This is a genomic window from Curtobacterium sp. MCPF17_011 (genome assembly GCF_003234145.1).
Classification (GTDB): domain Bacteria; phylum Actinomycetota; class Actinomycetes; order Actinomycetales; family Microbacteriaceae; genus Curtobacterium.
The window spans coordinates 1-57,384 of sequence record NZ_QKSK01000001.1; the positions used below are offsets into that span (position 1 = coordinate 1).

Below are 57,384 nucleotides of genomic sequence, written 5' to 3' on the forward strand. Positions count from 1 at the left end.
CGCTTCGCGTGCGGGGGCCCTTCCGCGCCCGCACCCGCGCACGCGGAAGGGCCCCCGCACGCGAAGCGTACGAGGGCCCTTGCCGAGCAGGTCCGGACTAGAAGTCCATGCCACCCGTGGGGTCGCCGGCCGGCATGGCCGGGGTCTTCTCCGGCTTGTCGGCGACGACGGCCTCGGTCGTGAGGAACAGACCGGCGATCGACGCAGCGTTCTGCAGCGCCGAACGCGTGACCTTGGCGGGGTCGATGATGCCCGTGGCGATCAGGTCGACGTACTCGCCGGTCGCGGCGTTGAGGCCCCAACCGGACTCGAGCTCGCGGACCTTGGCGGCCACGACACCCGGCTCGAGACCGGCGTTCAGCGCGATCTGCTTGAGCGGGGCGTCGATGGCGACGCGGACGATGTTCGCACCGGTCGCCTCGTCACCCTCGAGGGTGAGCGAGTCGAGCGCGACCTTGCCGGCCTGGATGAGGGCGACGCCACCACCGGCGACGATGCCCTCTTCGACGGCTGCCTTCGCGTTGCGAACGGCGTCCTCGATGCGGTGCTTGCGCTCCTTGAGCTCGACCTCGGTCGCGGCACCCGCCTTGATGACGGCGACGCCACCGGCGAGCTTCGCGAGGCGCTCCTGGAGCTTCTCGCGGTCGTAGTCGGAGTCGGTCGCCTCGATCTCGGAGCGGATCTGACGCACGCGGCCGGCGATCTGCTCGGCGTCGCCGGCACCCTCGACGATCGTGGTCTCGTCCTTGGTGATGACGACCTTGCGGGCACGACCGAGGAGGTCGAGCGTCGCGTTCTCGAGCTTGAGGCCGACCTCTTCCGAGATGACCTGGCCGCCGGTGAGGATCGCGATGTCCTGCAGCATGGCCTTGCGGCGGTCGCCGAAGCCCGGGGCCTTGACGGCGACGGACTTGAAGATGCCGCGGATCTTGTTCACGACGAGGGTCGCGAGGGCTTCGCCGTCGACGTCCTCGGCGATGATCAGGAGCTGCTTGCCCGCCTGGATCACCTTGTCGACGACCGGCAGGAGGTCCTTGATGTTCGAGATCTTCGAGTTGACGATCAGGATGTAAGCGTCCTCGAAGACGGCTTCCTGACGCTCGGGGTCCGTGACGAAGTACTGCGACAGGTAGCCCTTGTCGAAGCGCATGCCCTCGGTCAGCTCGAGCTCGGTGCCGAAGGTGTTCGACTCCTCGACGGTGACGACACCTTCCTTGCCGACCTTGTCGATGGCCTCGGCGATGAGCGCGCCGATGGTCGGGTCAGCGGCCGAGATCGACGCGGTGGCGGCGATCTGGTCCTTGGTCTCGATCTCCTTGGCGTCGGCGAGCAGCTGGGCCGAGACGGCCTCGACGGCCTTCTCGATGCCGCGCTTCAGGGAGATGGGGTCGGCACCGGCGGCCACGTTGCGGAGGCCTTCGCGGACGAGCGCCTGGGCGAGCACCGTTGCGGTGGTCGTACCGTCACCGGCGACGTCGTCGGTCTTCTTGGCGACCTCCTTGACGAGCTCCGCACCGATCTTCTCGTACGGGTCGTCGAGCTCGATCTCCTTGGCGATGGAGACACCGTCGTTCGTGATCGTGGGGGCGCCCCACTTCTTCTCGAGGACGACGTTGCGGCCGCGCGGGCCGAGCGTCACCTTCACGGCGTCGGCCAGCTGGTTGAGGCCGCGCTCGAGGCCGCGTCGGGCCTCTTCGTTGAAAGCAATGATCTTTGCCATGTGAGTTCTTCGTCCCTCCCGGACGTCGTCATCGGGGTCGTTCTGGCACTCAGTGTGACCGAGTGCCAAGCCCGATTCTGGCACTCGCCACCCGAGAGTGCAACACAGTCGGGAGGCTCGCCCCGCTTCCACAGGTCGGCCCACCCGACGCCCACCCGCGCGGCGACCGGGACGACGGCCGCCAGACGACGAACGCGCCGCCCCCGGAGGGACGACGCGTTCGTGAGCGGTTCTGCGACTCAGGCGGGACGGACCGACTCGGCCTGCGGGCCCTTCGACCCGGTCCCGACGTCGAACGTCACTGCCTGGCCCTCCTCGAGGACCTTGTAGCCGTTCATGTCGATGGCCGAGTAGTGCACGAACACGTCCTGGCCCCCTCCATCCACGGTGATGAAGCCGAAGCCCTTCTCGGCGTTGAACCACTTCACGGTTCCGTTGGCCATGTTCCTTGCTCCCTGCGGTACTGCTGGTGCGAACGACGCCACCATCGCAAATGGTGCCGTCGGGTCCGAGGCCGTGTCGCCTCTCCCGATCGCGCGACATCCCCTCTGAAGTGAGGACCTGTCGCGACCACGGGATGACCACTCGTGACTCTGACCGAGTGTCACGATTTCGGCAAGGGGTGTGACACGTATTTCACGGAGCGATCCACCATCCGCAACGTGCCGGAAACACAGAGCCCCGGAACAGCACGCTCAGCCGGTGTAGTCGGCTCCGAGGACGACCGACACGTCGGCGTTCGGGAAGGCCGCCGACTGCTGCACCGCGGAGGTCCCGAGCGACTGCGCGATGCCCTCCGCGAGCGCTGCCTGCGACTCCTGCTGGTAGTAGACGATGGTCTGCGTCGACCCCGTGGTGCCGGCGTCGCCCGTGGAGGTCACCTTCCACCCGGCACCGGTGAGCTTCGTGGAGGCGTTCGCGGCGAGGCCCGTGGTCGAGGTCCCGTTCAGCACCACGAGGGTCGTCGCGCCCTGGTCGGACGGGGACGCGGCGGCAGCCGGCGCGGAGGTGGACGCCTCGCCCGACGGCTCCGGACTGGCCGACGCACCGCCGGTCGGGGTCGAGGACGCCGACGACGACGGGGCCGACGTCGCTCCGCCACTGCCCTCGGTGAACTGGAAACTGCCGTTGGCGAGTGCGAGCACGAGCACACCGACGCCCACGAGGACACCTGTCGCGAGGGCCGCCCACGCGAACACGATCCATCCACCACCCCGACGGGCAGCACCGCGGTGCGCCCCGACCCGGGGGCCGTCGGTGACGTCGTCGAACCGGTCTCGCGGGAATCTCGTCATCGTTCCTCTTCACGTCCTTCGTGGTCGGCCGGGGGCGCGACGAAGCTGCGGGCAGCGCGGGCACTCGTCCGGGCCCGGCGGAGACGCTGCAGCCGGGTGACCAGCTGCGGGTCGTACGCCAGGGCAGCCGGAGAGTCGATCACCCGGTTCAACACCTGGTAGTACCGCGTCGGCGACATGTCGAACTCGACGCGGATCTCCGCTTCCTTCGTCCGGTCGTGCCGTGCCCGCTCGTGCTCGAACGCGAGCACGTGCTTGGCGAGCTCGGTGAGCTCGTCGGTGGGGAGGGCGGTCACTGTGGTTCCGATCGCGGACGGGTTGCAGGTCTCGCACATCGTAGGGGCGCTCGGCAGGTCGACCCTGGCACGGCGCTGGACTGTCGCGGAACCCGCTCAGCGGAGCGTGCGGCCGAACCACCGGACCCGGGTCCCGAAGGCGTCCGACACGGCGAGCGCCCGGCCGTCGAGGGACAGCGTCGCGAACGCGTCCGGGTCCGCGGGGTCCACGTCCTCCGGCAGCGTCGCGGCGACCCCGGCGAGGATGCCGGTCCGCTCCAGCGCCACCCACCGCACGTCGCGTTCACGGAGCCGGTCGACCAAGCGCTGCCGTCCGGCGCCGGGCACGTAGACGAGCGTCCCCGTCGTGAGGACGACCGGTTCGCAGTCGTCCGGCAGCGCATCGAGCGCCCGGTCCAGGTCCTCCGGCACCCTGCCACGGATCCGGACGGGAGGCTCGACCACCGTCGCCCGCAATGCCTCCGCCATCAGGGCGGTCCGGTCCGTCGCCTCGGGCGGGACGGCCTCGGCGAGTCGCTCGAGCGCTCCCGGTGCCGTCGGGTCGATCGGGTTCGGGTCGAGGGCGATGCGCGCACCGATCCGGATCGACGTCGCGGCGGGGTCCGGCGGCGTCCCGGTGACGTCCGCGACGAGGTGCACCGCCGGCCCGGGCACGGCGGTGTGCATCCGGACGAGCGGGTCGAGCGCCCCGGTACGGACGTCGCGCCCCATCACGAGGGGGCGCGACGTCCGTTCCGGGGCGCGTTGCCGGTGGTCGAGCGTCACCCGGTCCGGGATCGAGCAGAGCCCGGCGGCGGCTCCGACGTCGACCAGCCCGAGCGGCCGGTCGGACGCCGCGGCGAGCGCAGCGAGCACCGGGACGACGGGGGCGAGCCGACGCGGGTCGTTGGCCTGCACGGTGGCGGTGGTGAGGGCCGCGACCAGGGCGGGGCGGGCCTCCCGGCCGAGTGCGCGGAGCGAACCGGCGTCCATCGGGTCGGCGCCGAGCCGTCGTGCGACCGCGAAGAGCAGTTCCGGCTGACGCTGTGTCTCGGGGACCTCGTCCAGGAGCGCGACGAGGTCGTCGTCCAGGGAGTCGGCCCAGCCGGCGTAGGCGGGCGAGACGGACGCGATCCGGTCCGCGTAGGTGCGGTAGCGCTCGCGGGTGTCCATCAGGACGCCGGGCGGTACATGCCGACGTGGGTGATGCCGGCCTCGTCGTAGGGGACGCCGAAGCGGACGAAGCCGTGGCGTTCGTAGAGCGCGGCGACGTACTGCTGGGCGTGCAGCACGAACGCCTCGTGCCCGTGTTCGGCGAGCGCTGCGGCGACCAACCGGCCGGCGACGCCCTGGCCGCGGTGGTCCGGGTGGGTGGCGACCCGGCCGATCACCCGGGTCGGGGCATCGGTGCCGTCGGGGTGCGGCTCGTCCCCTGCCGGGCGGACCAGGCGGAGGTAGCCGGTGGCCGGCGCGTCCGGGGTGCCGGACCACCAGTGCTCGGTGTCGGGCTCGCGGTCGCGGCCGTCGAAGTCCTCGGCGGTGACCCGTTGTTCGAGGGCGAACACCCGGTTCCGCAGCCGCACGATGTCGTACAGTTCGTCGGTCGTCAGGTGTTCCCAGCGAGCGTGGTGGACGGAATGACCGGACATCCCCCGGAGTTTACTGATCTGACGCACGATGACCGGTGGACACGAGTCCCGGTCGGAACCAGGAGGTACGCACATGGCATACAACGTCGACAAGTCCGACGCCCAGTGGCGCGAGGAGCTCTCGCCGGACCAGTACGCCGTGCTCCGCCAGGCCGGGACGGAGCGCCCGTGGACGGGTGAGCTCCTCGACGAGGAGCGTGCCGGGGTCTACACGTGTGCGGCGTGTGGCGCGGAACTGTTCAAGAGCGGCACGAAGTTCGACTCCGGCTGCGGCTGGCCCTCGTTCTACGAGTCGGTCGACCCGGCAGCGGTGCAGCTCATCGAGGACAAGTCCCTCGGTATGGCGCGCACCGAGGTCCGCTGCGCGAACTGCGGCGGGCACCTCGGCCACGTGTTCCCGGACGGCTTCGGGACCCCTACGGGCGACCGCTACTGCATGAACTCGATCTCGCTCAACTTCTCGGCGGAGGAGTAGCGAACAGGCGACGGCGCCCGGGCTGCGGCTCGGGCGCCGTCGTCGTGTCCTGCCCGGTACGATGGGCGGGTCAGCCGGCATGGCGCAATTGGTAGCGCACCGTACTTGTAATACGGGGGTTGCGGGTTCAAGTCCCGCTGCCGGCCCTCAGGTCCACGCGCGCGGTCCCCGTCCGACGGTCACCGACGCTGCAGGTACCCGCACGTCAGCGTGACGGTCCACGGCGATCGGTCCGGCGACTGTCGGAGCAGTGCGGTCCCCCGTCCGTCGGCGCCGCGGCTCACACACGTGGCGCGCGCGGCGGGCACCTGCGACGTGATCGTCGGGCCGTCGGACCGGGTGGCGTGGCCGGTGTCGTGGACGTTGACCACGAGCGGGACCGCGACCGCCAGGGCGACCACGACGGCCGCGCCGCGACGGATCCATGCCCGGCGCTGGCCCCGATCCGGGACACGAGCACGGGCCGGGCACCACAGCGCGTCGGCGGTGACCACCAGTGCGAGCAGCAGGAACCCGGAGCTCACCGTCGCGTAGCGGATCGTGCCGAAGTGAGCGACGTGGTCCGCCACACCCTCGGTGAACGCGAACCCGCCGGCCGGGGTGACCAGGAGCGCGGCCGACCAGAGCGCCGCCGCCCCGAGGACCGTCGCGGGGACGAGCCACCGGTGCACCACACCACCGCAGACGATGCCCGCCACGGCCACCGCGACGCAGACGACGGTGAGCACGACGATCGGGGTCATCCCCGAGGCGCTGATCAGGCCGCCCACCGACCCGAGCCGGGTGGTCCACACCGTGGTCAGCGGGACGGTGACGAAGCCGACGACGACGTCCGCGAGCGTCACGGGCGTCGCCGACCCGTAGCTGATCGACGGGCGGGGGTACTGCACCGCCGTGACGACCTGCGCGGCGCCGGCCAGGAGGAACGCGGCGGCGACCGGCCACTTCTCGCGTCGGCGGATCCCGGCCAGGAGCAGCGGGGCGAAGAGCAGCGCCTGCGTCTCGCTGAGCACGACGACGGCGACCAGGACGGCGGTCGCGGCCGACGTCCACCAGGACCGCGGCACGACCAGGAGGACGACGGGGACCAGGAGCAGCAGGAACGAGTGCAGGTTGTTCATCGTCCCGAGCGCCTCACGTGGCGCGGTCGGGATCAGCGGGGGCACGGCCGCGAGCAGGAACGTTGCCACCGGGCTCCGCAGCATCGTGCGACCGTACAGGTACAGCAGCGCGCTCACGGCACCGACCACCGCACACGAGAGCAGCGTGACCGTCTGGGCGAGGTGCTCCGGGCGGGCGATCGTGCTGCTGACCGCGGCGACGAGGCGCGGGACGACCTGCAGGTAGCCGCCGAACGGCCGGAAGAGGGTGGCGCCGAACCCGTCGACCATGTCCGCGGAGACGAAGTCCCGGCCGTCCTCTGCCCACAGCGTCGCCCGTTGCACCGGGTCCAGGCGGAACCAGGCGGTGGCCGTCGCGAGCACCAGCACGACCAGTGCGACGACCGCGGCCCGGATCGGGCGGCCGGCTGGGGACGGGCTAGTGCTCGAGCCGAGCACAGGGCACCTCTGCCGTCCACAGGCGCGGACGCGGCGACGCTTCGATGCGCACCGTCCCGTCCGGGTCGGCTGAGCAGACGGCCGCGCCCTGTCGCTGCACCTGGGTGGACCAGACCGGTCCGTCAGCCCGTCGGGTCTCGGCGTGGACGTTGAGGACGCCCGCGGCGACGACGCTCGCGACGAGGACCCAGCCGAGCACCGGCAGCACCACACGGCCGCGGCCGATGCAGACGTCCGCGGCGACGACGACCGCGGCCAGCAGGAACATCGACGCCGCGGCGGCGTACCGGTAGGGGCCGAACCGCTGGAACGAGGCCTCGTTCCACTCCGCGAACATGCTCGGGACGGCGTTCACCCGCAGGGCAGCGACCCAGAGCACGGCGGGCGCGGCGCCGAGCGCGACGATCATCCACCGGCTCGCTCCTCCTCGTCGCACCAGTCCGAGGACGAGCACCGCCAGCACCACGACCGCCGGCACGACGACGACCCACCACCCGAGGTGCACGATCGTGACGCCGACCTCCCGCACGTCCCCGTTCCACGAGCCGGCGACGGGTTGCGCGAGGAATCCCGCGGCGATGTCGAGCGGGCTCGCGTCGCTCGGGGTCCGCGGACGCGGTGCCTGGAGGGTCGTGGCGGCCTGCGCGGCGAGCCCCAGGAACGCGGCGGCCAGGACCGGGACACCCCGGCGGCTCCGGAACCCGAACAGGAAGAGCGGCACGAAGAGGGCCGCCTGTATCTCGGTCAGGGTGATGGCGAGCGCGGCGACGGCCATGCTCGCGCTGCTCCACCAGGACCGCGGCCGGAACGCGAAGACCCAGGGCGCCAGGAAGAGCAGGTACCAGTGCAGGTTCGCGGTGTTGCCGGCGATCTCGACGACACCCATCGGCGCGATCGCGGGCACGACCGCCAGGAGCGCCCGGAGCGGTGCCGACCGGACGACGTCCCGCGCCAGGACGAACACGGTCACGCTGACGATGCCGATCACGCAGCAGGACAGGGCCGTGACGACCATCGCGTAGTCCTCGATCGGCCAGAGCGCGACGGCCGCGTCCACCACGATCCGCGGGACCAGGTGCAGGTAGCCGCTGTACGGGTGGAGCAGCGACGGCACGGCACCGAGCTCCAGCCGCTCGTTGAGGAAGACGCCGGAGTCCTCGGCCCAGGCGATCCCCCGGGTCGGCCAGCCGAGCCGGTGCCACATCCACAGGCTCGAGGCGACAGCGAGCACGGCTGCGACGACCCACGTCAGGATCGGGTGCGTCAGGGCGCGCCGACGACGGACGTCGACCGGGACGGGGGTCGTTTCGAGCACCACAGGACGCTAGCAGCCGCCCGGCCGCGAGGAGCGCCCGTGCATGAGCAGCACCCTGGCATGAGCAGAGCCCCGAGCGACCAGGTCGCTCGGGGCTCCGGCGCGGGTGGAACACGGATCAGGGGCGTTCCCGGCGCTCGGCGCGGTAACCAGCCGGCCGTGCGTCGATCCTGACATCCGCAGGACCACCGGGTCCACGCCGCCGGACGACATCAGCGGTTTCCCGCATCATCCGGCGGGCAGCACCGCGGATCCGCCCTGCCCGGGGCGCCTGTTCAGCGGCCGCCGCTGATCTTCCGCTCGCGCTGCGCGACGCCGGCCGTGCCGTACGGGTAGTCGTCCACCCGGGGTGCGCTGGCGTCGGTGAGGGCCCGGAGCTCGGCGTCCTCGAGCACCAGGGCCGCTGCACCGAGGTTGTCCTGCAGCTGCTCGACCGTCCGGGCACCGAGGATGACGCTGGTCACGGCCGGGCGGGCGAGCAGCCAGGCGAGGGACACCTGGGATCGCGAGGCACCGTGCGCCTCGGCGACGCCGGACACCACGTCGAGCACCTGCCAGGTGCGCTCGTCGGCGTTGCGGGCCTCCCACGCCTCCATGCCGCGCTTCGGGTCCTCCCCCAGACGCGTCGAGCCGGTCGGGGCCTCGTCACGCTGGTACTTGCCGGACAGCCAGCCACCGGCGAGCGGCGACCACGGCAGCAGGCCGATGCCGGCGTCGAGGCAGGCGGGCACGACCTCGTGCTCGATGTCGCGGACGAGCAGGTTGTACTGCGGCTGCAGGGTGACGGGGGGTGCCCAGCCGTGCGCCTTCGCCTCGTAGACGGCCTTCGTGACCTGGTAGCCGAGGTAGTTCGAGAACCCGTAGGACCCGATCTTGCCGGCCGAGACGGCGTCGTCGAGGAAGCGCAGGGTCTCCTCGATCGGGGTCAGGGCGTCCCACGCGTGCATCTGGTAGAGGTCGATGTGGTCGACGCCGAGCCGCTCCAACGAGGCGTCGAGCGCGACGCGCAGGTGTCGGCGCGACAGGCCGAGGTCGTTCGGACCGTCGCCCTGCGGGAAGCGGCCCTTGGTGGCGAGGACGACCTGCTGCGCCTCGGTGGGGTGTGCCTGGAGCCAGCGGCCGATGATGCGCTCGGACTCGTTGCCCGAGTACACGTCCGCGGTGTCGATGAAGGTGCCGCCGCCGGCCACGAAGGCGTCGATGATGGCGTGGGAGGTGGGTTCGTCGGCTTCGCTGCCGAACGTCATGGTGCCGAGGGTCAGCGATGACACCACTGTCCCGCTGTTGCCGAGGAGTCTGTGTTCCATGCGGCGGACGCTACGCCGCGCGGCCTCCGCAGCGGGAGGGCCCACGAGTACCCGTCAGCTGCCGCCGGACAGGCCGTCGCCCAGGAACGCGATCGCCGACGTCAGCGGCCGCCGGACAGGCCGTCCCCCAGGAACGCGATCGCCGCCTCCCGGAAGTGCCGCGACGTCGGGGCGTTGAAGTGGTTCCGCCCCGGGATCTCGAAGAAGGTCGCGTGCGGCGCCGTCTCGGCGAGCCGCTGCGCACTGTCCTTGATGCCGTCCGCGCTGCCCGCGGCGAGCAGCAGCGGCTGTGTCGGCGCGTTCTCGGGCGTCGGCTCGATGCTGTCCCGCATCCCCTCGACCATCGCGACGAGCGCGCGGAGGTCGTTGCCCTCGATGCCGGCCGCCATGGTCAGGTACCCGTCGGTGACGCGGTCCGCCACCGGTGTGCCGTCGGTGATGAACGCCCGGGCATGGTCGACGCGCACGCGCCGCATGGGGTCGGCGTCGGGGATCCCGCCGAGCACGGCGCGCGAGATCCGGTCGCTCATCCGTTCGGCGGTGTGCCAGCCGACGCGGGCGCCGAGCGAGTACCCGAGGAACGCGACGTCGTCGAGCAGGTACGTGTCGATGACGGCGGAGACGTCGTCGACCAGCAGGTCCATCGAGTAGCTGTGCGGCTCGTGTGGCTTCCCGCTGGCGCCGTGGCCGCGCTGGTCGAACGCGATCACCCGGCGTCCGGCGCGGACCAGGTCGCGGGTCCATCCGGAGGCGTGCCAGTTCAGCAGCGCTCCGGAGGCGAATCCGTGCACGGCGACGACCGCTGGCGCGTCCGGGTCACCGAAGTCGTAGGTGGCGAGCGGCAGGCCGTCCGGGGACATGACCACCCGGGGGCGGGGCGCTTCGGGGACGAGTGACATGGCCTGCCCAGGGTACCGGGGGCACAGTGGCTGGCATGGACGGCTACGGCGGCGATCAGATCCGTGCGGCGGAACGACCGCACCTGGAGGCGGGCGAGCCCCTCATGCAGCGGGCCGCGGACGGGTTGGCGACGATCGTCGGCGATCTGCTCGACGACCCGGCGGTGCGTCCGGGTGACGGTCCGGGGTCGGTGCTGGTCCTCGCCGGCAGCGGTGACAACGGCGGGGACGCCCTGTTCGCAGGTGCGCGCCTGGCGACGGCCGGGAGGCGCGTCACGGTCCTGCGCGTCGGCTCACGCGTCCACGAGGCGGGCCTGGCAGCGGCCCGCGAGGCCGGGGCGCACCTCCTGGAGGACCCGGTCGCGGACGGGGCGTCCGGTTCCGCAGCGGGTGCTGCGGACATCCTGCACGCGGCGATGACCCCGGTCGGTGAGCGGCTGGCGCAGATCGCCCGCGAGGCCGCGCTGGAGGCGGACCTGGTCCTCGACGGCGTCCTGGGCATCGGCGGCGGCGGACCCCTGCGGTCGCCGGCGCGTGAGGTCGTGGCGGGCCTCCGCGAGTTGGCGCGGGAACAGCGGGCGCCGTTCGTGGTGGCGGTGGACGTGCCGAGTGGGATCGACGTGGACACCGGCGGCATCGCGGACGACCACGTGCTGCACGCGGACGTCACCGTCACGTTCGGCGGGGTGAAGGCCGGGCTGCTCCGGGGCCCAGCGGCGACGCTCGCCGGACGGATCGAACTCGTCGATGTCGGGATCGGTGCGGACCTGGCGGCGGTGGAGCCGCTGATCCGCACCTGACCTGTCCCGCGTCAGACCGCGCCGGCGTCGACCCCGTGCTCGACGTCGCCACGGGCCTCCAGCCAGGTGTCGACGAAGTGCCGGTAGTTGGCTGCGATGAGCTGCTCGGCCGCCTCGGTGTCCAGGTGCTCGCGGACCACGTCCTCGAGCGGCTCCTCCCAGTTGCTCCGGCCGATCGCGAACCCGACGAAGCCGTCCACCGGTGCAGCGGTGCGCAACCACGCGTCGAGCTGCTCCTGCGGGGCGTCCCGGCCGAGGACGATGCACTGCACGCTGTCGCGGCCACCGCGGCGGGCGGTCGCGACGACGCGTTCGGCGTCCTCTCGACGGTCCAGGCCCTCGAGCTTCCAGACGTCCGCCTCGACCCCGTGGTCCTGCAGGAACTCGAGCACCTGGACGACGAGGTCCGGGCGGAGGTCACGGTCGTAGTCGTCGACCGATGCCGTCTGCTCGTCGGTGCCCGGCACGAGGAGCTCCACGAGGAACGGGCGACCGGCGTCGTGCAGGGTGGCCGCGACGTCGGCGAGCGCGCGCGCCTGCTGCTCACGGGAGTCGGCGTCGAACGCGGGGTTGTCCCGGACCAGCACCTTCACCCAGTCCGGGTCGAAGGCGTCGACGTGCGCGACCCAGTCGTCGCCGTACTCGAGTTCGAACCACTCGCGGCCGGATCGTTCGATCGGCATGGCGAGCTGCAGCCCGGCTTCCTTGACCAGTCGGGCGACGTCGGCGCCGTACAGCTCATCGACCAGCACGCCGGTGCGCTCCCGGGAGGCTCCTGCGGCGAGGGCGGTGAGGACCCCGCGGTAGACGAGCTGCTTGCCGGCGCGGACCCGTTCGGCCTCGGCCTCGTCCGCGGGCTCACCCGAGTCCTCGTCGTACGTGTGCTTCAGGAGCGAGGACCGCTGGTCCATCGCGAGGAGGAACAGGGGGTGGGTCTCGTCGAGGATCGGCATGTGCCCCGGTCTACTCCGTCGGCGCTCCCCCTCGGTTCGGGTCGGAGTGGTTCCGGGCGGCGTCGTGGTTCCGGGCGGCGTCGTATTTCCGGGCGGCGTCGGCCGATCGTCCGTACGTTCGGAGCATGACGTTCAACGACGACACCCGGCTGCAGGGCGGCAAGGTCAAGCGCCGCGGGCGCAACACGGCCATCGGCGGCGGCGCGGCCGGAGTCACCGCGATCGTGGTGTTCCTCATCGCGCAGTTCACCGGCGTCGACATCGGCGGGTTGGTCGGCGGCGGGAGCGGTCTCACCCCGATCCAACAGGGCGGCGTCGAGGCCACACCGATCACCGAGTGCCAGACCGGCCGCGACGCCAACGCCGACGTCGAGTGCCGGATGGAGGGCGCCGCCGAGTCGCTCGATGCCTACTGGAGCTCCGAGTCGCAACAGCTCGGGACGTCGTACTCGACACCCGACTTCTTCCTGTTCGACGGGTCGACCGACACCGGGTGCGGCACCGCGTCGGCGGCGACCGGGCCGTTCTACTGCCCGCCGGACCGGGCGATCTTCCTGGACACCGCGTTCTACGACGACCTGAAGTCGACCTACGGGTCCTCGGGCGGTCCGCTCGCACAGATGTACGTCGTCGCACACGAGTGGGGCCACCACGTGCAGCAGCTCCAGGGCACCTTCGCCGACACCGACCGGAGCGGCACCGGCGCCTCGTCCGGCAGCGTCCGAGTCGAGCTGCAGGCGGACTGCTACGCCGGGGCGTGGGTCGGGGACGCGGCGACCACGAAGGCGGCCGACGGTTCGACGTTCTTCGAGCCGGTGACCCGCGCCCAGATCGCCGACGCCCTGTCCGCCGCCAGCGCCGTGGGTGACGACAGCATCCAGGAGAAGGCGACCGGACAGGTCGACCCCGACTCGTTCACGCACGGGTCCAGCGCGCAGCGGCAGCGGTGGTTCGAGCGCGGCTACGAGCGCGGGGCGACGAGCTGCGACACCCTGAGCGTCGCCGGCTCGTCGCTCTAGGTCGGGCGGCCGGCCGGGCCGGTCAGTCCGAGGTGGCGGAGGCGGACGGGGTCTCCGACGACGAGCTGCTCGGCGTCGGGGTCGGGGTGGACTCGGTGCTGCCGGCGGCCCCGACCACGAACGTGCGGAACTCGTCGTTCGTCGACGCGGTCGTGTACTGGTACTGCTGACCGTTGACGAGCACCAGCGGGGTCCCCGGGAAGGTCGTCAGATCGGAGCCGGGGATGTCCCCACCGGTCACCGCGGTGGTGCGCTCGTCGACCCACTTGCCGTAGCGCTGGTCGTCGATGCAGGACTCGATCGTGGAGCCGTGCCGGACACCCGGGACGCTCGTGATCACCGAGGCGAGCTGCTCGTCCGTCAGGCCCGGCGTGCCCTCTTCCGGCTGCTTCGCGAACAGGGCCTTGTTCACGGCGAAGAACGAGTCAGGCGACTCCTGCGCCACGCAGGCCGCCGCGTTCGCCGCACGGAGCGAGTACTTCGTGCCCTGCGAACGGTTCGACAGGATCGCGACGGGGTGGATGTCGATCGTCGCGGCCCCCGAGTCGACCAGGCCCTCGATGTACTCGCTGTTCGTCGACTCGAACGCGCCGCAGATCGGGCAGAGGTAGTCGACGTACAGGGTGATCCGCACCGGGTCCGCCGAGGCGGTCTCCCCCGCGGACGGCCCGCTCGACGCGGCGCCCGGGTCGACGGCCTTCAGACCGGTGCTGATGGTGATGCCACCGTCGGCCATCGTGTCCGGGCCGGGGCCGGCGGGACGCGAGGAGTTCACGAGGACGAGCGTCACGATGGTGGCGGCGGCGACGAGCACCACGCCGAGTCCGATCTGCAGCCCCAGTCGGGCACCACGCTGGCGACGCTTCTGCTGGGCTCGGGTGCGCTGGGCTCGCTCGCGGGCAGCGGCACGACGAGCGTTCGGTTCGGCACGAGCGGCACCGGCGCGGTCCTCGCGAGGGCGGTCGTCGCGAGCACGCTCGTCGCGAGCACGGTCATCGCGAGCATCGTCGTCGCGAGCGCGGTCGTCACCTTCAGGGCGGTTGGTCATCGGGCGGCTGTCCTCCTGGTCGGTGTCCGCTCGGCCTCCCCCCGGTCGGCGGACGGACCCGCCGATTGTAGTGGCGGCCGATGGGAACCAGCCAACCAGCAGGGAATGCCCGGGGTACCGGCAGCTGCGCACTGGCGCCGGTCCGAGAACTCGTGTTGTATGAGCAGCGATGGTCGACGGCGACCATCCGCCGGCCCTCGCGGGTCGTCGCTTCACTACGGATCGTCCGGCACGTACCTGCCGGTGGAGAGGACCGAACGCTCATGGCGTCCGTCACCTATGACAAGGCAACCCGTCTGTACCCCGGAGGCAACCGCCCCGCGGTGGACTCCCTCGACCTGGACGTCGCCGACGGCGAGTTCCTCGTCCTCGTCGGCCCCTCGGGCTGTGGCAAGTCCACGTCCCTGCGCATGCTCGCCGGCCTCGAAGAGGTCAACTCCGGCGCCATCCGCATCGGCGACCGCGACGTCACCGACGTCCCGCCGAAGGACCGCGACATCGCGATGGTGTTCCAGAACTACGCGCTGTACCCGCACATGACCGTCGCCGAGAACATGGGCTTCGCGCTCAAGATCGCCGGCGTCGGCAAGGAAGAGCGCGCGACCCGCGTGCAGGAGGCAGCCAAGCTGCTGGACCTCGAGCAGTACCTCGGCCGCAAGCCGAAGGCGCTCTCCGGTGGTCAGCGTCAGCGCGTCGCGATGGGCCGCGCGATCGTCCGTCAGCCGCAGGTGTTCCTCATGGACGAGCCGCTGTCGAACCTCGACGCCAAGCTCCGCGTCCAGACCCGCACGCAGATCGCGTCGCTGCAGCGTCGCCTCGGCGTCACCACGGTCTACGTCACGCACGACCAGACCGAGGCGCTGACCATGGGTGACCGCATCGCGGTGCTCAAGGACGGCATCCTGCAGCAGGTCGGCACGCCGCGCGACCTCTACGAGAAGCCGAACAACGTGTTCGTCGCCGGCTTCATCGGCTCGCCGGCCATGAACCTGCTGCCGGCCTCCGTGGTCGAGGGCGGCATCACCTTCGGGTCGCTCAACCACCCGATCGACCGCGACACCCTCTCGAACGCCCGCTCGGGTTCGGTGACGGTGGGCGTCCGCCCCGAGGACATCATCGTGTCCCAGTCCGGTGAGGGCCTGCCCGTCACGGTCGACGTCGTCGAAGAGCTCGGCGCCGACGGCTACCTCTACGGCCACGCTGACGTGAACGGCACGCGCACCGACATCGTCACGCGCGTCGACGGTCGCAACCACCCCTCGATCGGTGACACGATCGTCGTGAGCCCGAAGCAGGGTCACGTGCACGTGTTCGACGCCGAGTCGGGCGAGCGCCTCGACGACAAGGCCGTCATCAGCGCCTGATCCGCACCACCGGGAGCCCGCCAGCCGCCGCACCAGGCGGGTGGCGGGCTCCCGCCGTTCCCCCTGTGGGACGGGAGGCGCGGTGCGGGCCCGCGCCGCGCCTCCCGTCCTGCAGACCCACCGCCGAGCACCTGAGGACCCGTCGTGCCCGACTCCATGACCATCACCGCCGCCACCGTCGACCCCGGCCTGCTCGACCTGCCGTGGGACCTGCCCCTCGAGGCCTGGCCGGACGAGACGATCGTCGCGCTGCCGAAGGGCATCTCGCGGCACCTGGTGCGGTTCGTGCACCTCAGCGGCTACGTCGTCGCGGTCAAGGAGACCAGCGCCGAACTCGCGCGCTCCGAGTACGACATGCTCCGCACCCTGCAGCGCATGGACGTCCCGTGCGTCGACCCGGTCGCGGTCATCACGAACCGCGTCGGCCGCGAGGGCGAGGAACTCCAGCCCGTCCTCGTCACCCGGCACCTGCGTTTCTCGCTCCCCTACCGCGCCCTGTACTCGCAGACGTTGCGGCCCGACACCGCCACGCGGCTCGTCGACGCGCTCGCGCTCCTGCTCGTCCGCCTGCACGTCATCGGCTTCTACTGGGGTGACGTCTCGCTGTCGAACACGCTGTTCCGGCGGGACGCCGGCTCGTTCGCGGCCTACCTGGTCGACGCCGAGACCGGCAAGCTCTACCCGGGCGGCCTGTCGAACGGGCAGCGTGAGAACGACCTCGAGGTCGCCCGCGTCAACATCGCCGGGGAGCTGCTGGACCTCGAGGCCGGCGGACGGCTCGACGAGAACGCCGATCCGGTCGACGTGTCGAACCGGATCGTGGCCCAGTACCGCACCCTCTGGACCGAGCTCACCGGCCCGGAGCAGTTCGACGCCGGCGAGCGCTGGCGGATCAACGACCGGGTCGAGCGCTTGAACGCGCTCGGCTTCGACATCGAGGAGTTGTCGATCCGCACGGCCGAGGCCGGCGCCCAGGTCCGCATCCAGCCGAAGGTCGTCGACGCCGGCCACCACCAGCGCCGACTGCTGCGCCTGACCGGGCTCGACGCCGAGGAGAACCAGGCCCGACGACTGCTCAACGACCTGGACGCCTACCGTGCCCGCAACGGCCGCGAGGAACTCGACGAGGAGATGGTCGCGCACGAGTGGGTCTCGCGCGTGTTCGAGCCCGTCGTCCGTGCGATCCCCCGGGACCTGCGTGGGCGACTCGAACCGGCCGAGGTGTTCCACGAGCTGCTCGAGCACCGGTGGTTCATGTCCCAGCAGGAGGAGCGTTCGGTCTCCCTGCCCGAGGCCACCACCGCGTACATCAACGACGTGCTGCGGCACCGCCGCGACGAGCGCACGCTCATCAACCCGCCGACGTCGTCGATCGCGCTGCCCCTGGACGACGACGAGGACGACGTCGACGACTGGCGCGCGTCGGTCTGACCCGCGGTCGCACGACGTGCCGCCGGTGCAGCGCCGAGGTCGCAGAACGTGCCGCCTGCCGACCGGAGAGACGACAGAACGTGCGACGTCGGCACGCGGCCGTCCCGGGCGAGCCCGAGGTCGCAAGACATGGCGAGCGCTCGCTGCCGAGGTCGCAGAACCTGCCGCCTCCCGACCCGCCGGGCGGCAGGACGTGCGACTTCGGCGACGGGTTCGCGGGCGACGGCGCCGGCAGACGGGCAGACGGACGGGAGGCACGGTGCCGGTCTCGTGGACCGGCACCGGGCTTCCCGGGTGTCGTCTGGTGCGCGCTACGCGGAGCGACGGCGCCGCGCGACCTCCCACAGGGTGACGCTCGCGGCGATGCCGGCGTTGAGCGACTCCGTCGCGCTGGAGATCGGGATCGACACGATCGCATCGCACGTCTCGGTGACCAGGCGGGACAGGCCCTTGCCCTCGGAACCGACGACGATGACGATCGGCCGGTCGGCGAGCTCGAGGGCGTCGAGCTCGACGTCGCCGTCCCCGTCGAGTCCGAGCACGAACAGGCCCATCGACTTCAGCGACTTGAGCGTCTGCGTCAGGTTCGGGGCCATCGCGACGGGTGTGCGTGCAGCGGCACCGGCGGAGGTCTTCCACGCCGACGCGGTCACACCGACCGAGCGACGCTGCGGCACGATGACACCGTGCCCGCCGAACGCCGCCGTGGAGCGGATGATCGCTCCGAGGTTGCGCGGGTCGGTGATGCCGTCGAGGGCCACGAGGAGCGGCACCTGGTCGCGGGAGAACGCCCGCTCGACCAGGTCCTCGGACACGGCGTACTCGTACGCCGGCACCTTGAGCGCGACGCCCTGGTGCACGCTGTCGTGCCCGGTGATGCGGTCGAGCTCCGGGCGCATGATCTCCATGATCGGCACACCGCGGTGGTTGGCGAGCGTCAGGATCTCCTTGACGCGGTCGTCGACCTCGATGCGGGCCGCGACGTAGAGCGTCGTCGAGGGCGTCTTCGTACGGAGCGCCTCGAGCACCGAGTTGCGTCCGGTCACGAGCTCGCTGTCGTCGGTCTTCCGCGCGGGCGGACGACCGCCGGTGCGGGTCTGCGGTGCCGAGGCACTGCTGCCGCCGCGACGCGTGCGGGCCGCTTCGAAGCGCTCCTTCGCGGCCTTGCGCTTGCCGGCCGGGTGGTAGGGGCGGTCCTCGGCCTTGGGGGTCGGCTTGCGACCCTCGAGCGCCTGGGCGCCCTGGCCGCCGGAGCCGACCTGCTTGTTGCCCTTGCGGCCGGCACGGACAGCGCCCGGACGACCCTTCTTGCTCCCCGAGACGTTCTTCATGCAGTTCTCCTGTTCGGCACTGCCGTGTTCAGGCGATGCTCCAGCGTGTTCCGGACGGTGTGTCCTCGATCGTGATGCCCGCGCCTGCGAGATCGTCCCGGACGCGGTCGGCCGTGGCGAAGTCCCGTGCGGCCCTGGCGTCGGCGCGCTCCTGTACGAGGCGTTCGACGAGGGCGGCGAGCGGTGCTGCGGAGGTGTCGTGCCCACCACCCGACCAGTGCGGTGCACGCGGGTCGATGCCGAGCACCTCGACCATCGCAGCCACCTGATGGTACGCGACCCCGAGCGCTTCCGCATCGTCGGCGTCGAGTGCGGCGTTGCCGGACCGGACGGTCTCGTGCAGCACTGCCAGCGCCTGGGGCACCGCGAGGTCGTCGTCCATGGCGTCGGCGAACCCCTGCGGAACGGCCGGAGCGTCGCTCAGCCTGACCCCTTCGAGGCGCGTGGCGGCCCGTGACAGGAAGCCGTCGATGCGGTCGAGTGCGGCTTCGGCCTCGGCCAGGGACCCGTCGTGGTGGTCGATCGTCGAGCGGTAGTGCGCGGCACCGAGGAAGTAGCGGACGACGACCGGACGTGCGGACTCGAGGAAGTCGGCGGCGAAGATCGAGTTGCCGAGCGACTTCGACATCTTCTGCCCCCCGACGGTCACGAGCCCGTTGTGCAACCAGTGCGACGCGAAGGCGTCCCCGGCAGCGGTCGACTGCGCCAGTTCGTTCTCGTGGTGCGGGAAGCGGAGGTCGAGGCCACCGCCGTGGATGTCGAACGCGGGCCCGAGGTAACGCCGGGACATCGCGGAGCACTCGATGTGCCACCCGGGACGACCCGCACCCCACGGGGAGTCCCAGCTCGCGGTCGAGGGCTCCCCCGCCTTGCTGCCCTTCCAGAGTGCGAAGTCCCGGGCATCACGCTTGCCACGGGGATCGGCATCGGTGGCGTCGACCATGTCGTCACGTCGCTGTCGGGTGAGCGCGCCGTACTCCGGCCAGCTCGCGGTGTCGAAGTACACGTCACCACTGCCGTCGGCGGCCGGGTACGCGTGCCCGCGCTCGATGAGCCGCGTGATGATGTCCTGCATCTGCGGGATGCTCGCGGTCGCGCGGGGCTCGTACGTCGGCGGCAGGATGCCGAGTGCCGTGTACGCGGCGGTGAACTCGAGCTCGACGCGGTACGCCCGCGCCCACCAGGGTTCGTCGGTGCCCGCGGCCAGGTCGAGGACCTTGTCGTCGATGTCCGTGACGTTCCGCACCAGGGTCACGCGGTACCCGCGGTGGCTCAGCCAGCGACGCCAGATGTCGTAGACCAGCGCGGACCGGAGGTGCCCGATGTGCGGCGACGACTGCACCGTCGGGCCGCAGACGTAGATGCTGACCTGTCCGTCGACCAGGGGCACGAGGTCGACGACGTCGGCGGCGCGGGAGTCGTACAGGCGAACGGTCACGCGACAAGCCTAGAGGGCCGTACCCGCGGTGACACGGGGCCACCCGGAGCCTGTGGAGAACGAGGCGACGGTCTCAGGGCGCGGGCGCGGATCGTACTACTGCCGTCGCGATCGCGGTCAGCCCCTCACCCCGCCCGGTGAAGCCGAGGCCGTCGGTCGTCGTCCCGGACACCGCCACGGGAGCGCCGACCGCGGCGGCCAGGGCGTCCTGCATCTCGTCACGACGGGCACCGATACGCGGGCGGTTGCCGATCACCTGGACGGTGACGCGGACGGGCTCGAGTCCGGCGCCCTGCAGGAGTGCGACGGCACCCCGCACGAAGACGTCCCCGGCGGCGCCGGCGAAGACCGGGTCGGCGGTGCCGAACCGGCTCCCGATGTCCCCGAGGCCACCGGCCGAGAGCAGGGCGTCGCACACCGCATGGGCGACGGCGTCCCCGTCGCTGTGCCCGGAGAGGCCGGGCTCGCCGGGGAAGTCGAGCATTCCCACACGGCACGGCACGGCGGGGTCGAAGGCGTGCACGTCGACACCCAACCCGACACGCACGTCGGACCCGACCGGGACGTCCGACCCCGCCCGCCCGTCGAGCGTGCGGGCGGCCGCTCGTTCGGCGACGACGGCCTCGGCCCGACCGAGGTCCCACCGCGTGGTGATCTTGAACGCGTCCGGGTCGCCCGGCACGGTGCGGACGACACCGCCGGCCGCCTGGAACACCCCGGCGTCGTCGGTCTCGGCCCGCTCCGCGACGGCGTACGCCCGACGGAGTGCGGCGAGCGGGAAGCCCTGCGGCGTCTGCACCCCGACCAGTGCCGAACGGTCGACGGTCTCGACGACGACGTCCCCGGCGATGCGCTTCACGGTGTCGGTGACCGGCAGCGCCGGCACCACGCCGACACCACCCTGCGCCGGCCCGTCCGCCGAGTCGCCGGCGACCGCGGCGAAGACCCGCTCGAACTGCGACGTCGGCGTGAGGCACCGCGCTGCGTCGTGCACGAGCACGGTCTCGACGGAGTCCGGCAGCACGGCCAGCCCGGCCTGGACCGACGCGTGGCGATCCGCGCCTCCCGGCACGACCGACGTGAACGCCGCAGCCGCACCGGCCACGTCGGCGACGAGGGCACGGCACTCGTCCATCCGGTCGGACGGCGCGACGACGACCACGAGGGTCGGCTCTCGGAGGGTCAGGACGGTCCGCAACGCGCGGACCAGCATGCGCTCCCCGGCGACGGGGACGAACGCCTTCGCGGTGCCGATGCCGAGACGGGTGCCGGACCCTGCCGCAACGACGACGACCGCACGGGCTGCCAGAGCTGGGCTCTGCGCCGGTGCGGTCGTCGTGTCGTTCGTGGTGGTGCGCAAGCGGGCGTCAGGACGCGAGGACCTCGTCGAGGACGGTCGATGCCTTGTCCTCGTCGGTCTTCTCGGCCAGGGCCAGCTCAGAGATGAGGATCTGGCGCGCCTTGGCCAGCATCCGCTTCTCGCCCGCGGAGAGGCCGCGGTCCTGATCGCGGCGCCACAGGTCGCGGACGACCTCGGACACCTTGATGACGTCACCCGAAGCGAGCTTCTCGAGGTTCGCCTTGTAGCGGCGCGACCAGTTGGTGGGCTCTTCCGTGAACGGTGCCCGGAGGACCTCGAACACCTTGTCGAGCCCTTCCTTGCCGATCACGTCGCGGACGCCGACCAGGTCGACGTTGTCCGCCGGGACCTCGATCGTCAGGTCGCCCTGCGTCACCCGAAGCTTCAGGTAGACCTTTTCCTCGCCCTTGATGACGCGAGTCTTGACTTCAGAGATGGTTGCCGCCCCGTGATGGGGGTAGACGACGGTCTCGCCGACCTCGAATTGCATGTATCAGGCTCCGTTCCCAGACATCCAGTTTACCACAGGGGACGTTCGGGTAAGGGGAGCCTGACCCCCGGGCCCGCGCGGGACCCGCCCGGGCGCTGCCCACCCTGACCTCCGGCCCCACCGGGGCCTGGGTAGGATGATCGCCAGGACCGCTCGGTCCGCCATCGTGAACTTCCGGAGGAACCTCTTGCGAGCTCGGGTACTCGTGTCCGTCGCCGTCGCTGCGACCATCGCGTTCGGTGCGACCGGCTGCGAATTCTTGTCGCCGTCCCGCACCCAGGAGATCCGTCAGATCACCGACGGTGTCGATGTGTCCACCGGCACGATCGACGTGCGGAACGCCCTGCTCATCTCCGACAGCGGGAAGGACGCCCGGTTCGTCGGGACGCTGGTCAACACCGGCAACGGCGACCGCACCGTCACGCTCGAGGTGGACGGCGACGACCAGACCGTCGAGGTCGCCGGCAACTCGACGACCGTCCTCGCGGACGACGGCGAGCACGACACGGTCGACTTCGACGACGTCAGCGTGAAGCCCGGCTCGCTCGTGAAGATGTACTTCTCCTACGACGGTGCCGAGGGCGCCTCGGCCACGGTGCCGGTCCTGACGAGCGGGCAGGAGCAGTACCAGACGCTCGCACCGAGCCCCACCCCGACGTCGACGCCGACCTCGCCGTCGAACAGCGGTAGCGAGCCGACCGGCGGCGCCTCGGCTCCGGGCACGCAGAGCGGCTCGCAGACGGACTCCTCCGAAGGCGACAACGGCACGAACTGACCGCAGCGTGCCGTGCACGACCGCGCGGTGCAGCAGCGCCCGACGGGAGGCCCGGGGCCGGTTCCGATGAACCGCCCCCGGGCCTCCCGTCCGTCTGCCGTCCTGGTGGCGGCTACGCCTCGATGCGGTACCCGAGCCCGCGGACGGTGACGAGGACCTCCGGGGTGCTCGGGACGCGCTCGATCTTCGAGCGGATCCGCTTGATGTGCACGTCCAGCGTCTTCGTGTCGCCGAAGTAGTCCGAGCCCCAGACCCGGTCGATGAGCTGCCCACGGGTGAGCACGCGACCGGCGTTGCGGAGCAGCAGCTCGAGGAGCTCGAACTCCTTGAGCGGCATCGGCGTCTCGGACCCGTCGACCGAGACCGTGTGCCGCTCGACGTCCATCCGGATCCCGCCGACCTGCAGGATGCCCATGTCCCCCGGGTCGTCCTCGGTCCGGCGGCGGAGCACCGCACGGATGCGGGCGAGCAGCTCACGCGTCGAGTACGGCTTCGTCACGTAGTCGTCGGCGCCGAGCTCCAGCCCGACGACGATGTCCACCTCGGAGTCCTTCGCGGTGAGCATGATGATCGGGACGTTCGAGCGGGTGCGGATCTGCCGGCAGACCTCGGTGCCGGACAGACCCGGCAGCATCAGGTCCAGCAGGACGAGGTCCGGGTTCTCGGAGTCGAACTTCGACAGGGCGGTGACGCCGTCGGCCGCGACGGCGGTCTCGTACCCTTCCCGCTGCAGCAGGAACTCCAGGGGCTCGCTCAGTGCCGGCTCGTCGTCGACGATGAGGATCTTGGTCACGATGGCTGCTCTTCCATTTGCTCTTCGAGTGCTGTGGTCAGTTCGGGGTCGGCTTCGGGGATGCGGATCGTGAAGGTCGAACCCTTGCCGGGCTGCGACCAGACGCGGACGTCACCGCCGTGGTTGCTGACGATGTGCTTCACGATCGCCAGACCGAGCCCCGTGCCGCCGGTGGCACGGGAGCGGGCCGGGTCGACACGGTAGAACCGTTCGAACACGCGGTCGAGGTCGGCCTCCGGGATGCCGACGCCCTGGTCGGTGATCGCGATCTCCACGAAGCCCTTGGTGCCGCGGACGCCGACGCCGACGCGGGTGTTGTCCGGGGAGTACTTCACGGCGTTCGCGATGAGGTTCGACACCGCCACCTGGAGCAGGCCCGGGTCTCCCATCACGCGGAGCTTCGACTTCTTGGCACGGATCAACTCGATGCCCCGGGCGCGGGCGACGACCTCGTTGCCGTCGATCGCGGCCTGTACGACCTTGTCGATACCGGTCTCCTCGCTGGCCTCGAGCGCGTCGACGGACTGCAGCCGGGACAGCTCGATGATGTCCTTCGTCAGCGCACCCAGCCGTTCCGACTCGGTGACGAGCTGTGCGGCGAACTTCCGGACGTGCGCCGGGTCGTCGGCTGCGATGACGAGGGTCTCGGACAGCAGGCCGATGGCACCGATCGGGGTCTTGAGCTCGTGCGAGATGTTGGCGACGAAGTCACGCCTGACCTCGTCGATGCGCCGGCTCTCGGTCAGGTCGTCCGCCGTGACGAGCACGTACCGGTTGCCGAGCTGCGCCGCGCGGAAGCTGAGGTAGCCCATCACGTCACCCCGACCGCCGCGGGGCAGTTCGAGGTCCTCGGCGCCCATCTCCCCGCTGCGCCGGACCCGGTCGACCAGAGCCGCCAGTTCGTCGTGCACGAGCTTCCGCCGCACCACCAGACCGACCGCCAGCGCCTGCGGCGACGCGGCGACGACGGTGTTCGAGGGGTCCACCACCACGGCCGGGTTGTGCATGGTGGCGATCACGGCGGCGACTCCGTCCGGCAGGCTCCGTTCCGCCACGTCGGCTGCACGTGCCGTGCGCTCGGCGGTGATGATCAGCACCACGACGCCCGCGCCGAACACACCGCCGAGGAGCATCGACAGTGGCACGAGCCACGCGTTGTCCATGCCGCCAGTGTAGGAGTGGTCACACGCGGTTCGGACGCCGTTCACGCCCCGGAGCAGGCCGGATCGCGAACCGTTCAGCCGCAGGTCACCGACCGTTCACCTGGGCTGACGACACTCGTCCGGTACGCAGAGAGAGGCCCTCCCCCATGCGCGAAGTGTTCCAGCAGGAGCTCCAGGACGTCCAAGAGCGTCTGACCGAGATCGCCGGGCTCGTCGAGTCCGCCATCACCCGAGCCACCGAGGCGTTCAGCGAGTCGGACGTGGCCCTCGCCGAGGAGGTCATCGCCGACGACGCGAAGATCGACGCCGCCGCGTCCGCCCTGGACGAGGTCGCCATCGACATCCTCGCCCGCCAGGCTCCCGTCGCCCGCGACCTCCGGGTCGTCGTCACCGCCCTGCGTGTCAGCTCGTCGCTCGAGCGGATGGGCGACATGGCCGAGCACATCGCCCAGCTCGCGCGTCAGCGCTTCCCCGAGAAGGTCGTCCCGAAGGGCCTGCGCGGCACCTTCAAGCAGATGGGCGCGCACGACGTCGCGATGTCGCAGAAGCTCACGCGGCTGCTCGCGACCGAGGACATCGCCCTGGCCGCCGAGATCCGCGACGAGGACGACGCCGTCGACGAGCTGCACGCCAGCGTCTTCGACTTCGTGCTCGGCGAGGCGTGGAAGGGCGGGCCGGTCGACACGGTCGACGCGACCCTGGCCTCCCGGTACCACGAGCGGTTCGCCGACCACGCGGTCTCGATCGCGAAGAAGGTCGAGTACCTGGCGACCGGCGACTGGGCCGGCGCGGCCAACGTCACGACGTCCCCGGCCTGAGGCCGGCGGGCTGCCCTCAGGGTCGGTCCCGCAACACGCAAGGTGGGCGGTTGCTCGCAGCGGTACTCCGTTGCGGGGAGCCGCCCACCTTGCGTTTCGCGGAGGTGGGAGGATCGAGGCATGGCCCAGGTCGCGATCATCGTCAACGGCATGCCCGGTTCCGGCAAGAGCACGGTGGGCGCCGCCCTCGCCGAGGTGCTCGGCTGTCCCTTCCTGTCGAAGGACCGGGTGAAGGAACCGCTGGCCGACATCGCCGGACCCATGATCCCCTCGCGCACGCTCGGTGGCATCGCCATGGACACGGTCTGGGCGATGGCCGGAGCGGTCGAGAACGGGGTCGTCGTCGACGCCGTCCTGCTGCCGACGCGTGACCGGGCCTTCCTGGAGGCCGGACTCACCGCCGCCGGGTCGCCGCGCGTCGTCGAGGTGTGGTGCGACGTCGACCGTGCGACCGCCGAGGAACGACTCCGCGACCGGTACGAGCCCGGCACGCTGCCGACGCGGCACGAGGTGCACGGGGACCTCGCGGAGATCCTGGCGTTCTGGGACGAGCACGAGGCGTCCGCCGCTCCGGTCGGTGTCGGCCCCGTCGTGCGGATCGACACCGCTCGGCCGTACGACGTCGGCGTCCTGGTGCAGGAGATCGCGTCGCACTTCGCGTGACGACGACGGCCCCGCCCCGCCGAAGGGACGGGACCGTCGTGTCGCGCGGCGCTGCTGTTACTTCTTGGCGCCCTGGGCAGCGACCGCAGCCGCACCGGCAGCGGCGGCCTCGGGGTCGAGGTAGTACGCCGGCTTGGTCGGCCGGAAGTCGTCGTCGAGTTCGTACACGAGCGGGATGCCCGTCGGGATGTTGAGACCCGCGATGTCGTCGTCGGAGATGCCGTCGAGGTGCTTCACGAGTGCCCGCAGCGAGTTGCCGTGCGCCGTGACCAGGACGGTCTTGCCCGCGCCGAGGTCCTTCGTGATGTCCGACTCCCAGTAGGGCAGCAGCCGGTCGATGACGAGCTTCAGCGACTCGGTCCGGGGCAGCTCGTCGCCGAGGTCCGCGTAGCGACGGTCACCGTGCTGCGACCACTCGGCGTCGTCCGCGATGGGGGGCGGCGGGACGTCGAACGAGCGGCGCCACTCCATGAACTGCTGCTCGCCGTACTGTTCGAGCGTCTGGGCCTTGTCCTTGCCCTGCAGGTCGCCGTAGTGCCGCTCGTTGAGGCGCCAGTCGCGCTTGACCGGCAGCCAGGCCAGGTCGGCCTCGAGCAGGGCGATGTCGGCGGTCTGGATCGCCCGGGTCAGCAGCGAGGTGTACAGGACGTCGGGGACGATGCCGGACTCGGCGATGAGACTGCCGGCCCGCTTCGCCTCCTTCTCACCCAGCTCGGAGAGCCGGACGTCGACCCAACCGGTGAACAGGTTCTTCTGGTTCCAGTCACTGTTGCCGTGACGGAGCAGGACGAGCGTGGAGGTCATGCGCCCGAGTCTACCGAGCAGTGCTCCACCCGTACCCTGGTCCCATGCCCGGGAACTCCTCGCCGATCGGCACCGTCACCCGCGGGACGACCGGGCACAACCGGCTCCGCAGGGTGGACCGGTGGATCGCGGCCCTCCCGGTCCTCCGGCGCACCGACGATCCCCTCGTCGCGGACGTCGGCTACGGCGCGAGCCCGACCACGACGCTGGAGCTCCGCGACCGGTTGGCCCGGGTCCGACCCGACGTCGAGGTCACCGGGATCGAGATCGAGCCGTCGCGGGTCGCCCTCGCGAACGCCGGCACCCGCGACGGGGTGACGTTCCGGCTCGGCGGCTTCGAGACCCCGACCCCGGGCGGCCGACGCCCCGCGGTCATCCGGGCCTTCAACGTCCTGCGGCAGTACGACGAGTCCGCCGTCGTCGGGTCCTGGCGGATCATGCAGGACCGGCTGCAACCCGGCGGGCAGCTCGTCGAGGGCACCTGCAACGAGGTCGGTCGGGTCGCCTCGTGGGTCACGCTCGACCGGGAGGCCCCGCACACCTTCACGGTCGCCCTGCGTCTGGCGGGCCTCGACGTCCCGAGCATCGTCGCGGAGCGGCTGCCGAAGGCGCTCATCCACCGCAACGTCCCCGGCGAGCGGGTGCACGGGTTCCTCCGCGACCTCGACCTGGCGTGGGCGGTCGCGGCACCGCTCGGCACGTACGGCCCGCGGCAGCGCTGGATCGCAGCGGTGCTCGGGATGCGCGACCGCGGCTGGCCGGTCCTGCACGGCACGAGCCGCTGGCGATTGGGCGAACTCAGCGTCCCCTGGTCTGCGGTCGCTCCCGCCTGACGCGCCCGGCTCCGGCGGTCCACATCCCGGCCGGCCGGAAGGCACGGCTGGACACGGGTGTTCGTCGAACCCACCGCGGACGGTCGCGGCGCCACGGACGAACACCGGTGTCGTGCAGCATCACCAGCCGGCGAGCGCCACGGCCACGGAGTCAGCCGCGGCGGACGGCCCCGAGGCGTGGCAGGCGCGGGACGTCGGCCGTCGCGCCGGCGCCCGGCGGGACGATGACCTGCTGCGCCGCGGTCACGACGACGTCGTCGGTGGTCAGGGACAGCACGGCCGACGGGTCCAGGGACCGCTTGACGACCGCCAGCCCGATCGGCCCGAGCTCGTGGTGCGTGGCTGAGGCCATGAGCCGCCCGACCTCGGTGCCGTCCAGCGTCACGGGCGTCCCCGGTGCGGGGACGACCCCGTCGGAGCCATCGAGGTGCAACATCACCAGACGCCGCGGCGGACGTCCGAGGTTGTGCACCTTCGCGACGGTCTCCTGTCCGCGGTAGCAGCCCTTCGACAGGTGCACGGCGGAACGGAGCCAGTCGAGTTCGTGCGGGATCGTCCGCTCGTCCACGTCGGACAGCGACGGACGCCAGGCGGCGATCCGCAGGGCCTCCAGCGCCAGGAGACCCGCGGCGGGCACGTCCGACGCGGCCACCTGGACAGCGGTGTCGGGGGTGACCACGGCGATGCGGAGGGTCCAGTCGGTGCCGGGGTGGGCCTCCAGGTCGGCGTAGCCCCACCCACCGGGCGTCACGGACGACCACGGGTCGACCCAGGTGACCAGCGGCGACGCACCGTGCAGCGGGTCGGCGCCGTCGAACCACCCGAGCGTCGCGAACTCGGCCGAACGGTCGGTGACCTCCACCCGGAGCATGAACCGCATCGAGGACAGCCAGGCGGCGAGCGGCTCGGCGTCCTCCGGCTCGGTGAGGAGCCAGGCGGTCTCGCCGTCGTCGACGACCCGTGCGGCGTGCTCCACCCGACCGGAGGCGTCGAGCACCAGCGTCTCGGTGCTCACCCCCGGTGCCAGGCCGAGCAGCAGCTGGGACGTGATCGAGTTCAGCCAGGACAGGCGGTCCGGACCCGACACCGTGACGACACCGAGTCCGAGTTCCACGACCGCGCGACCGCGAGCGAGCAGACGCTGCTCCCCGAGCGGGTTGCCGAAGTGGGCCGCGGGCCCGGCAGCGGAGGCGACGAAACCGTCACGCGCAGTGAACGGCGAGGCCATCAGTCGACCTTCGCGAGCTGCCCCGAGGCGTGCGAGGTGAGCTCACGGCCGAGGGCGGCGATGTCCCACGCCCAGAAGAGCTTGCCCTCGACCAGGCCGTACATGCGCGTCGCAGCCGAGTACTCCTTGGCGTTGGCGGAGCGCATCACGGCGTCGGTGGCGAGGTCGATGCGACCCTGCTTGACGCGACCGACGTAGAGCTCGTTGACGCCCGTCGGGTGGATGATCGCCGCTTCGACGTCGAAGCCGTTCGTCTGGTTCCGCAGGGTCTCGACACTCTGCGTGGTCGAGAACGGCACCGGGCCGTCGCCGAGCAGCAACGCGGGACCGCGGTCGCCCGGTTCGGACGGACGGTCGAGCCGCCAGTAGCCCATCTCAGCAGCGAGCGGCGTGTGGTCGTCGTCGAGCAGCCACGTCGTCGACGAGTAGTTGAGGTACGGCAGACCGTCGTGGCTGAAGCTCACACGCTGCCCGAACTCGTACGTCCGGACGTCGTCGTCCTCACCCACGGGGTACTCGACGACTCCGGCGCCTTCCCAGACGCCGACCAGCCACGACAGCGGGACCAGTTCGGCGGAGAGGCCCTCGGGGAGTTCGATCACCGCTGGCCCTTGAAGAGCTTGACGACCACGGTCACCGAGATGAAGGCGATCGCGAGCGACGCCAAGCCCAGCAGGCCCACGTAGAAGAGCTCGAGCGCAAGCAGCGAATCCATGCCGGAAGTCTACGCGGCCCGGACCGAGAAGCCAGGGACCTCAGCGCACGAGCAGGATCAACGCCGTCACGAGCACGACCACGAACGACCCCGACGACGCGATGCTGATCCGCTCCACCAGGCCGTCCTTCGTCTGCGTCGCGAGCTGCAGGACGAAGCTGACGAACACCGCCGCGACGAACACGAGCAGCAGCCAGGCGAACGAGTCCTTCTGCGTCAGGGTCAGGACGAGGACCGCCCCGACGACCGCGAGCAACCACACCGGCACCACCGACGTCAGCCGCAGCCGTCGCTGGCTCGGCACGACCACCGGGTCGGGGCCCACGGGGTCCGTCGTCTCACTCACGTCCCCATCATGACAGCCGCGTGCTGCACCGTCCGTCCGGGTCGGTTCCGCGGGCTCACTAGGATGGCGCAACGACGTCATCTGCCTCTGGAGGTCCTGTGGCACAGCTCCTGGTACTCACCTCGGCCGCGCCCGGCGACGTCCTGCCGAGCCTCGGCCTGCTGAGCCACCGGATCCGGCACGTGCCCGCCGAGGCCGCACAGCTGGTCAACGCACCGCAGAGCGACCTTATGTTCGTGGACGCCCGGACCGACCTGGTCAGCGCGAAGGCCCTCTGCAAGATCCTCGCCACGAGCGGCTCGACGACACCCGTCGTGCTCGTGGTGACCGAGGGCGGCCTCACCGCGGTGACCACCGAGTGGAGCATCGACGACGTCGTGCTCGAGTCGGCGGGCCCCGCCGAGGTCGACGCCCGCATCCGCCTCAACGCCGGACGCGCCTCGAAGAACCAGACCGGGTCGAAGATCCAGGCCTCCGGCGTCGTCATCGACGAGGCGAGCTACTCCGCGAAGGTCCGCGGCCGGCCGCTCGACCTGACCTTCAAGGAGTTCGAGCTCCTCCGGTTCTTCGCCACCCACCCGGCCCGGGTCTTCACGCGCGAGCAGCTGCTCAGCGAGGTCTGGGGCTACGACTACTTCGGCGGCACCCGCACGGTCGACGTCCACGTCCGACGACTGCGCGCCAAGCTCGGGGACCTCGAGTCCCTCATCGGCACGGTCCGCAACGTCGGGTACCGCTTCAACGTGCACGACGACGACGACCGCTCGCAGGGCCAGTAGTGCTCGCGATCGTCGAACAGCTCGCCGACGCCGCGGTCGCGGACGGCGAGGCTCCCCCCTTCTCCGACCAGACCCTCGTCGACCTGCGCGCCGGCCGCGCCCACGTCCTCGGTGACGACTCCGGTGTCGCGGTCGTCCGGGACGGTGAGGTCGAGGTCCTCGTCCGCCGGGAGGCCCGGGGTCGCGGCATCGGCGCCCGTCTCGTCGAGCAGGTGCTCGCCCTCGGCGACGACGCCCCGCTCCGCGCCTGGTCCCACGGCGACCACCCCGCCGCTCGTGCCCTCGCGGCCCGGGTGGGCTGGTCCGCGGAGCGGACGCTGCTGCAGCTGCGCGCACCGGTGCCGACGAGGGCCGCCGACCCGGGCCTCCCGGACGGCTACCGACTCGACGCGTTCCGGGCCGGCTCCCCGCGGGACGAGACCGACTGGCTCGCGCTGAACGCGGCGGCCTTCGCGTCGCACCCCGAGCAGGGGCGGATGACGCTCGACGACCTGCGCGCCCGCGAGTCCGACGCGTGGTTCTCCGGCGACGACCTGGTCCTGTTGCGTGACGCCGACGGCGAGCTGGCCGGCTCCTGCTGGCTCAAGGTCGAGGACGGCGTCGGCGAGTACTACGCCGTCGCGGTCCGGCCGGACCTGCAGGGCAGGGGTCTCGGCGGGGTCCTGATGCGCGCCGGCGCCGCGCGACTCGTCGACCGTGACCTGCACGCCGTCGCGCTCTACGTCGAGGGCGACAACGCACCCGCGCTGGCGCTGTACCGCCGGCAGGGGTTCGTCGACCACACCGTCGACGTCCAGTACGCGGCGCCGATGACCGGCCGGTAACATGGAGCGTCGGTGACGCACCGACGTTCGTGGGTTCGGGGGATCTGTGACGGAGTACGGGCAGCACGCGCAGCGCTCCCAGTACGGCAAGGGGGAGCCGCTCGGCGCCTCCTACCGGCTGGTCGAGCTGCTCGGCACCGGCGCGTCCGGCGAGGTGTGGCGGACCGAGCACACCGCGACCGGTGAGCAGTTCGCGGCGAAGCTGCTGCGGGCGGAACTCGCTGCCGAGCCGGACGTCGTCGAGCGGTTCGTCCGGGAGCGCTCGGTGCTCCTGGCCCTCGACCACCCCTCGATCGTCCGGGTCCGCGACCTCGTCGTCGAGGGCGACCGACTCGCCATCGTCATGGACCTGGTCGGTGGCGGCTCCGCCCGCGACCTGCTGCTCGCCGTCGGCACGCTGCCGCCGAGCGACGCCATGACCATCACCGCCGAGACGCTCGACGCCCTGGCCGTCGCGCACGAGCGTGACGTCAGCCACCGGGACGTCAAGCCCGACAACGTCCTGCTCGACCACGAGTGGACGGCCGGCAGCACGGGCGACGTGCGCGTGTCCGACTTCGGGATCGCCTCGGTCGTGGCCGAACGGGACCGGAAGACCACCGGACTCCTCGGCACGCCGCAGTACATGGCGCCGGAGTCGATCAGCCAGGGGCGCTCCGGTCCGGCCGCGGACGTGTACGGCGCCGGTGTGATGCTCTACGAACTGCTCTCCGGACGGACGCCGTTCGCCGGCCCGGGCACGGACTTCGCCGTCGCGTACCGGCACGTGACCTCCACCCCGCCGCGGCTCGACGTGCCCGACGCGCTCTGGGCCGCGCTGTCGTCCCTGCTGGCGAAGGAGCCCGCTGCCCGCCCGTCCGCGGTCGACGCCGCCGCGACCCTCCGTCGCCTGGCGCGGTCGCTGCGGGACACCCCGGCCCTGGAGCGGGTCGACGACCCGGACGCGTTCGACGAGGTCGAGCGCCCCGCCACGGTCGTGCGTGGTGGGGTCGGTGCTGCGAGCACCGGGACCGCCGTCGCCGGGACCGGCTCCGGCGGTTCCGGTGGTTCTGCGCTCGTGGCTGCCGAGGACGGGGTGGTCGAACCGGGTCCCGACCTCGGACCCGCCGGCTCCCAGACCGTCATCCGACCGTTGGCCCGCCCGGTCCTGCCGGCCGCACCGGCCGAGGTCGAGAGCACCCGACGCCGCTTCGCCCGACCCGACTGGCTGACGAACCGGATGCTGCTGCTCGGCGTCGTCGGGATCGTGCTGGTCGCCGTGCTCGTCATCGCGGCCGTCGTCTGGCTGCCCGGCGCTGGCGACGAGCGGCCCGGAGACAGCGCGACCGGTGCGCAGGCCGCGAGCGCCTACCAGCAGGACCGACCGCTGCCGACCGGGCTGACCACCACGCGCAAGGCCGTCGTCGACGCCTCCGCCGGCACCGTCGAGCTCTCGATCACCTACGCCGCGCAGACCGCGCCGCTGACCGGGCCCCTGCTCGAGGTGCTGCCGGCCGCGGCGAGGGGCGCCGACTGCCCCGCCGTCACCTGGAGTGGCGAGGGCGTCACGGCGAAGCGGAACCAGCCGTCGCTGACCGGCGTCGACACCGCCTGTGCGTGGAGCCTGTCGGGCGTCGACGTCGAGGCCGGCGGGTCCGTGACCGTGCAGGCGACGGTGCCCGTGGACGCGATCGAGTCGGGGGCCGGGTCCGGGTCCGGGTCCGGGTCCGGCTCCGGGTCCTCTGGCTCCGGTTCTTCGGCGGCCACCGGTTCCGGGTCGGGTGGCTCGGCGCTGCAGGAGTGGCTCGACGGCGTCGGCGCCGCGACCACCGCCGCCGTGACCGACCAGTCCGTGAGCGGCACCGCGTACCCGGTTCAGCGGTTGCAGGGCATCGACGTCCGCACCCCGGACCGCACGGTCAGCCAGACCGCCCTGCCCGTCACGCTCGTCCCGGTGTGGCCGAGCGGTGCGGACGACCTCAACCCGCTGTACCGCAGCCCGAGCACCGGTCGGCCGTCCGAGATGCTCGTCGACATCGCCGGCGGAGAGTCCGGCGTCCGGTTCGCTGACGGCTGCTCGGGAGCGTTGGCGGTGTCGTCCGACGGGCTCGTCGTGACCGCACTCTCCGTGGCACCCACCTGCACGGTGCGGGCCACCGTGGGGAACTTCACGAACCTCGAGAGCGACCCGTTCGGGATCACCACGCGCGACTGACGTCGGCGGTAGCGGGTCCGGCGGCCGGTCCGGCGAGTCCGGCGGCCGGGAGGCGCGTGGCCGTGCCGCCACGCGCCTCCCGTCCGCCGGTCTGCCCCGCGAAAGCGACAGATCAGCGCGGACTGTCGGCGCCGATCTGTCGCTTTCGCACACTGAACCGGCACCCGTGGGCGCGCGCGGCGGGCCGCCGCCGGCCAGCGGTCTGCCCCGCGAAAGCGACAGATCAGCGCGGAGTTTCGGCGCAGAACTGTCGCTTTCGCGTACCGAACCGGCACCCCTGGGCAGGCGCAGGCGAGCCGCGGACCGGCGGTCAGCTGGCGGCGGAGGCGGTCTGCACGAGGCGGACCGCGCCTCCCGAGGCGGCGTACCCACGGCCGACGGTCAGTGCCACCGGCGATCGGCGCGGCAGGGTCACGCCGAGGAGCTCGCCGTCGTAGTCGACGTCCGGCTGCAGGAGGACCCCGCACCGGGACTTCCGGACCGCCCGCGTCCAGTGGCTGTACATCGAACGCAGGTCGGCGGACCGGCCGGATGCCACGACGCAGAGGCCGGGACGCTCGGTCGACAGCAGCGACGCGATGCTCTGGTCGCCGTCGTCGAACCGTTCGGCGTCGTCGATGAGCAGCAGTACCGGGCCGCGCTCGAGGCGGATGCCCGCGAGGAGCGCCGGGACCTCGTCCGCCCCGACGGCGATGCGGTCGAACGAGCGGGTCGCCAGGGGTGAGCGACGGTCGCAGATCGCCCACACCGACGGTCGGACGCCCTCCGTGTTGCGCGTCGACTCAGCCAGGGCGAGGAGGACCGACGACTTGCCGGAACGTGCCGGGCCGGCGACCAGGACGTGCTCGCCGTCGTACACCTCGAGGACGGCGGTTCCGAGGTCGTCCTCCGCGATCCCGATCGGCATCTGCCACGGATCGGTGTCGAAGCGAGCGGGGACACCGAGGTCTGCGACCGACACCGCTCCGGGAAGGCGACCGACGGCGCTGGCCTTCGGCGCCGTACCGGGCCAGCGCTCGGCGACGGCACGGACAGCCTCCGCCAGGGTCCCGCCCGGGGTGCCGACGTGGGACTGCAACTTGCTGATCGAGTCGATGAAGCGGCCCGGGACCGGCGGCGGGACGTCCTTCGGGCGGACGCCGATCGTCGCGTAGTCGTACGGGTCGGCGAGGCGGAAGAGCCACTTCTGTGTCGTGACCTCGTCCATGGCGGACGGGACGGCCTTCGCACGGGTGGTCGAGACCGCGAACGAGATGCCGAGCGCGGGCCCCTCGGCGTACACGCGGTAGAGGGCGTCGAGGAGTTGCTGGCCCTCGAAGTCCTGGTACTCGTCACGGAGCGCGGCGAGGCCGTCGAGCAGGACGACCGCGCGGCGGCCGCCCGGGGCAGCCCGGCGACGATCGAGTTCGGTCCGCAGGTAGCGGAGCATCCGGGCCTGCAGCTCACCCGCGCCCGCGCCGGAGCCGACGTACGCGCTGGTGTGCGGCAGGTCGGCGAGCGGGGCCAGGTCGCCGGCGCCCATGTCGAGCACCAGGAGGTCGAGGTCCTCAGGGCTCGTGGTCCGTGCGAGCTGCAGTGCGATCGACGCCAGCGCGGTGCTCGTCCCACTGCCGGGGATGCCCATGAGCATGAGGTTGCCCTCGCTGCGGTCCCAGCCGGTGGTGACCTGCCGCTGGTTGTCCGGGTCGTCGGCGAGGGCGACCGGGACAGTGCTCGGCGTGCCTGCAGGGCTGTCGGCGGGGACCAGCGTGTCGAGCGGGACGGACGCGCCCAGGGCCTCCGGCCAGATCGGACGGGGCGGGCCGTACCCGGCCTCGTCGTTCGCAGCCAAGATGGCATCGATGAGGACGTCGAGGTCGGTCAGGTCGGAGGCGGCCGGAGCGGCGAAGGCCACCGGAGCCGGCACGCCGAAGACGTCGGTCGGGCGCACGGTGACCGGCTGCTCGGCGCGGAGGTCGCGAGCGCGGCCGGTGACCAGCGCGGTCTGCACCGGTGTGATGTCGTCCTGCCCGAGCTTCACGTAGGCGCGACCGGTCTGCTGGCGGCCGATGCCGGCTGCCGAGGGGACGCCGATGACGTTCGTGGAGTCTTCGCGGCTCTGCACGCGGAGTGCGACACGCATGTTGGTGTTGGCGAGGATGTCCTCGCTGACGACACCGGCCGGTCGCTGGGTCGCGAGGAGCATGTGGACGCCGAGGGTGCGACCGACCGCGGCGATCGCCACGAGCGAGGTGAGGACGTCCGGGAAGTCCTTCGCCAGCATCGCGAACTCGTCCACCACGAAGAGCAGTCGGGGCATCGGCTCCGCCGGCTTCGTCGCCAGGTACGCGTCGAGGTTGTCGATGTCCGCACCCGCGGCGGCGAACACCCGCTGCCGACGACCGAGCTCGGCTTCGAGGGCACGGATCGCCCGGTCGGCGAGCTGCTCGTCGAGGTTGCTGATCGTGCCGATCGTGTGCGGCAACCGCTCACAGGCAGCGAAGGCGGCGCCGCCCTTGAAGTCGACGAGCAGGAAGTTCAGGCGCGTCGGGTCGTTGCGGGCAGCGAGGCCGGCCACGAAGGACCGCAGGAACTCGCTCTTGCCGGAACCGGTCGTGCCACCCACCAGGCCGTGTGGGCCGTCGCGGACCAGGTCGATCTCGAGGACGCCGCTCTCGGACGAGCCGATGGGCGTCGAGAAGCCGGTTCGGGCCTCCCACGCGGCACGGATGGCGGCTGCGCCGGAGAGCTCTCCGGCGGTGTCGGGGCTGGTGAGCAGGTCGGGGAGCCGGACGAGCGCTGGCAGCGAGGCTCCCGGCACCAGGAGCTCGGGGTCGTCGAAGTGGGCGACGTGGCGGGCGCAGAGCTCTGCGGCCTCGGGCGACAGCCCGGCGAGCACGACGTCCTCGACGCGGGTCCGGTCCTCGGGGCGGTAGACGGTTGCGGCGGCGTCCGCGCCGACCGTGATGATCGTGGTGCAGGCCGCGGGGAGCTGCTGCTCGTTCGTCGCGATGACGATCCCGCTCACCCGGCGCGGGCGCTCACCAGGACGGCGGACCTGCCCGAGCGCGCTCCGGCCGTGGCCCAGCAGGCTGCGGGCCGGGGCGTCACGGCCCTCGGTGAGGACCTCGGAGTCGATGAGGACGAGGAGCTCCGGGGTCGGCAGCTCGTCGATGGACTCGCGCAGGCCGCGGAGCACCGCGGCGCCCTGGTCACGCTGCGCCGACATCCACCGCTGCCCGGTGCTGCTGCCGGCGACGCGGGCGTGCGGCAGCCAGGAGGCCCAGGACCAGTCGTCCTCGCGGCCCCGGTCGCAGAACACCCCGACGGTCAGGTCGGCGGGTCCGCAGTGCACGGTCGCCTGGACCAGGAGGCTGCGGGCAAGTGCGAGGGCGCCCTCGCGATCACCGACGATGCCGACCACGCCGGCGTCACTGAGGTCGGCGACGACGGGCGCGGCGGTCAGCTTGCTCGACTCGATCGCGGCCTTGGCGTCGTCCTCGAGCTTCGTCTGCGTCGCGCGCGAGTCCAGCTCCGGCCGCCACGGTGCGTCGCCCGTGCCGGCGTGCAGGCTGAGGAAGTCCACGTCGTCGGCCCGACGCTGCCAGAGCGTCGTGGCTGGCAGGAGCGCGCGCCGCACGACGCTCGCCGGGTCCGGCACGAGTTCCTGCCGTCGAGCGGCCTCGATCGCGGCGGCCGCGGTGATCTCGCCACTGAAGCCACGGACCGCCTCGGCGAAGCGCTCGTCCTCTTCCTTGAGGTTCTTCGCGCGCCGGTGCTTCTGCTCGAACCACATGCCGATCGCCGTCACCGGGCTGAGGAGGGCGAAGAGCGCGAACCGGGCGTCGCCGAGCAGGAGCACCATCGCGCCGGCCAGGACCAGCGGAGCCGCGACCGTGATCCAGCTGAACTTCGAGGCGGGCGGCACGTCGCGCTTCGTCGGCGGGGACACCGGCTCCACCGCAGTGTTGCGTCCGGGGCGCGGCGGACGGTTGAAGGGAGCCGTCGCCGCCGGGGTCAGGTTCGGCAGGGACCCGGGCGCAGGCACCGGTGTCTCGTGCAGGTCCGGGCGGACGAGCAGGACCGCGCCGCCGACGATGACGCTCGTGCCGACGGTGACGAGCACCCCGTCCTCGTCGAGCCGCTCCCCCGCGACCACGGTGCCGTTCGTCGAACCGGCGTCACGGATCCGGACGCCGTCCTCCTCGAGCTCGAGCGTGCAGTGCTCCCACGAGGCGCTCTCGGTGGGCAGGACCAGGTCGGCCTGCGGGGCGCGGCCGACCACGAGCCTCCTGGACCGCGGGATCGGGACGACCGTGCCGGTGTCGAGACCGCCGGCGAGCGTCACGGTCCAGCCGTCCACCAGCTGCGGCCGTTCCTCGGGCGTCCGCGCGATGCGCGAGCCCTCGAGCAGGACCAGGTCGCGGAGGGGCGTGTCGACGCTCGTCCGGTGCCCGTCGACCGCGAGGGCCGTGCCGGGCTCGAGAGTGATGCCCACGGCGGACTGGACGAGTTCGCCCAGGCACGACGTGGCGGCCCACCCGTCGACCTCGACCGCTTCACGTCGGTCGTCGAGTTCGATCAACAGACGCATCTTCGCGCTCCTCCTGGTCCGTGCGTTGGGTGGGGTGCCCTGGGTGGGGTGGCGTTCCCCGCTGGGGGTTGCGTTCCCCGGTGGGGTGGCGTTCTCCGGTGGAGCCGGCACCCCCACCGGTTGCCGGGCGACGGGGTCTGCGCTGTTGCTGCCGTCGTCAGTCGGCGGTCGAGTCCTCGAACCACACCAGGGACGCCGTCGGCTCCGACGTCGCCGGGCGCAGTCCGAGGGTCTGCGACGAGGCGGCGAGCACCGTGGCGTCGTCGCGCAACGCCTGCTGCTGCCGGAAGTCCAGCGCCGGGCCGGCGATCCCGTCGCCGGCATCGAGGCGCAGGGCCGACAGGGCCTCCGTGACCGCCGCCGGGTCGTCGCTCCGAGCGGCGCCGACGGCCCGCACGAGCGCCACGACCGCGTCGTGGCTCCGCGAGTCGGCGGCCCAGGCGACGGCGGAGAACGGCTGGTCGGCGGTGAGGTTCTGGGCGTCCGCGTCGTCCGCAAGCACCCGGACGCCGCCGAGGAACGCCGACATGGCGCGGCCCTGCTCGTCGGAGGTGAGGGCGCGGGCGTCGTCGGTCGCGACGCCCGCCGAGACGAACGAGCCGGACAGGCTGCCGTCGGCGTCGGCCAACGCCGTGCCGAACGCGGGGCTGGTGGCCTGCGGCGTGAGGACGACCGGGACCGTGACGTCCGCGGACTGCAGCGCCGCGACGAACGCACCCTGTCGTGCAGCAGACCCGCTGACGACGACCGCGTCCGAGTCGGCGGGAGCCGGCGCGTCCTCCCGGTCGTCGCTGGCAGCAGGGGTCCCCGCCGACGCGCCCGAGACGGCTCCGGTGCGCTCGGCGACGGTGGTCGCGAGGGCGGTGTCGTCGGCGACGTCGGCGGCGGTCATCACGTGCGCGACCTCGAGGCCGGACGGCGCACCACCGCCGAGGTCGACCAGGAGCGGTGACTCCGCACCGCGCAGCGCCTGTTCCATCGCCGCGCTCACCGAGTCGGGCGACGGTGCGGTCGACCACGAGTCGCTGCCGCTCTGCGCGTACGGGAGCACCACCGGGAGGCCCGCATCCGCCGCGGCCTCGAGCGCGCCGGAGACGTGTGCTCCCGAGGAGGCGACCACGATGCCGGCGACACCGCTGTCGACGAGTGCCTTCACAGCGCGTCGCCCGCCGCCGGCACTGCCACCGTCGTTCCGCGTGACGAGCTCGACGTCGACACCGCCGAGTGTCAGACGCCGTTCGGCGACGAGGGCACCCTGTGCGGCCTCGTCCCATTCGGACCCTTCGCCGTCACCGAGCGTGACGACGACACCGATCTTGGTACCGTCGGGGACGTGCGCGACCTGGAGCGGGACGGGGACGGTCGCGGGGACCGCTTCGGCCGCCGGGGTGGTGCGGTCGACCACGAAGAACACGGCTGCGAGCACGACGGCGATGACGAGCACCACGACCGCCACGATGACGAGTGGCTGTCGCGGCCCGCGGGCGTCCGGCGTGCCGTCGACGGCCTGGTGCGTCACCGTGCGTCCCCGATGGTGAAGGTGTACAGCGTGGTCGAGGTCGCGCCCTCCGGCACGTCCATCCGGAACGCAGGCAGGGTGGTGGCGGCGTCGAGCGAGGCCCGGAACTGCTCCTGCTGCAGCAGGATGCCGGACACGTCCTCGGCGCGGACGTTCGCGTACCCGGCGGCGTTCTGCGACGCGAGGGCGAGCTGGTAGTCCGCGGAGTCCGACTTCGCCGCGCTCGTGGCCATCGCGCCGAGGATGCCGGAGCCGTTGACCTTCCGGTCCCCGAGGTCGAGCATCACGCGGTTGAGGTCACCGGTCAGCAGTGTCCGCGCACCTTCGACGTCGCGGGTGGACGCGGTGGTGCTCGCGTTCATCTGCGCGAGGCTCTGCTTCGTCTGCTCGTCGACGGCGCTCGCGAGGGCCGTGTTCTCCTGCTCGAGCTTGCCCTTCTGGTCGTCGATCGTGCGCTTCGCGCCCGAGGTGACGTCCGTCGAGGTGGAGCGGAGACCGGCGATGGACTGGTCGAACGCCTTGAGCACCGCGGTGTTGCTCGTCTGCGCCTGCCTTGAGACGTCTAGGAACTGCCCCTCGAAGACAACGCGGACTTCTTCGGCCGACTTTGTCCCCGCCTCCTTGAAGGCGTCAATCACGCTCTCCTGCAGAGTTGCCTGCTGATCGCGAACCTCGCGGAGCTTCTGATCGATCGAAGCCGACCCGGCAGACGCCGTGCCGACCGCTCGCTTGAGCGCTTCAAGCTTGCTGCCCACGGCGTCCTCGTCACCTTGCAGGGCAGCGCGGACGGATGACGATGCCGCCCGCACGGCGTCCAGGTCCTCCTGCAGCGTTCTCAGCGCGCCCCCGATGCCGGTGTCCGATTCCGGCTCCGTCGCTGCGATGACCGTATCCCAGCGCGCAGCTTGATCCTCGAGCCGCTCGTTCATAGGTTTATCGAAGCCCGGACCGGGCGTCAGGTTCATACCATCGGGGGCACCCAGGCACGGCTCCGACGTCAAGTACCCGCGCAGTCTCTTCGCGTCGTCATCGTCGAGCTGACCGGTGGCGGCGAGCAGGCAGAGCTGATCGGCGACGGCTCGGTTCTGCGCCTGCATGGTCCCGCCGGGAAGATCGTCGGCATCGCCGACGACCGATTGAGCCTCTCGAGCGCTGTCATTGACAGAGGAAACTTGCCCAGTGACAATCCGCAAGTCCTGCTCCGCGACCAAAACGCTTTGGTCCAGCTGTTCTACCGCGTCGTTCACCGCAGCCGAAGTCTTTGGGTCAAGCCCGTCTACTTGAGTTGCGATACCTGCGAGCTGCTCCTCGAGGGTTGCGGACGTCTTGATCGCGTCATCGGCAAGGTCAGGGTCAAATCGCGATGCGACCTTTTCTCCCTCTGCGACAAGGCGCCCGATAGAGGCACCGATAGCCACCGATGAGCCATACAGTCCACACGTGAGCGACGATGCACTCGCCGGATCAGCGCACGTCACGGCGTCGGGATTCTCTGGTCCGACCGACGAGGCAAGCTGCGTACTCACCTGCTGCTTGCAGGCCTCGCTGGCATCGGCGTACCCGGCGAGCTGCGCCGACACCCGGAGGAGGTTGCCGTAGACACTGGCACCACCCCTCGCTGGCTGCGGCTCGGCGGCGCACCCGTTGCCGTCGATCGCCGGCGTCGGCACCGTGGCCGACGTGTCGCCGAGGAGCGCGTCGAGACTGGTGGTCGTCTCCTGCAGCTGCTGGAGCACCGTGGACTGCGTCGCACTCACGGTCGCGCCGAGGTCGGAGTCCAGGGACCCGAGCTGCCCCGACAGGGACTGCATGGTGCTGGCGAGGGCGGTGCTGCTGTCCTCGAGCCGCTCCGCCGTGCGCACGCCGAGCGTGGCCGACGTCGTCTCGAGGTTCGACCGGACCTCGGTGATCGTGCCGCCCGCCCGCGCGAGGACCTCGTTGACCTGCGAGATGAGGTCGATCGTCCGCCGCTGCAGCGCGAGCTCCGAGTCCTTCTCAGACCCGAACGCCGCATTCATGACCCCGGTGGACGACAGGTCGGTGGACACCCCGGGCTGCGCCGCGAGGTCGAAGGACGGTGCCGTGAAGTCCTCGACGTCCGCCACCAGGTGGAGGGTGCTGCTCGCACCCGAGGTCGGCGGCGCCAGCAGACGGCCCCACTGCACGACGGCGTCGCCGTCGCCGTTCGCGCTGACCACACCGTCGGTCGCCGTGCCGGCGTCCGCGGTGTCGGTGACGACGTGGTTCGGCGCGGTCCCCGTCAGGACGGTCGATGCCGCGATGCTGAACGGCGCCCCGACCAGCGCCGGTGTCGTCCGGGAGGCCCCCGCCACGTCGTAGGTGAGATTGCGTGAGCGGACGGTCAGGTTCTCGACGGTCAGGTCGATTTCGACCCGGCCGGAGTAGCCCGCGAGGTCGGCGAGGTCGGTACCGCTCTTCTTCGCCGTCGTGTACTGCGTCGTCACCCGCAACGGCAGGTCGGCAGCCGCCTTGGCCGCCTCGTGCTCCGTGACTGCGGACGACGAGTCATCGGCACCGATCGAGATCGCGGTGTCAGAGATCGTGGTGATCGATCCGTCCGCCGCGAGGCGCGTGTCCACGGTCTGCAGGACGCGGGACGGGTTCTCCACGGCCCGGTCCGACGAGGTGCACCCGGCCAGGACGATCGCAGCGGCACCCGCCATCGCGACCGCGGCGAGCGCGCGACCGTTCATCGTTCGAACCCCTGGATGCTGCGTGCGCAATGACATTGACGACCGTCCCCCTCAAGAACCGACAAGCGACTCGATCCTAACGGGGCTGCAGCGCCGGGGTGCGACTGTCCACAGGCCCACGGGTCCCCCGTTCGGGCGACAGGATGGACGGAGCTGTAGTCACCGAAGCCCGATGGTCACGGCCCATCGGACGTCGCACCGGGCGAGCCACTCCTCCGTGGATGTCGGCGCAGTCGACGAGCGCGGAGGAATCGAAGATGCCCGCCCAGGGTGGCGCTGCCGAACGCGCTGAGGATGTAACCGGGGATGAGCACGAGCCAGACACCACCCGCCTGACGACTGAAGAACATGACGGCGAGCATCGAGAGCACCAGGACTGGGCCACCGACGGTTGCACGACAGGCGAAGAAGACCCCTCCGACGAGGACCATCCCTCCGACGACTCCCACCGAAGCGATCGGAAGCACTCCTCCGAGCTGACCACCGATCTGGAGAACGGGGAAGAGGACTCCCGTCACGATCGCGCCGGCCGCCGCCACGAGAGCGATCGGCTGCTGCCGCGTACCGGCGTCTTCACGCGACTTCATGCGTTCCTCCCCGTTCGAGCGTGCCACGTCGAGACACAGGTCGACGACCTCCTGCGTCGTCCCCTGCTGCCGTGATGTCATCGGCCTCGGTGATCGATGGCTCTCACCGCGCATGGCGCTGCAGAGCTTCGGAGAAGGCCAGCACGAGTGTGCCCAGCTCGCTCGAGAAGGGCCACGTTTCGGAGACGAGTCGTGCGGCGCCCTGGACACGGCTCTGGTAGGCCGTGCTCCCTGGGTCCTGAGCTGCGGCGGCGACGAGAGCGCCGCGCACGGAAGCGACTTGGCCGGTCGACGCGGCATCCGCCGCACCGCGCTCGTCGACCGCCCTGATGAGCTCGGTCAGGTTCATGTCCACTCCACTCGTTGCAGGACCCGAGGTCCGGGACATACGTCTGGCGATCACCAACTGACCAGCGGGAACCCGGCGAGGAGGCCCGCAGCGCCTCGACTCCGGGGCCCACAGCTCACCGCGGACCGCCGCCCTTCTGGTTCACCCATCTCAAGGACCGCGAACGTCGAGACCCGCCCGCGGTTGCTTCCCCGAGAGCGTTCATCATCCCGACCAGCCTTGCAGAGGTGTCCCAGTCGATCGAGCGGTCGCCGTTCGTCACCGGCTCGTCGGACGGGCCGGCCCTGCCCGCCGAGGCGAGTTCGAACAACTCCACGAAGGCCAGGCGGGCAGCATCACCAGCCGGCGCGTCGCCCAGCAAGGCCGCACGCTCCCTGAGGTAGGACGCGGTCTCATCTGCGCCGTTCTTCCAGAACACCGGGACCAAGTCCTCACAGATCGCCGTCACCGCGCGTTGACGAGCGGGGCTGGTCCACGGTCTCAGTGTCAGGAGAACAAGAATCGACGACGCCACGCTTGCCCACGGATCTTGATCGCCAGCGATTGGAACAGATCCGATCGCTCGACGTCGGGTGAGCCGTCCGGGTGAGCGAGGTAACGATCCGGCAGTGACCCCGAGCCCCCGGTGAGCATCCCCTCGATGTCCCGCAGCACCGCGCGGCGCGCGCGACGGTCTCCCGTACGCAGAACCTCGATCCTCTGGCGGAAGGCAGCGGCAAAGTGGTCCTCGCCCATGTCTTCCAACAACGGCACGAATTGCTCAAGTCTGCTTAGCAGCGTTCCCACGATGCCTCCTCAATTCAGCGGCCACTTGCAAATGATCGTTCCGTGCTCGAACGAGCTTGGGACGACGAGTGGCACTGGTCCACGGTCTCCTGAACGTCATCAGCGTCTCTCCTCATCGGCCGAAGGGGCCGCATGTCGGGTACCCGGACCGCTCCCCTGCTGTCGGGGACGAACGTCTGGTTGCCTCCGCGGGGGCGGTGGTCGCCACCCACCAGTACCCTCGCGGCGGCCTACAACGACCGGATAAGGATTTAGAGGCGCAAGGCTGGTGCAGAAGCCCTCCGTAGTTGCCAGATCGACCCATCACGTCTCCCTGAATCCGCCGGCGAGGATCGTCGAGCGAGTCGGTGGAGCCTGACCCGGGCAGGTCCTCCCCGGGAATGGTCCCCGCTCATGGGATCGTGTAAGTCGCCTTCAGTAATCTGCTGAGGCAGTCACGGAAGGCATTTGTTGCTGGGACGTCCCCGGTCCCGTCCGGCCTGGTGATGTACGCATCTCCCAGCCCTCCAGCACCGGAGTTCGACGCCAGGAAGATGTCCCGGTACCGACGGCGCCGACCGAAGTACGTGTTCTCCGATCGCAATGCGTCAGCCTGTTTGCGGTAGTACTTCTGAGCTTCTCGCATGTCCAACTCGCCCATGAAGTGGACCATCTCCTCGCACAGTGCAATGACCCGTTTCCGCCGCTCTTCGCGTCTCGTCATCTTCTCCTCCTCATGGCGCCAGCTTCCAGGAATGCAGCACATGAGCGTGCTCCCAACCGCCCGGAACATAGGTTTGGTTGCCTCCTCCGCGGTACAGCGTTCCGTCCAAGTCGCGTTGTGGGCCAGCGAAGCCACGATACGCGGGCATCTTCTGATCGAACTGCGCCGTGAACCCGGTGTTCTGCACGGACGCTTCCCCAGTCCGCCACGTCAGGGGGAGCGCTTTCTCCGCTCGAACTCTGGTCACGCTGCTCGGGGCATCGGTCGACCACCAATCTCCAGTGTGGTGGCCTCCTCCATTACCAGACCGATGGAGAACTGTGGTCTCATCCACGTGACCCATGTGGTAAGACCACCCGGCGAACTTCTTGGTGTTGCCAATGTCAAGCCATTTCGATCCGGCGGCAGTCGTGCCGCCCGTGGCCGCGCCGACGACAGCCGACGAGGCAGCCGCTCCGAGGACACCGGTCACCGTGTGCGGCCCCGGCGAGGTCGCGTAGTCCGCAACACCGGTTGCACCACCCTCGAGGGCACCGGAACCTGCACCGGCGAAAGCTCGTCCGACCGTCCCGGATCCGAGGGTTCTCGTCAACGCGGCGCCGGTCCCGCCGCCGATCATCCCCGTTACGGCGCCGATGGCGGTCTGCTTACCGGCCTCTCTCCAGTCAACTTGCCCGGTCGTCGCCTTCTGGGACGCCACGGAGATGCCACCACTCATCAGCGCTCCGGAAGCTCCGAGCAGCGCGAGCCCGGCGACACCCCCGACCCCCGTACACATGAGCGCGATCCCACCGACGATCGCGGCCCCGGCGACGACGTACTCCCAGTTGTCGTTCCACCAGCTCCCGGCGGCGGCGAACGCCCCCTGGTGGGCGTCCCGGTACGCGCGCAGGTCCTCGTCCGTGGCCGGACGGAGTCCGAGCGGGTCGACGGCGTGCAGCGGGTCGTTCCCGGCGTAGGAGTAGGGATTCGCCGACCACCCCGCACCGAGGACCGGGGCGAGCGGGTCCACGGACAGGAAGCCCCGCGCCGCCGGGTCGTAGATCCGGGCTCTGAGCCACTCGAGCCCGGCGACGGAGACCCCGCCGCTGGCGGTGAGGCCGATGCCCGCCGGCAGGTCCGCACCCTCGACCGAGGCAAGCACTGCCCACGGGTCCGCGGCGTCGGTCGCGCGGGCGCTCCGCCAACCGGGCAGGGTCCACGCATCGCCGACGGCGACGGCACCACCCGGCAGGTCGAGCACGGTCTCCCCGCCGATCGCGACGAGCGTCGGAGCGGGCGACGCACTGTCCCACCACACGTCGACGTCGCCGACCTCGGCGAGCTCGCCGAGCGCGTCGACCCAGACCATGGTGTGCCCGGTCTCCGCGTAGGTGCGGTCGCGGGAGACGACGCCAGCGATGGCGCCGAGGTCCGACCATGCGTACTCGACGGTCGACCCGTCCGGTTCGGTCCGACGCACGCGGCGCCCGAGGCCGTCGTACACGTACTCGACCCGCTCGCCGTTCCGCACGGTGGAGAGGAGCTGCCCGGCGACGTCGTACTCGTGGATCGTCTCGACGCCGTCGACGAGCTCGCGGACGAGCCGGCCGCCCTCGTCGTAGGTCCAGGTCGACGTGCCAGCGCGCACGAGCTGCCCGGCGTCGTCGTGGTCGTACTCGACGCGCCCGTCCGGGCCATCGACAGCACGGATGCGGCCGGTGTCGTCCCGGTCGATCCGGGTGGTGGAGGCGCCCTCGGGCGTGGTCGTCGTGTGGGCGACGAGGACGCCGCCCTCGTACGACCAGGTCTGCACGACGTCGCCGGTCGCGGACTGCACGATCCGCCCCGCACTGTCGAACGCGAACGCCCCCTGGCCCAGACCATCGCGCTGGACCGCGTTCACGCGGCCGACGGCGTCCCGCCGGTAGGTCGTCCGGACGCCGTCCGGGTCGATCCGGGCCGTGCGGTTGCCGTCAGCGTCGTACTCCCAGCGGACGGCGGTTCCCCCGCGCGACCGGCGGACGAGGAGCCCGCGACGATCGAACTCGAGCTCGTGGTCGACCTCACGACCAGGTCCTCGAGTGTGGTCGGTGACGACGAGTGTCCGACCGAGGGGGTCGCGACGGGCCTCCGACCGGATCGCGCCGTCCACGACGACCTGGTGTGCCCGCCCCACGGCGTCGAACGTCCAGGTGGTCGTCCGGCCGTCCGGGTCGGTCTGCGCGGTCTGCCGCCCGGCGGCGTCGTACTGAGCCGTCGTGGTCCGACCGAGCGGGTCGGTGACGGCAACGACCCGGTCGGCCTCGTCGTACACGCGACGCGTGACACCACCGAGCGGATCGGTGACGGACGTCATCCGGCCGCGCTCGTCGTAGGTGAACACAGTGACCCCGCCGAGACCGTTGACCGCCTCGACGAGTTGCCCCGCGGCGTCGTACCGGAACCGACGGCGACCGAAGCGGGTGTCGGTGACCGACACGAGCCTCCCGGCCGCGTCGTACCGGAACCGGCTCGTGCCCGAACCGGGCGTCGCCGTCGCGACCACACGGCCGACCGCGTCGTACTCGATCCGCTCGACCTCGTCTCCCGAGGAACGCTCGGTGACCCGCGAGTCGGCGTCGTACGTGAGCCTGGTACGGACGCCGGCCGCGTCGGTCGCAGCGGCCGGACGGCCGCACACGTCGTACTCGTACGTGGTCCGGGCCCCCGATGGGCTCGTCACCGCGGTGACACGACCCGCGGGGTCGCGTTCCAGACGGGTCAGCCCGCCTTCGCCGTCGAGCAGTTCGACGGGACGGCCCGCAGCGTCGTAGGTGACGAGTTCCGACCCCGTCTCGGCGGTGGACGTCTCGACCGGACGGCCGTACTCGTCGAACCGGACGGTGGCAGCCGAGAACGCATCGCGCAGGGTCGCGACGCCGGTCGCGACCGTCCGCGGAGAACTCCTGGCGGACGCCCGTCGGATCGATGGTCGCGGCGAGCGCCCCGGTCACGTCGTACTCACGGCGCCAGGTCGCTCCGGCGGGGTCGGTGACGGCCAGGAGGCGCGACGTCGCGTCGTGCGTGAACGTCCAGTCCGCGCCGCCCGGCAGAGTGAGTCGCGCGACGTTGCCCTGGTCGTCGAACGTCCGCGTGACTCGGCGACCGAGCGGGTCGATGGTGTTGGCGAGTTCGCCGCTGGCCGCGTACTCGAACTCGGTGCGTGCACCGAGCGGGTCCGTGACGGCGGCGACCCGGCCGCCGGAGGTGTGCTCGAACCGCCAGACGGCTCCGTCGGCATCGCGCCGCTCGACGAGCATTCCGGCTGCATCGTGGCGGTACTCGGTGCGGGCGCCGGACGGACTGACGGCCGCGACGGCCCGACCGGCGGCGTCGCGCTCGATCCGGGCGGTGTCGCCGACGGCGTTCGTGCTGGCGACGAGGTCACCAGACGCGTCGTGCGTCATCGTGACGGTGACCCCGGTGGGGTCCACCACGCGAGCGAGGAGCCCGTTGACCCAGGTCAACTCGCTCCGCCCGCCGACGGGGTCGACGATGACCGACGGGTCCCGGTCGTCGCCGCGGTACTCGTAGGTGACGACGGCACCGGACTCGGTCACGACGGTGGTCACGCGGTCCTGCTCGTCGTACCCGTAGGTGACGTCGCCGCCGGAGGGAGTCACCGTGCGAGTCCGTCGTCCGCGCTCGTCGTACGCGTGGACGGTGACTGACCCGTCGCGTTCGGGCCGTCCATGACGGACGACCCGGGCGCTGCTCGCGGTGTTACGCGCCGCCACCCGCGGTGAAGATGTCCTGCGAGATCTTGTCGAGCTGCGTACGGAGCTGCTCGAGCTCCGTCTTCGCCTTGTCCAGCGCAGCCTTGGTCTCCGGCCACGTCGAACCACGGAAGTTCGACGCCAACGGGCCGTCCCACACGTTCGAGTCGGACAGGATGCGCCCCTGGGCATCGAGCTGCGAGATCTGGTCCGTGAACCCACCGTTCACGATGGACTGGATCTGACGGATGGCGGTCTTCGCCTGTTCGGTCGAAAGCACACGCGACATGGTGAACCCCTCGTTCTCTTCGTACCTGCACCCCCGCGCAGAAGATCCCCCGGAGGCTCTGACGCCGACCAACATACCGATGCAGCGACTCGTGTGGTCACGTTCATCTGCTCCACAGCCCCGCCAGTTCACCGCGCGTCTCCACAGGGGCAACCTGACGCGCTCCCGGCGCAGGGCGCTGGTGGCAGGATGTGGCCATGGACACCGAACCGCAGCTCGACGGCGACTCCGTCGCGAACGACCTCGACGACTTCGACGAGGTCGTGGAGATCGAGCACGAGTCGCTGCCCTCCGACCGGTACTTCGACCGCGAGCTCAGCTGGCTCCGCTTCAACCAGCGCGTGCTCGAGCTCGGTGAGGACCGGACGCAGCCGCTGCTCGAGCGGGCGAACTTCCTCGCGATCTTCGCCTCGAACCTCGACGAGTTCTTCATGGTGCGGGTCGCGGGCCTGAAGCGCCGCATCGACACCGGCATCGCGGTCCCCACCAACGTCGGTCGAGCGCCGAGTGACGTCCTGCGCGACATCGCGATGAAGGCGCACGAGCTGCAGGAGCGGCACGCGAACGCCTTCATCGGGTCGCTCAAGCCGGACCTCGACGCCGCCGGCATCCACGTCGAGCACTGGTCCGACCTGGGCGAGGACGACCGCCTCCGCATGCGCGAGTACTTCAGCGAGCAGATCTTCCCGGTGCTCATGCCGCTCGCGGTCGACCCGGCGCACCCGTTCCCCTACATCTCCGGCCTGTCACTCAACCTGGCCGTCCGGGTGCGGAACCCGAAGTCGCAGCGTCAAGAGTTCGCGCGCCTCAAGGTGCCGCAGAACTACCCGCGCTTCATCAAGCTGCCGGACGACAACTCCGGGCGGCTGCGCTTCATCCCGCTCGAAGACCTGATCGCGAACCACCTCCCCGATCTGTTCCCGGGGATGGAGGTGCTCGAGCACCACGTGTTCCGCATCACCCGCAACGAAGACGTGGAGATCGAAGAGGACGAGGCAGAGAACCTCATCCAGGCGCTGGAGCGTGAACTCCTCCGTCGTCGCTTCGGTCCGCCGATCCGTCTCGAGATCACCGAGGACATGGACCCGGTGACGCTCGACCTGCTGGTCCGCGAACTCGACATCACCGAGCAAGAGGTCTACCGCCTGCCGTCGCCGCTCGACCTCGGCGGACTGTTCGAACTGGCGAAGCTCCCGCGCCCGGACCTGCACTACCCGCGCCACGTGCCGACGACCCCGGTGCAGTTCCAGCCGGGTGAGCCGAACACGAAGCCGGACCTGTTCCGAGCGATCGCCGCGCGCGACGTCCTGGTCCACCACCCGTACGAGTCCTTCGCGACCAGCGTGCAGGCGTTCCTCGAGCAGGCCGCCGCCGACCCGAACGTCCTGGCGATCAAGCAGACGCTGTACCGCACGTCGGGCGACTCCCCCATCGTCGAGGCCCTGATCGACGCCGCGGCAGCCGGCAAGCAGGTGCTCGCCCTGGTGGAGATCAAGGCGCGTTTCGACGAGCAGAACAACATCACGTGGGCCCGGAAGCTCGAGAAGGCCGGCGTGCACGTCGTCTACGGCCTGGTCGGGCTGAAGACGCACTCCAAGCTGGTGCTCGTCATCCGGCAGGAGGGCGGCACGCTCAAGCACTACAGCCACATCGGGACGGGCAACTACAACCCGAAGACCTCGCGGATCTACGAGGACATGGGTCTCTTCACCGCGGACGACACCGTGGGCAAGGACCTGACGCGCCTGTTCAACGAGCTGTCCGGGTACGCGATCGAGAAGAAGTTCAAGCGTCTGCTGGTGGCGCCGCTGCACCTGCGGAAGGGCCTGGTCAAGCGCATCCAGACCGAAGCGCAGAACGCCCGCGACGGCAAGCCCTCGGGCATCCGCATCAAGGTCAACTCGATGGTCGACGAGCAGATCATCGACGCGCTGTACCTGGCGAGCCAGGCCGGGGTTCCGGTCGACATCTGGGTCCGGGGGATCTGCTCCTTGAAGCCGGGCCTCGAAGGCGTGAGCGAGACGATCCGGGTCCGCAGTGTGGTCGGGAGGTACCTCGAGCACTCGCGGGCGTTCGCGTTCCACAACGACGGCGACCCCGCGGTGTTCATCGGCAGCGCTGACATGATGCACCGCAACCTCGATCGTCGCGTCGAGGCCCTCGTCCGCCTCACCACCCCGGCGCACATCACCGAGGTGCAGGAGATGTTCGACCTGGCGATGGCCGAGACGACCAGTTCCTGGCACCTCGAGTCCGACGGCGAGTGGAGCCGCCACTCGACGGACGACGACGGACGCCCACTCGACGACGTGCAGAATGTCCTCATGCGGACCATCTCGGCACGGAAGCGTTCCACTCGGTGAGCGGTGGGCAGTCGGGCCCGGTCATCGCGGCCGGCGCCGTGGTGTGGCGTGAGCAGGACGGCCAGCCGCTCGTCCTCCTGATCCACCGCGAGCACCACAAGGACGTCTCCTTCCCCAAGGGCAAGGTGGACCCGGGCGAGAGCATCCCCGAGGCCGCCGTACGCGAGATCGACGAGGAGACCGGGTACCGCGTCCACCTCGGCGCTCCCCTGGGCCGGGCGGAGTACGTCCTGCCGAGCGGCCGTGACAAGGTCGTGCACTACTGGTCGGCCCGGGTCTCACGCAAGGAGGCCGAGCGTGCGGGTCAGTTCCGCCCGAACGACGAGGTCGCCGCCGTCGAGTGGGTGTCCATCGACGACGCCCGCGCCCGGCTGACCTACGAACGTGACGTCGCGATCCTCGACCGGTTCGCCGAACGCGCCGCCGCGGGCGAGCACGACACGTTCGCCCTGATCGCCCTGCGGCACGCGAAGACGGTCCCCGGGTCTGACTGGGACGGCCCCGACGCCACGCGTCCGCTCCTCCCCCTCGGCCGCGCGCAGGCGAAGGCGGCTGCGGCTCCGGTCGCGGCGTTCGGGCCGAAGAAGATCGTCAGCAGCACGGCCGCCCGGTGCCTGGCGACCGTGGAACCCCTGTCGGCGCGGACGAAGGTGGGGGTGTCCGACACCCCGGACATCAGCCAGGACGCCCACGAGCGTGGGACTGCCGACGTGAAGGGCGTCGTCCGGAAGCGCCTGGACAAGGCGAAGACCGCGGTGCTCTGCTCGCACGGCCCGGTCCTGCCCGACATCGTGGCGCGGATCGCGACGGACACCGCGGACGACGCGGCGAAGTTCGACCTGCGTCGCGCCGCCATGCTCTCGGTCGGTGAGTTCGCCGTGATGCACATCGCCGGCCGGAAGCTCATCGCCGTCGAGACGCACCGCAACACCGTCAGCGCCTGACCCGAGCCGACGCGGGAGCCAGCGCAGCAACGCAGCAACGCAGCAGCGCAGCAGCGCAGCAGCGCAGCAGCGCCAGCGGTCAACAGCACCGCTCGGTGGGCAGCGTGCCCCGATCCTGCTCCTGACCCCTGCCCGGTGTCCGGCGACCCGCACCGGGTGAACCCCGCGTTCACCTCCCGTTCACCGGAGAGCGTCATCCCGGTCACCTCTCGTCCCTACAGTCGCTCCCGGGTCAGCACCGGCCCGGGGACCACACAGCGGTCCCACTGCACTTACATTCCCGAAGGGACCCCTGTGAACATCAAGCGAATCGGCTCGGTCGCGGCAATCGCGATCGCCGGCGCCGTCGTGCTCTCCTCCTGCGCGGCGAACGAGGATGCTGGCAACGGCGGCAACTCGTCGTCGCCCGCCGCCTCCTCGGGTGTCGACTACTCGAGCCTCTCCGGCACGCTCACCGGTTCCGGCTCCTCCGCACAGCAGACCGCCGAAGCGACCTGGGCCGCCGGCTTCCAGGGTCAGGCTTCCGGCGTCACCGTGAACTACTCGCCCGACGGTTCGGGCGCGGGCCGCAAGAACTTCATCTCGGGTGCCGCGGACTTCGCCGGCTCCGACGCCGCCATGTCCGAGGAGGAGCTCGGCGGCACGTTCGCCGCGTGCGCCGCGGACTCGAAGGCCATCGACATCCCGGTCTACATCTCCCCGATCGCGATCGCCTACAAGGTCGACGGCGTCTCGGACCTGACGCTCGACGCGAAGTCCATCGCGGGCATCTTCTCCGGCAAGATCACGAAGTGGAACGACTCCGAGATCGCGTCGCTCAACGACGGCGTGAAGCTGCCGGACGCGAACATCACCGTCGTGCACCGCTCCGACGACTCCGGCACGACCGAGAACTTCTCCGAGTACCTGTCGGATAACGCGGGCGACGCCTGGGGCAAGGAGCCGAGCCAGACCTTCCCGTTCCAGGTCGGTGACGCGGCGGCGAAGACCTCCGGTGTGGCCTCGGCCATGCAGGGCGCCTCGAACGCCATCACCTACATCGACGAATCCGGCGCCGGTGACCTCGACAAGGCCAAGCTCATGGTCGGCGACAAGGCCACCGAGATCTCGGCCGAGGGTGCTGCGAAGGTCGTCGCCGACTCCGACGTCGCCTCGGGCCGCGAGGACAACGACCTCGCCATCGAGATCGACCGCAAGGACACCGCGGAGAACGCGTGGCCGCTGGTGCTCGTCTCCTACGCCATCGCCTGCCAGGAGTACAAGGACAGCGACAAGGCCGACCTCGTGAAGGCGTACCTCGGGTACGTCGTCTCGGCTGACGCGCAGAAGGCCGCAGCGACGGAGGCCAAGTCGGCCGCCCTGTCGTCCGACCTGGGCGAGAAGGCCGCCGCGGCGGTCGAGTCCATCAAGTAAGTCCGCTCAGCGCCCGGACGCCGGTCCCACCCATCTGACCGGCGTCCGGGCTCTCGCCCGTCGTGACGCGAGCTGCCGACGCCTGCTGCATCCCGCGCCCGTCACGACCTTGACGCTCCACTTCTCCCCCGAACCCCTCGCGCTCACCCGGCGCGATCCTCCGACAGGAGCCCCATGACGACCGCACCGGTCCGAGACCAGGACATCGCCACCCCGTCCAAGCCGAAGGCCGTCGTCCGCATCGGCGACCGGGTGTTCTCCGCCGCTTCCGTCGCGGCCGGCAGCCTGATCCTCTTCGTCCTCGTCCTCGTGGCCGCGTTCCTCGTCTGGCAGAGCATCCCGGCCTTCAACGCCGAAGCCGGCACCCTGCCGAACAGCGCCGCGAACTTCTGGACCTACGTCGGCCCGCTCGTCTTCGGAACGGTGTGGTCGGCCTTCCTCGCGCTGATCATGGCGGTGCCGCTGGCGATCGGCATCGCGCTCTTCATCTCGCACTACGCACCGCGCCGGTTGGCTCCGGTCCTCGGCTACGTCATCGACCTGCTCGCCGCGGTGCCGTCGGTCGTCTACGGTCTCTGGGGCATCGTGGTCCTGGCCCGCCTGGTGAAGCCGTTCTACGCGTTCCTCAACGACCACTTCGGGTGGATCCCGCTGTTCTCCGGCCCGCTGTCCGGGACCGGGCGCACGATCCTCACCGCGTCGATCGTCCTCGCGGTGATGGCCATCCCGATCATGACCGCCGTGATGCGAGAGATCTTCCTGCAGGCGCCGACGCTGAACGAGGAAGCGGCCCTGGCACTCGGTGCGACGCGTTGGGAGATGATCCGGATGTCGGTCCTGCCGTTCGCCAAGTCGGGCATCGTGTCCGCGATCATGCTCGGCCTCGGTCGGGCGCTCGGCGAGACGATGGCGATCGCCCTGGTGCTCTCGGTGTCGACGAACGTCACCTTCCAGCTCCTCACCCCGCTGAACCCGTCGACGATCGCAGCGAACATCGCCCTGCAGTTCGCCGAGGCCTCCGGGACGGCCCTGAACGCGCTCGTCGCGTCGGGCCTGATCCTCTTCGTCATCACCCTGGTCATCAACATGCTCGCGCGGTACATCGTCCGCAAGCGAGTCTCCTGACGGGAAAGGTCGCACCCGATGTCCCTCGCACTCCGTCAGCCCGCCACCGCCGGCAACGTCTTCGCCAACGGCAAGCTCCACAAGTCCGTCCCGTGGCTGCTGCTCGTCGGCAGCTGGGTCGCCCTCGGCCTGGTCTTCGCCCTGCTCAACGCCAGTGGCGCCACCAAGGACTTCAACGTCGTCGCCGCGGTGTTCCTCGGCACGGTCCTGTTCGACGTCCTCATCGTCGTGGTCTCCCGCATCGTGGAGGGTGGCCGCAAGGCCGTCGACCGCCTGATCACCTCGCTGGTCATCACCGCCTTCGTGATCGCGGTCCTGCCGCTGGTGTCCCTCCTCTGGACGGTCCTGGCGGACGGTCTCGCGCGCTTCGATGCGCAGTTCTTCTCGTACTCGATGCGCGGGGTCATCTCCGAGGGCGGTGGCGCGGTGCACGCGCTGATCGGCACGCTCGAGATCACCCTGTTCGCGGCGCTGATCAGCGTCCCGATCGGTCTGCTCACGTCGATCTACCTGGTCGAGTACGGCAAGGGCGTGCTGGCCCGCGGCATCACCTTCTTCGTCGACGTGATGACGGGCATCCCCTCGATCGTCGCCGGTCTGTTCGCCTACTCGCTGTTCGCGCTGTTCCTCGGCCCGGGTGCCCGCTTCGGCCTGGTCGGTTCGGTCGCCCTCGCGGTGCTGATGATCCCGATCGTCGTGCGCTCCACCGAAGAGGTCCTGAAGATCGTGCCGATGGAGCTCCGCGAGGCCTCGTACGCCCTGGGTGTGCCGAAGTGGCTGACGATCATGAAGGTCGTCCTGCCGACCAGCCTCGCGGGCATCACGACGGGCGTCATGCTCTCGATCGCCCGAGTGATCGGTGAGACGGCACCGCTGCTCGTCACCGCCGGGTTCACGTCGAGCATGAACTACGACCTGTTCAAGGACCCGATGATGACGCTGCCGGTGTTCGCGTACACGCAGTACTCGCAGCAGGGCGCAAACCCGGTGCCGTTCGTCGACCGGGCCTGGACCGCGGCGCTGCTCCTCATCCTCATCGTGATGCTGCTCAACCTGCTGGCCCGCTTCATCACCCGCCTGTTCGCGCCCAAGCTCCCCCGCTAGGGAGAGGCACTGCCTCCCCCGCTAGGGAGAGGCACTGCCTCCCCCGCTAGCGCGCGGACGACCAGCAACCCGACGACCACCCAACCCAGAAGGATCCACGTGTCCAAGCGCATCGAGGTCGACGGCCTCAACGTCTTCTACTCGAAGTTCAAGGCGGTCGAGGGCGTCGACATGACGATCGAGCCCCGCACCGTCACCGCCTTCATCGGCCCGTCCGGCTGCGGCAAGTCGACGTTCCTCCGCACACTGAACCGCATGCACGAGGTCATCCCCGGCGCGTACGTCGAAGGTTCCGTCAAGATCGACGGCGACGACCTGTACGCTCCCGGCGTCGACCCGGTCATCGTCCGTCGCCAGGTCGGCATGGTCTTCCAGCGCCCGAACCCGTTCCCGACGATGTCCATCAAGGACAACGTGCTGGCCGGCGTGAAGCTCAACAACAAGCGCATCTCACGATCGGAGGCTGACGACATCGTCGAGCGTTCGCTGCAGGGCGCGAACCTCTGGAACGAGGTCAAGGACCGCCTCGAGAAGCCCGGCATGGGCCTGTCCGGCGGTCAGCAGCAGCGTCTGTGCATCGCCCGCGCCATCGCGGTGCAGCCCGACGTGCTGCTGATGGACGAGCCGTGCTCCGCGCTCGACCCGATCTCGACCCTGGCCATCGAGGACCTGATCGAGGACCTGAAGAAGGAGTTCACGATCGTCATCGTGACGCACAACATGCAGCAGGCCTCGCGGGTCAGTGACAAGACGGCGTTCTTCAACATCGCCGGCACCGGTCAGCCGGGTCACCTCATCGAGTACGACGACACCGCGACGATCTTCTCGAACCCGTCGGTCAAGTCGACCGAGGACTACGTCTCGGGTCGCTTCGGGTGATCGGTGCCTGCGCGGTCGCCTGACGGCTCTGCCGATCCGGACTGGAGGCCCGGTGCACGTCCGCCACGGACGGCACCGGGCCTCCGTCGTACCGTGGACACGTCCCGTCGTACCGTCGGCACGCCCCCGTCTGTCCACGACGCCCCGTGCTCGACGAGACGCCGCCGGAGCACGGGGCGTCTCGGCAGGTCGGCGGCGCCAGAGACGGACGGAGGCGTCTCGGTGCTGAGGCCGAACGCAGCACACGACGACGCCCCCGTGACCGACGTGGTCACGGGGGCGTCGTCCTGAACCGTCAGGGGCCGGTCACGCCTCGGACGTGGGGACGGCGACGACCGGGTCGGAGGTCGGCTGGTCAGAGCCACCAGCCGGCTCGACCGTGATGCCGATCGTGTCACCGGTGCCCATCGTGCCGCGGAGGACCGCCGAACGGACACCGCCGTCGACGTCGTCCATCAGGCCGGCTGCGGTGATCGTGCCGCCGGACTCCTGCGAACCGATGTACCAGAGCTCGTACGTCTTGTCCTTCGGAGCAGCGTCCACCCCGTCGAGGATGACCGCGGACCGCTGCAGCTGGCCGGACCACACGACCGTCGCCGTGCCGCCGCCCTTGACCTTCGCGGTGCTCCGCTGGAA

Annotated in this window: 51 protein-coding genes, 1 tRNA gene and 1 pseudogene (1 of these 53 only partly in view); 20 read left to right on the forward strand and 33 right to left on the reverse strand. The window is 70.9% G+C overall.

Annotated features, from left to right (window positions below; genetic code table 11):
- Positions 1-97 precede the first annotated feature (97 nt).
- The 6 genes from groL to DEJ25_RS00030 form a co-directional block, all read right to left on the reverse strand.
- Complete coding sequence (gene groL, locus DEJ25_RS00005) at positions 98-1,720, reverse strand: chaperonin GroEL (RefSeq protein ID WP_111043391.1); 1,623 nt, start codon at positions 1,718-1,720, stop codon at positions 98-100.
- Positions 1,721-1,959: 239 nt separating this feature from the next.
- Positions 1,960-2,163, reverse strand: a complete 204-nt coding sequence (locus DEJ25_RS00010; protein ID WP_056120541.1) for a cold-shock protein — start codon at positions 2,161-2,163, stop codon at positions 1,960-1,962.
- Positions 2,164-2,415: 252 nt separating this feature from the next.
- Positions 2,416-3,015: a LytR C-terminal domain-containing protein gene (locus DEJ25_RS00015; protein ID WP_111043392.1), complete on the reverse strand. Its 600-nt coding sequence runs from the start codon at positions 3,013-3,015 to the stop codon at positions 2,416-2,418.
- A complete protein-coding gene (locus DEJ25_RS00020; protein ID WP_258366198.1) occupies positions 3,012-3,311 on the reverse strand; it encodes a DUF3263 domain-containing protein in 300 nt (99 codons plus the stop codon). Before DEJ25_RS00020 ends, DEJ25_RS00015 begins: the two co-directional genes overlap by 4 nt.
- A 96-nt stretch (positions 3,312-3,407) precedes the next feature.
- Positions 3,408-4,463 (reverse strand): DUF2332 family protein, encoded by a 1,056-nt coding sequence (locus DEJ25_RS00025; protein ID WP_110903412.1) that lies wholly within the window; start codon positions 4,461-4,463, stop codon positions 3,408-3,410.
- Positions 4,463-4,939 carry a GNAT family N-acetyltransferase gene (locus DEJ25_RS00030; protein WP_220033144.1) on the reverse strand — a complete coding sequence of 159 codons (477 nt, stop codon included), beginning with the start codon at positions 4,937-4,939 and terminating at the stop codon, positions 4,463-4,465. The genes DEJ25_RS00025 and DEJ25_RS00030 overlap by 1 nt, the downstream gene beginning before the upstream one ends.
- A 73-nt stretch (positions 4,940-5,012) precedes the next feature.
- Here DEJ25_RS00030 and msrB point away from each other — a divergent pair, with 73 nt between their 5' ends.
- On the forward strand, positions 5,013-5,414 hold the full coding sequence (gene msrB, locus DEJ25_RS00035) for a peptide-methionine (R)-S-oxide reductase MsrB (RefSeq protein WP_110903414.1): 402 nt from the start codon (positions 5,013-5,015) through the stop codon (positions 5,412-5,414).
- Between the two features lie 73 nt (positions 5,415-5,487).
- Positions 5,488-5,560: transfer RNA gene (locus DEJ25_RS00040), tRNA-Thr, on the forward strand.
- Positions 5,561-5,593: 33 nt separating this feature from the next.
- Here the strand turns inward: DEJ25_RS00040 and DEJ25_RS00045 are convergent.
- The 4 genes from DEJ25_RS00045 to DEJ25_RS00060 form a co-directional block, all read right to left on the reverse strand.
- Positions 5,594-6,973: a hypothetical protein gene (locus DEJ25_RS00045; protein WP_110903415.1), complete on the reverse strand. Its 1,380-nt coding sequence runs from the start codon at positions 6,971-6,973 to the stop codon at positions 5,594-5,596.
- Complete coding sequence (locus tag DEJ25_RS00050) at positions 6,954-8,288, reverse strand: hypothetical protein (RefSeq protein ID WP_146236706.1); 1,335 nt, start codon at positions 8,286-8,288, stop codon at positions 6,954-6,956. The genes DEJ25_RS00045 and DEJ25_RS00050 overlap by 20 nt, the downstream gene beginning before the upstream one ends.
- A 275-nt stretch (positions 8,289-8,563) precedes the next feature.
- A complete protein-coding gene (locus tag DEJ25_RS00055; protein WP_110903418.1) occupies positions 8,564-9,595 on the reverse strand; it encodes an aldo/keto reductase in 1,032 nt (343 codons plus the stop codon).
- A gap of 101 nt (positions 9,596-9,696) precedes the next feature.
- A complete protein-coding gene (locus tag DEJ25_RS00060; protein WP_111043393.1) occupies positions 9,697-10,494 on the reverse strand; it encodes an alpha/beta fold hydrolase in 798 nt (265 codons plus the stop codon).
- A 35-nt stretch (positions 10,495-10,529) separates the two neighbouring features.
- Between DEJ25_RS00060 and DEJ25_RS00065 the strand changes: the two genes are divergently transcribed.
- Positions 10,530-11,294, forward strand: coding sequence for an NAD(P)H-hydrate epimerase (locus tag DEJ25_RS00065; protein WP_111043692.1), 765 nt, complete (start codon positions 10,530-10,532; stop codon positions 11,292-11,294).
- An 11-nt stretch (positions 11,295-11,305) separates the two neighbouring features.
- On the opposite strand, the gene DEJ25_RS00070 is transcribed toward DEJ25_RS00065, so the two are convergent.
- Positions 11,306-12,247: a 2-deoxy-5-keto-D-gluconate 6-phosphate aldolase domain-containing protein gene (locus DEJ25_RS00070; protein ID WP_110903421.1), complete on the reverse strand. Its 942-nt coding sequence runs from the start codon at positions 12,245-12,247 to the stop codon at positions 11,306-11,308.
- 125 nt (positions 12,248-12,372) lie between these two features.
- On the opposite strand from DEJ25_RS00070, the gene DEJ25_RS00075 reads away from it, so the two are divergent.
- The gene (locus DEJ25_RS00075) at positions 12,373-13,266 is read left to right on the forward strand and encodes a neutral zinc metallopeptidase (RefSeq protein WP_111043394.1); all 894 of its coding nucleotides are present in this window, start codon (positions 12,373-12,375) and stop codon (positions 13,264-13,266) included.
- A gap of 22 nt (positions 13,267-13,288) precedes the next feature.
- On the opposite strand, the gene DEJ25_RS00080 is transcribed toward DEJ25_RS00075, so the two are convergent.
- Complete coding sequence (locus DEJ25_RS00080; protein ID WP_111043395.1) at positions 13,289-14,314, reverse strand: thioredoxin domain-containing protein; 1,026 nt, start codon at positions 14,312-14,314, stop codon at positions 13,289-13,291.
- A gap of 263 nt (positions 14,315-14,577) precedes the next feature.
- On the opposite strand from DEJ25_RS00080, the gene DEJ25_RS00085 reads away from it, so the two are divergent.
- Complete coding sequence (locus DEJ25_RS00085; protein WP_110903424.1) at positions 14,578-15,678, forward strand: ABC transporter ATP-binding protein; 1,101 nt, start codon at positions 14,578-14,580, stop codon at positions 15,676-15,678.
- 144 nt (positions 15,679-15,822) lie between these two features.
- Complete coding sequence (locus DEJ25_RS00090) at positions 15,823-17,109, forward strand: DUF4032 domain-containing protein (protein WP_110903425.1); 1,287 nt, start codon at positions 15,823-15,825, stop codon at positions 17,107-17,109.
- 311 nt (positions 17,110-17,420) lie between these two features.
- Here the strand turns inward: DEJ25_RS00090 and rlmB are convergent, their stop codons facing one another.
- The 4 genes from rlmB to DEJ25_RS00110 form a co-directional block, all read right to left on the reverse strand.
- The gene (gene rlmB / locus DEJ25_RS00095; protein ID WP_110903426.1) at positions 17,421-18,440 is read right to left on the reverse strand and encodes a 23S rRNA (guanosine(2251)-2'-O)-methyltransferase RlmB; all 1,020 of its coding nucleotides are present in this window, start codon (positions 18,438-18,440) and stop codon (positions 17,421-17,423) included.
- A 28-nt stretch (positions 18,441-18,468) separates the two neighbouring features.
- Complete coding sequence (gene cysS, locus DEJ25_RS00100; RefSeq protein ID WP_111043396.1) at positions 18,469-19,878, reverse strand: cysteine--tRNA ligase; 1,410 nt, start codon at positions 19,876-19,878, stop codon at positions 18,469-18,471.
- A 73-nt stretch (positions 19,879-19,951) separates the two neighbouring features.
- Positions 19,952-21,187, reverse strand: a complete 1,236-nt coding sequence (gene ispF / locus DEJ25_RS00105) for a 2-C-methyl-D-erythritol 2,4-cyclodiphosphate synthase (protein WP_258366398.1) — start codon at positions 21,185-21,187, stop codon at positions 19,952-19,954.
- Between the two features lie 58 nt (positions 21,188-21,245).
- Entirely contained in the window at positions 21,246-21,728 is a 483-nt protein-coding gene (locus tag DEJ25_RS00110; RefSeq protein WP_017888066.1) for a CarD family transcriptional regulator, read from the reverse strand.
- 205 nt (positions 21,729-21,933) lie between these two features.
- Here DEJ25_RS00110 and DEJ25_RS00115 point away from each other — a divergent pair, with 205 nt between their 5' ends.
- Positions 21,934-22,503 (forward strand): hypothetical protein, encoded by a 570-nt coding sequence (locus DEJ25_RS00115; RefSeq protein WP_110903428.1) that lies wholly within the window; start codon positions 21,934-21,936, stop codon positions 22,501-22,503.
- A gap of 112 nt (positions 22,504-22,615) precedes the next feature.
- Here the strand turns inward: DEJ25_RS00115 and DEJ25_RS00120 are convergent, their stop codons facing one another.
- Both DEJ25_RS00120 and DEJ25_RS00125 read right to left on the reverse strand, forming a co-directional pair.
- On the reverse strand, positions 22,616-23,296 hold the full coding sequence (locus DEJ25_RS00120; RefSeq protein ID WP_110903429.1) for a response regulator transcription factor: 681 nt from the start codon (positions 23,294-23,296) through the stop codon (positions 22,616-22,618).
- On the reverse strand, positions 23,293-24,459 hold the full coding sequence (locus DEJ25_RS00125; RefSeq protein WP_110903430.1) for a cell wall metabolism sensor histidine kinase WalK: 1,167 nt from the start codon (positions 24,457-24,459) through the stop codon (positions 23,293-23,295). Before DEJ25_RS00125 ends, DEJ25_RS00120 begins: the two co-directional genes overlap by 4 nt.
- Positions 24,460-24,605: 146 nt before the next feature.
- On the opposite strand from DEJ25_RS00125, the gene phoU reads away from it, so the two are divergent.
- Positions 24,606-25,277, forward strand: a complete 672-nt coding sequence (gene phoU, locus DEJ25_RS00130; RefSeq protein ID WP_110903431.1) for a phosphate signaling complex protein PhoU — start codon at positions 24,606-24,608, stop codon at positions 25,275-25,277.
- A 120-nt stretch (positions 25,278-25,397) separates the two neighbouring features.
- Positions 25,398-25,940, forward strand: coding sequence for an AAA family ATPase (locus DEJ25_RS00135; RefSeq protein WP_110903432.1), 543 nt, complete (start codon positions 25,398-25,400; stop codon positions 25,938-25,940).
- A 57-nt stretch (positions 25,941-25,997) separates the two neighbouring features.
- Here the strand turns inward: DEJ25_RS00135 and DEJ25_RS00140 are convergent, their stop codons facing one another.
- Entirely contained in the window at positions 25,998-26,744 is a 747-nt protein-coding gene (locus DEJ25_RS00140; protein WP_110903433.1) for a phosphoglyceromutase, read from the reverse strand.
- Between the two features lie 44 nt (positions 26,745-26,788).
- Between DEJ25_RS00140 and DEJ25_RS00145 the strand changes: the two genes are divergently transcribed.
- On the forward strand, positions 26,789-27,577 hold the full coding sequence (locus DEJ25_RS00145) for a class I SAM-dependent methyltransferase (protein ID WP_111043397.1): 789 nt from the start codon (positions 26,789-26,791) through the stop codon (positions 27,575-27,577).
- Between the two features lie 151 nt (positions 27,578-27,728).
- On the opposite strand, the gene DEJ25_RS00150 is transcribed toward DEJ25_RS00145, so the two are convergent.
- From DEJ25_RS00150 to DEJ25_RS00160, 3 genes are all read right to left on the reverse strand, one after another.
- On the reverse strand, positions 27,729-28,805 hold the full coding sequence (locus DEJ25_RS00150; RefSeq protein ID WP_111043398.1) for a folate-binding protein YgfZ: 1,077 nt from the start codon (positions 28,803-28,805) through the stop codon (positions 27,729-27,731).
- Positions 28,805-29,407 (reverse strand): FABP family protein, encoded by a 603-nt coding sequence (locus DEJ25_RS00155; protein ID WP_111043399.1) that lies wholly within the window; start codon positions 29,405-29,407, stop codon positions 28,805-28,807. The genes DEJ25_RS00150 and DEJ25_RS00155 overlap by 1 nt, the downstream gene beginning before the upstream one ends.
- A 153-nt stretch (positions 29,408-29,560) precedes the next feature.
- Entirely contained in the window at positions 29,561-29,866 is a 306-nt protein-coding gene (locus tag DEJ25_RS00160) for a hypothetical protein (RefSeq protein ID WP_110903437.1), read from the reverse strand.
- A gap of 98 nt (positions 29,867-29,964) precedes the next feature.
- Between DEJ25_RS00160 and DEJ25_RS16910 the strand changes: the two genes are divergently transcribed.
- From DEJ25_RS16910 to DEJ25_RS00175, 3 genes are read left to right on the forward strand one after another with little or no spacing between them, the layout of a single operon-like run.
- Positions 29,965-30,645 (forward strand): response regulator transcription factor, encoded by a 681-nt coding sequence (locus DEJ25_RS16910; RefSeq protein WP_110903438.1) that lies wholly within the window; start codon positions 29,965-29,967, stop codon positions 30,643-30,645.
- The gene (mshD, locus tag DEJ25_RS16915) at positions 30,645-31,469 is read left to right on the forward strand and encodes a mycothiol synthase (protein ID WP_111043400.1); all 825 of its coding nucleotides are present in this window, start codon (positions 30,645-30,647) and stop codon (positions 31,467-31,469) included. Before DEJ25_RS16910 ends, mshD begins: the two co-directional genes overlap by 1 nt.
- A gap of 46 nt (positions 31,470-31,515) precedes the next feature.
- Positions 31,516-33,663 (forward strand): serine/threonine-protein kinase, encoded by a 2,148-nt coding sequence (locus DEJ25_RS00175; RefSeq protein ID WP_111043401.1) that lies wholly within the window; start codon positions 31,516-31,518, stop codon positions 33,661-33,663.
- A 310-nt stretch (positions 33,664-33,973) separates the two neighbouring features.
- Here the strand turns inward: DEJ25_RS00175 and DEJ25_RS00180 are convergent, their stop codons facing one another.
- From DEJ25_RS00180 to DEJ25_RS00190, 3 genes are all read right to left on the reverse strand, one after another.
- On the reverse strand, positions 33,974-38,236 hold the full coding sequence (locus DEJ25_RS00180) for an FtsK/SpoIIIE domain-containing protein (protein WP_111043402.1): 4,263 nt from the start codon (positions 38,234-38,236) through the stop codon (positions 33,974-33,976).
- 157 nt (positions 38,237-38,393) lie between these two features.
- On the reverse strand, positions 38,394-39,755 hold the full coding sequence (locus DEJ25_RS00185; protein ID WP_111043403.1) for a hypothetical protein: 1,362 nt from the start codon (positions 39,753-39,755) through the stop codon (positions 38,394-38,396).
- On the reverse strand, positions 39,752-42,469 hold the full coding sequence (locus DEJ25_RS00190; protein WP_146240587.1) for a hypothetical protein: 2,718 nt from the start codon (positions 42,467-42,469) through the stop codon (positions 39,752-39,754). Before DEJ25_RS00190 ends, DEJ25_RS00185 begins: the two co-directional genes overlap by 4 nt.
- 257 nt (positions 42,470-42,726) lie before the next feature.
- Between DEJ25_RS00190 and DEJ25_RS16330 the strand changes: the two genes are divergently transcribed.
- Positions 42,727-43,131: a hypothetical protein gene (locus DEJ25_RS16330; RefSeq protein ID WP_146240588.1), complete on the forward strand. Its 405-nt coding sequence runs from the start codon at positions 42,727-42,729 to the stop codon at positions 43,129-43,131.
- A 28-nt stretch (positions 43,132-43,159) separates the two neighbouring features.
- Here DEJ25_RS16330 and DEJ25_RS00200 read toward each other — a convergent pair whose 3' ends face one another.
- From DEJ25_RS00200 to DEJ25_RS00235, 7 genes and pseudogenes are all read right to left on the reverse strand, one after another.
- Entirely contained in the window at positions 43,160-43,405 is a 246-nt protein-coding gene (locus tag DEJ25_RS00200) for a hypothetical protein (protein ID WP_146240589.1), read from the reverse strand.
- Between the two features lie 115 nt (positions 43,406-43,520).
- Complete coding sequence (locus DEJ25_RS00205; protein ID WP_146240590.1) at positions 43,521-43,823, reverse strand: hypothetical protein; 303 nt, start codon at positions 43,821-43,823, stop codon at positions 43,521-43,523.
- A 68-nt stretch (positions 43,824-43,891) separates the two neighbouring features.
- Positions 43,892-44,191, reverse strand: a complete 300-nt coding sequence (locus DEJ25_RS00210) for a hypothetical protein (protein ID WP_111043408.1) — start codon at positions 44,189-44,191, stop codon at positions 43,892-43,894.
- A 391-nt stretch (positions 44,192-44,582) separates the two neighbouring features.
- Positions 44,583-44,894: a hypothetical protein gene (locus DEJ25_RS00215; RefSeq protein WP_111043409.1), complete on the reverse strand. Its 312-nt coding sequence runs from the start codon at positions 44,892-44,894 to the stop codon at positions 44,583-44,585.
- A gap of 10 nt (positions 44,895-44,904) precedes the next feature.
- Complete coding sequence (locus DEJ25_RS00220; protein ID WP_375334528.1) at positions 44,905-47,841, reverse strand: RHS repeat-associated core domain-containing protein; 2,937 nt, start codon at positions 47,839-47,841, stop codon at positions 44,905-44,907.
- Positions 47,842-47,878: 37 nt separating this feature from the next.
- Positions 47,879-48,652, reverse strand: a pseudogene (locus DEJ25_RS17185) (type IV secretion protein Rhs); the annotation flags it as partial.
- The gene (locus tag DEJ25_RS00235) at positions 48,639-48,920 is read right to left on the reverse strand and encodes a pyrophosphorylase (RefSeq protein ID WP_110824133.1); all 282 of its coding nucleotides are present in this window, start codon (positions 48,918-48,920) and stop codon (positions 48,639-48,641) included. The gene DEJ25_RS00235 and the pseudogene DEJ25_RS17185, both read right to left, overlap by 14 nt.
- Before the next feature lie 197 nt (positions 48,921-49,117).
- Here DEJ25_RS00235 and DEJ25_RS00240 point away from each other — a divergent pair, with 197 nt between their 5' ends.
- The 6 genes from DEJ25_RS00240 to pstB all read left to right on the forward strand — a co-directional run bounded on the left by DEJ25_RS00240 (position 49,118) and on the right by pstB (position 56,748).
- The gene (locus DEJ25_RS00240) at positions 49,118-51,283 is read left to right on the forward strand and encodes an RNA degradosome polyphosphate kinase (protein ID WP_111043411.1); all 2,166 of its coding nucleotides are present in this window, start codon (positions 49,118-49,120) and stop codon (positions 51,281-51,283) included.
- On the forward strand, positions 51,280-52,227 hold the full coding sequence (locus tag DEJ25_RS00245) for an NUDIX domain-containing protein (RefSeq protein WP_111043412.1): 948 nt from the start codon (positions 51,280-51,282) through the stop codon (positions 52,225-52,227). The genes DEJ25_RS00240 and DEJ25_RS00245 overlap by 4 nt, the downstream gene beginning before the upstream one ends.
- A 294-nt stretch (positions 52,228-52,521) precedes the next feature.
- On the forward strand, positions 52,522-53,640 hold the full coding sequence (locus DEJ25_RS00250) for a phosphate ABC transporter substrate-binding protein PstS (protein WP_111043413.1): 1,119 nt from the start codon (positions 52,522-52,524) through the stop codon (positions 53,638-53,640).
- A gap of 174 nt (positions 53,641-53,814) precedes the next feature.
- Positions 53,815-54,765 carry a phosphate ABC transporter permease subunit PstC gene (pstC, locus tag DEJ25_RS00255; protein WP_110903452.1) on the forward strand — a complete coding sequence of 317 codons (951 nt, stop codon included), beginning with the start codon at positions 53,815-53,817 and terminating at the stop codon, positions 54,763-54,765.
- Between the two features lie 18 nt (positions 54,766-54,783).
- The gene (gene pstA / locus DEJ25_RS00260) at positions 54,784-55,869 is read left to right on the forward strand and encodes a phosphate ABC transporter permease PstA (RefSeq protein ID WP_111043414.1); all 1,086 of its coding nucleotides are present in this window, start codon (positions 54,784-54,786) and stop codon (positions 55,867-55,869) included.
- A gap of 99 nt (positions 55,870-55,968) precedes the next feature.
- Positions 55,969-56,748, forward strand: coding sequence for a phosphate ABC transporter ATP-binding protein PstB (gene pstB / locus DEJ25_RS00265; protein WP_110903454.1), 780 nt, complete (start codon positions 55,969-55,971; stop codon positions 56,746-56,748).
- A 306-nt stretch (positions 56,749-57,054) separates the two neighbouring features.
- On the opposite strand, the gene DEJ25_RS00270 is transcribed toward pstB, so the two are convergent.
- On the reverse strand, positions 57,055-57,384 hold the 3' end of the coding sequence (locus DEJ25_RS00270) for an anti-sigma factor domain-containing protein (protein ID WP_111043415.1). Its footprint extends 543 nt past the window's final position; only the last 330 of its 873 coding nucleotides appear in the window; the start codon falls outside the window, past its right edge; it ends in the stop codon at positions 57,055-57,057.

Excerpts from the sequence above, each read along its gene's own strand:
- groL (WP_111043391.1), bottom strand. The coding sequence starts at position 1,720 with ATGGCAAAGATCATTGCTTTCAACGAAGAGGCCCGACGCGGCCTCGAG.
- DEJ25_RS00010 (WP_056120541.1), bottom strand. The coding sequence starts at position 2,163 with ATGGCCAACGGAACCGTGAAGTGGTTCAACGCCGAGAAGGGCTTCGGC.
- DEJ25_RS00015 (WP_111043392.1), bottom strand. The coding sequence starts at position 3,015 with ATGACGAGATTCCCGCGAGACCGGTTCGACGACGTCACCGACGGCCCC.
- DEJ25_RS00025 (WP_110903412.1), bottom strand. The coding sequence starts at position 4,463 with ATGGACACCCGCGAGCGCTACCGCACCTACGCGGACCGGATCGCGTCC.
- DEJ25_RS00030 (WP_220033144.1), bottom strand. The coding sequence starts at position 4,939 with ATGTCCGGTCATTCCGTCCACCACGCTCGCTGGGAACACCTGACGACC.
- msrB (WP_110903414.1), top strand. The coding sequence starts at position 5,013 with ATGGCATACAACGTCGACAAGTCCGACGCCCAGTGGCGCGAGGAGCTC.
- DEJ25_RS00055 (WP_110903418.1), bottom strand. The coding sequence starts at position 9,595 with ATGGAACACAGACTCCTCGGCAACAGCGGGACAGTGGTGTCATCGCTG.
- DEJ25_RS00060 (WP_111043393.1), bottom strand. The coding sequence starts at position 10,494 with ATGTCACTCGTCCCCGAAGCGCCCCGCCCCCGGGTGGTCATGTCCCCG.
- DEJ25_RS00065 (WP_111043692.1), top strand. The coding sequence starts at position 10,530 with ATGGACGGCTACGGCGGCGATCAGATCCGTGCGGCGGAACGACCGCAC.
- DEJ25_RS00070 (WP_110903421.1), bottom strand. The coding sequence starts at position 12,247 with ATGCCGATCCTCGACGAGACCCACCCCCTGTTCCTCCTCGCGATGGAC.
- DEJ25_RS00075 (WP_111043394.1), top strand. The coding sequence starts at position 12,373 with ATGACGTTCAACGACGACACCCGGCTGCAGGGCGGCAAGGTCAAGCGC.
- DEJ25_RS00080 (WP_111043395.1), bottom strand. The coding sequence starts at position 14,314 with ATGACCAACCGCCCTGAAGGTGACGACCGCGCTCGCGACGACGATGCT.
- DEJ25_RS00085 (WP_110903424.1), top strand. The coding sequence starts at position 14,578 with ATGGCGTCCGTCACCTATGACAAGGCAACCCGTCTGTACCCCGGAGGC.
- rlmB (WP_110903426.1), bottom strand. The coding sequence starts at position 18,440 with ATGAAGAACGTCTCGGGGAGCAAGAAGGGTCGTCCGGGCGCTGTCCGT.
- DEJ25_RS00110 (WP_017888066.1), bottom strand. The coding sequence starts at position 21,728 with ATGCAATTCGAGGTCGGCGAGACCGTCGTCTACCCCCATCACGGGGCG.
- DEJ25_RS00125 (WP_110903430.1), bottom strand. The coding sequence starts at position 24,459 with ATGGACAACGCGTGGCTCGTGCCACTGTCGATGCTCCTCGGCGGTGTG.
- phoU (WP_110903431.1), top strand. The coding sequence starts at position 24,606 with ATGCGCGAAGTGTTCCAGCAGGAGCTCCAGGACGTCCAAGAGCGTCTG.
- DEJ25_RS00135 (WP_110903432.1), top strand. The coding sequence starts at position 25,398 with ATGGCCCAGGTCGCGATCATCGTCAACGGCATGCCCGGTTCCGGCAAG.
- DEJ25_RS00140 (WP_110903433.1), bottom strand. The coding sequence starts at position 26,744 with ATGACCTCCACGCTCGTCCTGCTCCGTCACGGCAACAGTGACTGGAAC.
- DEJ25_RS00145 (WP_111043397.1), top strand. The coding sequence starts at position 26,789 with ATGCCCGGGAACTCCTCGCCGATCGGCACCGTCACCCGCGGGACGACC.
- DEJ25_RS00150 (WP_111043398.1), bottom strand. The coding sequence starts at position 28,805 with ATGGCCTCGCCGTTCACTGCGCGTGACGGTTTCGTCGCCTCCGCTGCC.
- DEJ25_RS00180 (WP_111043402.1), bottom strand. The coding sequence starts at position 38,236 with ATGCGTCTGTTGATCGAACTCGACGACCGACGTGAAGCGGTCGAGGTC.
- DEJ25_RS00190 (WP_146240587.1), bottom strand. The coding sequence starts at position 42,469 with ATGAACGGTCGCGCGCTCGCCGCGGTCGCGATGGCGGGTGCCGCTGCG.
- DEJ25_RS16330 (WP_146240588.1), top strand. The coding sequence starts at position 42,727 with ATGCCCGCCCAGGGTGGCGCTGCCGAACGCGCTGAGGATGTAACCGGG.
- DEJ25_RS00200 (WP_146240589.1), bottom strand. The coding sequence starts at position 43,405 with ATGAACCTGACCGAGCTCATCAGGGCGGTCGACGAGCGCGGTGCGGCG.
- DEJ25_RS00215 (WP_111043409.1), bottom strand. The coding sequence starts at position 44,894 with ATGACGAGACGCGAAGAGCGGCGGAAACGGGTCATTGCACTGTGCGAG.
- DEJ25_RS00235 (WP_110824133.1), bottom strand. The coding sequence starts at position 48,920 with ATGTCGCGTGTGCTTTCGACCGAACAGGCGAAGACCGCCATCCGTCAG.
- DEJ25_RS00240 (WP_111043411.1), top strand. The coding sequence starts at position 49,118 with ATGGACACCGAACCGCAGCTCGACGGCGACTCCGTCGCGAACGACCTC.
- pstC (WP_110903452.1), top strand. The coding sequence starts at position 53,815 with ATGACGACCGCACCGGTCCGAGACCAGGACATCGCCACCCCGTCCAAG.
- pstA (WP_111043414.1), top strand. The coding sequence starts at position 54,784 with ATGTCCCTCGCACTCCGTCAGCCCGCCACCGCCGGCAACGTCTTCGCC.